Source organism: Thalassococcus arenae, from assembly GCF_019104745.1.
Taxonomy (GTDB): Bacteria; Pseudomonadota; Alphaproteobacteria; order Rhodobacterales; family Rhodobacteraceae; genus Thalassococcus_B; species Thalassococcus_B arenae.
This window is the reverse complement of record NZ_JAHRWL010000004.1, coordinates 1-56367: the sequence shown is the minus strand read 5'-3', so window position 1 is coordinate 56367 and position 56367 is coordinate 1. Positions and strand designations below refer to the sequence as shown.

Sequence of the window (56367 nt, the reverse complement as noted above, 5' to 3'; positions counted from 1 at the left end):
CGCCGTGGCCGATGGCATCCTGGCGCTGACCGGGGTGGATATCGGGCTGGTGCTGACCGGTTCGGCCTTTGCGCTGATCCTGGCCTATTCGGTGCGCTTCTTCGCCATCGCCCAGGGCGCGGCCGATGCGGCGATGGGCCGGGTGTCACCGAACCTGGCGCTGGCCGCGCGGTCCCTGGGGCGTAGCCAGGGCCAGACGCTGACTGCCGTGTACTATCCGCTGATGCGCGCGTCGATGGCCTCGGCCCTGCTGCTGGTCTTCGTCGACTGCGTCAAGGAACTGCCCGCGACGCTGCTGCTGCGGCCGTTCAACTTTGACACGCTGGCGACACGGGTGCACGAACAGGCCAGCCTGGAAAACATCGGCGACGCCGCGCCCGCCGCGATCCTGGTGATCGCCGTCGGCCTGACCGCGGTGGGTTTGCTGGCGCGCGCCAACCGCTGAGCCCGACTTGGCCCTTGCGCGGCAGCCCCGGTTTGGCCTATCTGTGCCGCGCAGTGCCCCTATAGCTCAGCTGGTAGAGCAACTGATTTGTAATCAGTAGGTCCGCGGTTCGAGTCCGTGTGGGGGCACCACTATATCCAAAATTAATTATATACTTCAGCAGCTTAACTGCTGGATCGACTTACTCACCCACCTTTCTGTCCACCTATGGAAATCGGTATTTGAGTATCGCGGAAGACTAGGGTCGAAGTGGTTCGGCGAATTTTTCTTGAGCCAAATCAGTTTTTACCGTTAGTTCACTTCCCGTTTGGGACACCCTTGTGGACACACTTGACATTCGCTCCCCGCTTTTGTTCGTCCACACAAACACGGCCATCTCGTCCAGGATGTGGCAGGTGTAGCGGTTCCCGGCTTGGCTTTCGAACGTCCAGAAACCTTGTTGGCCCTCAACATCGACGGGGGCTTGATCCAAGAAGAAATAGACCTTGGTTGCCGCGCGGCAGACTTCTAAGTCAGTCCAAACTCCTTCAGCGTGCGAATTAGTGCCAACCACTATCGAAAGAACGAACAAGGCGAAAAGCCGCGCGGAAACCGGTGTCACGGAATGACCCTCCTAATCCATCTTACTACTGAGCCTCCAAGACGCTCTCGAAGTTCGCCATTGCCGAGCGAAGGTTCTCCATGACTTCCTCTGCGAGCACATCAGGCTCGGGCAAGTTTTCAAGATCAGTCATAGACGCGTCCCGAAGCCAGAAGACATCTAGGCTAGCCTTGTCACGTGACAGCAACTCGTCCCGATCATAAGCCCGCCAGCGACCCTCGGGGTTTTCCTCCGACCAAGTCGGTTCTCGGTCATCTCGCACCATCGGATTATAGCACGCGATGAACTCCTCAAGGTGCGCATAGGTCAGGGGCTTCTGCTTCAATGTATGATGCACATTGGTCCGGTAGTCATAGAACCACACCTTGGAGGTTTGGGCTTCCGGGCTTGCCGGGCGGTTGTCGAAGAAAATGACGTTCGCCTTCACGCCTTGGGCGTAAAAGATGCCTGTGGGCAGTCGCAAGATCGTGTGAAGGTCCGTGGTTTGCAAAAGCTGTCGCCGGATAGTTTCCCCCGCCCCTCCTTCAAAAAGAACGTTGTCGGGAACGACGACTGCGGCTCGCCCGGTGGTCTTCAACATCGTGCGGATATGTTGAACAAAGTTAAGCTGCTTGTTCGACGTGGTGGCCCAGAAGTCTTGCCGATTGTATGTGAGTTCGTCGGTTTCCTGCTCGCCTTCTGCATTGGTGAAGCTCATGGAGCTTTTCTTTCCAAACGGAGGGTTTGCCAGGACAAAGTCGTAAGTCTCGGATGGCGGAGAAATCAGCGCGTCTGCTGGCGAAACCAAAGTCTCCCCGACCATCTCTCCAATCCCGTGAAGGAACATGTTCATCAGGCATAGCCGACGGGTGCCCGCAACTATCTCGTTGCCGTAGAACGTCGAGTGTTTGAGGAACGCCTTCTGCTCCTTGTCGAGGGCATAGTTGTCCGCGTCCGTTAGAAAGTCGTGAGCGGCCAGGAAAAAGCCGCCAGTGCCACACGCCGGGTCCGCTATGGTCTTACCCGGCTCAGGGCGGACACACTCCACCATCGCCCGGATAAGCGCGCGAGGCGTGAAATACTGGCCCGCTCCCGATTTGGTATCTTCCGCGTTGCGCTCTAGCAGGCCCTCGTAAATGTCGCCTTTCACGTCCGCGCCCAACATGATCCACTTCGTGCCATCGACCATGTCGATCAGGCGGAACAGTTTGGCAGGGTCAGTGATCTTATTCTGCGCCTTGGTGAAGATTTGGCCGAGCATACCTTTCTGCTCGCCAAGTTTCCGAAGCAGTATGACGTAGTGGGCTTCAAGTTCGGCCCCGCGCTTGGTCGTCAAGCTGGTCCAGTCATATCCATCCGGAATACCCACGTCGCGGCTATACGGGGGTTTCGCGTATTCATCCGCCATCTTGAGGAAGATGAGGTAGGTAAGCTGTTCCAAATAGTCGCCATAACCCACGCCATCGTCGCGCAACGTGGTGCAGAAACTCCAGACCTTGGAGACGATGGGGGCAGTGTTCATGGGTGATTACTCCAAGTCGATCCAAAGGTGAGCGAACATCACGAAGCTTCGTAGGATTGAACGATCAGCGCCTTGGCGCGTTCTAGGTCCTCGTGGGATTTCAATGTAACTTCTAGATCGCCGGTGCCAAAATGACCGACATTTCGCACGTCGCGGGTGAAGCCTTCGTCAAGTTCAATCGTTTCCGGATTGATCTTCAGATAGAGCCGAATGACCGCGATTGATGGTTTGACCTCGACACACGCGAAGTTTTTGATACGCCGAAACGCGAAGTAGTTTTTCAGCGTTTTTTTGGTGACGTCATCACCCATGCCCAACATGAACGTGTCCACGTCGGAGTATAGATTTGCCAGTTCTTCTCCGGCATCGGCCAGGCTCTCGCAATTGGTCTTGTAGCGCTCGCCCTTCGGCACCGAAACGCCCTTGGGACCATCTACTTTCGGCGCGGTTTGAGGCGTTGCGGAAACTGCTGTGAGCAATTCCAGCAGCAAGAGGCCTTCCCCAAACTTGCGGTATCGGACCAACTCGATGTTGCGGCTCATCTGCTTGACGGCGTGGGTGTCATACTTGGTGAAGTCGGCAGCGATACAGATCAGGCGCGGGGCGCTCCATTCGATCTGGGCGGCGCTATCCTTGCCGTAGCGGTCGCGGACCAAGATTTCAAAATCGCCGCGATGATCCATCAACCAGTCGAGGTAAAAAAGCCCTTGGTTGATCACGTTCTCGGATCGGTCGCGCTTGTATTCAATGATGACTGGATAACCGTTTTCGTCGATGCCCAGCGTATCCATCCGCCCGCCATGGGTGGTCGAGTATTCCGAGGCAAGAAAGCGAACCCCGAGCAGGGTTTCCAGGTTGTTTTCGAACTGCGTTTGAAGCCCGCGTTCCAGCGGCGCGGAAGAGGCGGCAAGTTCGCCGAGCGCGCTGCCGCTCATCTGGAACAGTTTCAGGTCGCTCATGCGTGTTGCCTCCGGCGCTTGGCTTTGGGCGCATTGGTGCGCTCGGCTTTGATCCGTTCCAGGAGGGCTGAGGCGGGTTCGTCGGTGGGGTCCTGGGGGACGAGTTGGCCGGAGAAGGCTTTTTTCAGGATGGATTGGCGCAGCGCCTCGGCGCGGGTGAGAGCTGCGTTAATCTCGGCTTCCACACTGTCTGCGGCTTCGAGGCGGGCATTGAGCAGGCGGACGACTTCGGCCTGTTCGGCTGGGGAGCAAACAGGGACGGGCATGGCTTTGATGTCGCTACCGGATACGCCGGATTGACCTGCCGTTGTTCTAATGCGCCTTTCGATATAGGCGCGGCTTTCACCGCAGTTGGTCGCTGCCTCAAGGAAAGCCGGGTTCAGGATTTCGGACTTAATCTCGCACCTAATGAGTTTGTCAGGATAAACGTGGCTGCCGTCACCCCGATACATCGCAGACACGCCGACGTAATCGCGCGAGCCGTTGTAACGTGTGAAAACGAGGTCTCCACGTGTAAGGCGATAGTCTTGAAAACTCCCATCAGGATCGGTGATGCGGCGGAAATCGTTTAAGTCGAAGGCCATGGGGCGAACAGCACTAATCCGGAAAATCTTGAGCGGACCTATTTCGTCGGGTTTGGCCGAAATACCGTTTCGGATGGACCAGGCAAGCGCCTCAAACGGCAGGTAAGCCCATCCCCCCGGCAAATCCCGAAGGTCTGAGAAGTCAAACTTGTCGGGCCATGCTGGCCGCTTCGGCTTTGCTGGTTTCTTGCCCTTCTCGCCGTCGGCGCGCCATGTGGCAAGGGCTTCTTGCCAGTCGTCGAGGGCGGCTTTGTAGCGGGTGTCGCGTTCGGACTGGATGCGGGCGAGGAGGGTTTCGGGGGCTTCCAGTTTGTCGGCATTTTTCGCGCGCCAGTCGGCGGTGAGGCGGCCTTCGAAGGCGGATTTCAGCAGGGTCTGGCGGTAGAGGCCAAGGGTAGTGCGCGCCGTTTGCAGGCTCTCGACCCCCTTGTCGATTTCATCAAACAGCGCCTCGATCTTCTCCACGATGCGGCGTTGTTCGTTGAGCGGAGGGACAAGGATTTCGAAATCACCGATCTGCTCGAAGTTAACGCGGGGTCGGTCTCCTGCGTTCAGACTGGCCGCGAAGGCTACGAAATCCCTTGCGTTTAGCCGATGCCGTAAGAAGGCCGGGTAAATCAGTTCGTTACCGCCAAATATAATGAATTCCGCAGAAGCGAGGCCATCGAACTTGGGTTGAGCAACTTTGTTTAGATATGGGCGAAGGCGTCCATATAACACGTCATTCTCGAAGAACCGGGCAGCGTTGCTTTTCAGTTCCGAAGCCGGAACAGAGCCGAGAATTCGGGTTGTGTGAGCCTCCACATGATCCATACCAATGAACGGCAACTCTGGAAATGCGGAAGGCGATACCTTCTCGCCGCGAGGTGTGATGAAGTCCGACAACGGACCGATTGCCCATCCACTCGGTAAATCCGTCATGCCGAGAGTGCCTCATTCATCTCCGTCATGACCTCATCCATTCCATCGCCAAAGAGTGCATACATCTGCCCCATCCCGCCCTTGCCGTCAAAGGGGGCCATCTCCAGATCGTCGCGCTCGATGGTGAAGGAGGTAGCGAGGTGGTCGCGGATCATGCGCAGCCAATCCATCTGTTCCTCGGTGAACTTCTCGCCCGCGCCGGAGTGGCGCTGCAAAATCCAGCTTTGAAAATTGCGCTTTACCCGGTCGGAATGCCGGGTCAGCGTCTGGTCCAGCCCGCAGACCCGCCGGATCAGCGCCACCAGCGCGTTCAGATCCTTTTCGGGTGTCTCGCCCTTGTAGTCATCCAGATGCGCATAGGCGCACCACACGGTGAGCGGGGCAAGGCGCGGCTGATCGTCTTTCAGCTTTTTCAGCACTTCCTTGATCATGTCGAAGGTGACTTCGGACCGGCGGGCGGGGGTGTTGAAGTAGATCGACAGCGCCTCGATCTGGTCGCGGTTTTCTTTGAGGTAGTCCTCGAACTCCTGCGCGATCTGTTTGGCGTTCTCCGCCACATCGCCCGCCCATTCGGCGCGCAAGAGCGTGTCGAGGTTTTCGTGGTCGATGGTCTGTTCGTTGTCTCGGCGGATGGTGTCCATCAGGTTGATGAGCGAACCGGTGAAGACGTTGGCGGCCTGTTTGATCCGTTCCTCTCTCGCGGCCTGCATTGCGGCATCGTCGGGGTCTGGGTGGCCAGCGGTTTTGGCATCCGCCTCGACCTTGTCCGGGTCGATGGCATCGAACAGGTCCCGCACGATGGCGGTCAGGGGTTTGCCCGCTTGCGTAGTGATCTTCTCCTGATCCTCGGCCCCTAGCTTATTGTCCAGGCGGGAAAGACGTGCGGCCAGCGAGCTGACGGTTTCCTCAGACCGGTCGCCCATCATCAGCCCGGTGGCGAGGTCCTTGAAGGGAATGGAAGGTTTGGTGTCGAGCGGTTGGCTGGCGGTCTTGAGGGATTTGGTGACGCCGACCGCATCTACAATCACGTAGTGGGTTTTGGCATCGGCAGAGGGCGTAACCTTTTTCAGATCGTCAGGTTTAACGACGCGGGTGCCCCGGCCCTTCATCTGCTCAAAGTAGTTCTTGGACTTCACGTCGCGCATGAAGATCAGGCATTCGAGCGGCTTCACGTCGGTGCCGGTGGCGATCATGTCCACGGTCACGGCGATGCGCGGGTAGTAGCTGTTGCGGAAGGCGGACAGCGAGGATTTCGGGTTCTTCGCGCCGTTGGTGATCTTGCGGCAGAAGTCGTTGCTTTCCCCGAACTCTTGGCGAACGGTTTGGATTATGTCGTCCGCATGGCTATCGGTCTTGGCAAAGATCAGGGTCTTGGGCACCTCTTTGCGGCCCGGGAATATCTCGGGCCACTTGTCGCGAAAGGTGCGGATCACGGTGCGGATTTGGTCGGGGTTAACCACCGAGCGGTCAAGCTGCGTGGCGGCGTAGGCCTGATCCTCATCTTGGGTTTCCCAGCGGCGGGCGCGGGTCTCGCGTTCGCGCTTCTCGACCAGTTGCTCGGCCTTTAGGGTCTCACCGCCTTGGGTGATCTGGGTTTCGATCAGGTAGACCTCGTTGCCGACGTTGACCTTGTCGGCCACGGCGCGTTCGTGCGTGTATTCGCTGACGACGTTCTTCTGGAAGAAGCCATAGGTGCGATTGTCAGGCGTCGCGGTCAGGCCGATCAGGTAAGCGTCGAAATACTCGATGACCTGACGCCAGAGGTTGTAGATGGACCGGTGGCATTCGTCGATCACCACAACGTCAAAGTGTTCCGGCGGCAGATTGGGATTGTAGACAACGGGCAGCGGTTCTTTACGCCGCCACTTCTGCTCCGCCGGGTTTTCGTCCTCGGCCCCTTCATTGAGTTCCTCGCCCTTGAGCGTCGCATACATCCTCTGGATCGTGGAAATCACCACTTGGTTGTCATGGGCGATGGACGGGGAGGTCAGGCGCTGGACGTTGTAGAGTTCGGTGAATTTGCGGTTGTCGTCGTTCGGGATGAACGCCATGAACTCTTGCTCGGCTTGCTCGCCGAGGTTCTTGGTGTCCACAAGGAACAAGATGCGGCGCGCTCCAGCGTGTTTGAGCAGGCGGTAAACCTGGGTGATCGCCGTGAATGTCTTACCTGACCCGGTGGCCATCTGGACCAGTGCACGCGGCTTGTCTGCTTTCAGGGATTTCTCAAGGTTTGTGATCGCGGTGATTTGGCAATCGCGCAGGCCGTCCGGGTCCAGGTCGGGCAGCGCGGCTATTCCGGCGCGGAATGAATTTGGCGCATCCACCCATGCCTTGAGCGTTTCCGGACGGTGGAACGTGAAAACCTCCCTAGAGCGTGGGCTAGGGTCGCGTCCGTTGGTGAAGCGTGTGATCTGGGCTGTGCTTTCGTAGACAAAGGGCAGCGGTGCCGAGTTCGAAACCCATTTCAGCTTGGCTTTGGCGTAGCCCTCTGATTGCTCCTCTACAGAGGTGAGACGGACACCCCAGCTATCTGGCTTGGCCTCAACCACCCCAACGGCCCGACGGTCAACGAACAAGACATAGTCAGCGGGGCCGATGTCGGTCTGATATTCGCGAACGGCAACGCCGAGGCCAGCGTTGAAATCCAAGGCATCCTTGTCCTGCACGCTCCAACCGGACGCTTGAAGGCGCTTGTCGATCTGGTCCCTCGCGATTTGTTCCGGCGTTTGGTTGATACCGCTCAACACGAAAAAAGCCCTGTAACTTCAACTGATTTGTCAACCATGTCGGTCCGGCCCGGAAATTGCAACGGACAGCTGGATTGCAGGCAGCGTAAACACTGCGATTTTGATTTTGATCGCCATTCGCGTTCAATAGACCATGCCCCAGTGAGACAACCCAGCCCGCACAGAGTAGTGTCTCACATGAATATATATTGTTTTTTGAGACGACGTGTGTCACAAAGTTTATGACCCATGTGATACAAGAGGCCCTTCATGCTCATCGGATATGCCAGAACATCGACACTAGACCAGAAAGCAGGCTTGGAGGTTCAATTAAATGAACTCCGCACTGCGGGCTGTGAGAAGGTTTTTGAGGAACAGGTGTCGTCAGTTGACGTTGCCGCCCGGAAGAAGTTGACCGAGGCGATGGACTTCGTCCGCGAGGGCGACACGCTGATTGTGACACGGCTTGACCGGCTGGCACGCTCTGTCCCCCACCTTATGGACATATTGGCGACGCTCACCAAGAAGGGCGCTTCTCTGCGCATCTTGGCGATGGGCATAGATACGGCAACGCCGACCGGCAAGCTGATGCTGACTGTGCTCGGTGGCATCGCGGAGTTCGAGCGCGAAATCATGCTTGAGCGCCAACGCGAGGGTATCGCCAAGGCAAAGGCAGCGGGAAAATACAAGGGCCGCAAACCGACGGCACAGGCGAAGTCAAAGGAAGTCTTGGACCTGATCCGCTCCGGCATAGGACCGTCCGAGGTGGCGAAGAAGACAGGCATAAGCAGGGCGTCGGTCTACAGGATTATGAAAGAGAACAATCAGCCTGCTGCGCAGAAGGCCAACCCGAAATCAACTTCGAAGTTCGTGTGCGATCCGGGCGATCTAAAGGAAATTTCGATTAGCTCGCCTCCTATCTAGCCCAACGGACTAATCCGATCTAAGTGAACTGTTGCTTTGCTTGACCGGTGAACGCGCGTTCACAAATTGACGCGCGCTGTATCGCTGAACTAGTCCGCACCGCATGCAGCTTGAACACTTCCGCTCTCTCAAATTCACCCACATTCCCTGCAGTTCATTGCCATAGGGTCCGAAGTGCTCACCCATTGCTTCGGCGAGAGAGCCCTTGGCCCGTTTGCGGAAAATGCATTGGCTCGGTGCCAATTCAGCTTTGCGTTCACTGGCCGATTTTGCGCTTATTCTGTGCATCCGGAACTTCGGCCAAAAGCAGCGGTTTTCTCCAAGAGCAGTGGTGAACGTGCGTTCACTTCACGTGGGAAATCTGAGGCGTATGAACTTGAAGAAAACCACCGAATGCGCCCATATTCGTCCAAAGGCAAAATCGTGACTATGATACCGTTTTTTCCATGCCTAGCTGCCTTTCATCGTTCAATTAACTGACCTCCGCTCTTGATTGGCCAAGTCACGGGGCATCGACGAAACACATACGCGAAGGGTTGCTGGCTATCCTCACCTTGCCATTCTCCCAACCAACAATGTCGTGCTGTCCAATGCCGTGTTTGTGCATGAATAGGTCTATGACCCATGCGGGATCGGCACCTTCAGGGAGACTTGCGTAGAAATCGTCTGGAAAGAAAGCATGCCAAAATTTGACATAGCGTTTGATGCCAGCAAGTTCGGCTAACAATAAGCCCCGCGTCTTTGGCGTCTTTGCTGAACACCAAACATTGAACAACGTGGAGCAACTGACCAGCGCAGCATCTATGCGAGCGTGGTAGCGTTGCAGGTTTGCGTTGTTCGGATGGCCTATTACGTTGCCGTCTATCAAATAGATTGCGTGTCCCAGGGCTGTAACGCCGTCATGGGCGTTCTCTATTTGAGGAGGTTTCACTTTGAAGCTCCCGCCGGGAAGTGCAGCGACTGCCGCACCCAAGGACTTCGCCGCCACTTCCACCTTCTGCCGGGTGGTGCTGATCAAAAAAAGGTTGTCAGCGTAAACGATCAGATGCACATCATTCGGCAGATTGTGTGAAAGATGCGTCATGATCCACGTCGTGATCGCTGCGGAAGTCTTGGCTCCTTGGGGTGCTCCCCGGCGGGCTGATGATACGCAACCTATAGAGAGCAGACTACCGTCCGGCTTTCGGGGGATTGCGGTGGTGGCGAACGCCACTCGTTCCACTACCTTCTTGAAGGGTAGCTTGGGCAGAACCTTGCTTTTTGCGACGCTGGGGTAAAACTCGGAAATATCGAGTTCTGCAACCCAGACGTTTCCGTCCTCAATCAAGGCTATCATCTTTGCGATGGCGGCCTGCACGCCTCGATCCGTGAATAGCCATGGCATCTCTTCCGGTGGCGGCATCAAGGCTCGGATACATTGCGAAACCATTAATTGCGCGGCGGAACTGCGTAATTGAAAGCTCCATATCCACCGATACCTATTCGGTGTCCCACGAGGGACTTGATGAACACGCGCGATTTCAGCCTGCGGAGCCCACAGGTTCATTTTCTCTGCAAGCAAAATGCAACGTCCCAAGTCGGTTCGCTTTGCCAACGGCTTCGATTTATTCACTGAGCAAACAGCTTCGATGCGCGCGTCGAACGACTTAAGATAAGTCTCGCAGGCCTTGGTGTATTCTGAATGGTTTTTATGCGCGGCATTGCGCACTCGCCTTTTCAGTTTTGCGGCCCGCTTTATCGCCCGGTTTGCCGTTTTCACATGGTCGGGCAGACTTGCATGTTGGTGCTTGTGCAATGGCAAATAGTAGCCGAGTTGGTTTTGAAAGCCATCATAAGGCTTGGGCTTGATTTGGATGGGCATCGTAGACCTTCATTCTGATCTAGTTGAACAGAGCACGAGTGGTGAACGCGCGTTCACCGGCTTCTGGCGCGTGCAAAATTGTTCGGGGTTATTCGGCGCTAGCACGATTAGCCGCATGGGCCTTCTGTCTGGCTAGCAGGGCTTCCGCGCAGCTCGTCACAACTCGCTGGACCGGCGCATCTGTAAGAACTCTTCTATCTCTGCTTCGCACCAATAAAGCCGCACACCAATTCGTATTGGCTGAGGAATGCGTCCACTTTCGAGGTCACGGTAAATGCTGGATCGTGATCGGCCACCTAGCTTGTCGCTGAGTTGTTCGAGCGTGATATAGCGGTCGGATGCTTGGGGCATGTTGGGTCTCCTTGACGTATGGAGACATCCTTAGCGATAAGCTGTGTGGCCAAACACGCCGAGAAATCAAGTTTTTTTGGCCACACACCGGGCCGTAGACTAGCGTAGCTTGCTAGTTAAGGTGCATTGGACCGGTGCACGCACGTTCACTGTGTGCCCGAGACTACTTGAGATTGGGATTGAGCGGTTCGTCCGAACCGAACAGGTCGTCAGGATCGACGAGGCCAAAGACGCTAGCAATCCGTCCGGATAGCTTTGGCAGTTGAGCGGCATTCTTGTCTTCCATAACGCGCCTCAAAGTCCGGGGGCTACATTTCATCGTCGGGCCGTCAGCTTGTAGCTTGATACCGCGCAGGCCAAGTGACGCGAACTCCAACGCGTCGCCGTCGTTTTGGAACTCGCAATGGAGATAGTCCTGTCGGTTCCAGGCACGAATGCAAGGAGTGGGCATATCCTGATACTTGCTCTTGTCCTTAACCCATGCCCTGACCGCGATGACCGCCCGCCGCCGAACTTCGTTTTCAAAACGGCGTCTGATAACTATCAACGGACGTTTCCCCACCCCCTTCCAGCTCGGCTTTTTTCCCAAATGGAAGTCCGCCGTTAGTTTCAGCAGATGATCTACGAGCCAATCCGGCATGGCAAGTTGATGGTCGCCGCAGAGGATGAGCGCCTGATACAAAGCGGTGGGATCACCGCGCACGGCAGCCTTCTTGAACTCTGATAACAATCCCGCAGAGGCTTCATCCGGTTGTAACGCTGTCGTTCGGGCCAACGGTTCAGAAATCATCATAATTCTCTTCGTTCTCGCCCGTCACAAAACGCGCCCATTCGGTCATGATCAAACACCGTTGTTCCAGAAAATCTGTTCGAAGATACGCGCGTTCGACTTGGCTCCCTGCGACGTGGCCAAGGCAGGTCTCCGCAATTTCGCGCGGAACGCGGGTTTGTTCGGCCAACCAGTCGCGAAAGCTGGATCGAAAACCATGTGGTCTGAAAGGCAACCCAGCTTTCTTCATGTGTTTGCCCATGGTCATGTCAGAAATCACGCCTTTACGTAGGCCCGGAAACAGATACCCCTCGCGGTCAAAAGGTCTGGCAAGATCGACCAATTGCAATGCCTCATCTGATAGTGGCACGCGGAAGTCTGAGGTTTGCCCCAAGCGTCCCTTCATCTGTTCCGCCGGAATGGTCCAAATTTCCCCCTCAATCTGATCGTAGCGCATGAACCGCAGAGGACCTGAGCGAACCGCAGTGAGGATCAGCATCCGAAGAGCCAGATTGGTTGTCGTAGGTTCCTCCAGCGTTCGGTAGAAATCAGGAACCTCGATCCATGGCATGGCGGCAATGTGCTGAGGCGTATGCCTGGACTTGCCGAGCAACGCTTTGGCCTTCTCTGTCGCCTGCAAATCCACGTCCAGCCCGAGGGCCGCAGCGTGCCGGAGGACGATACTGAGGCGGTTGAGGGCTTTGCGCGCCGTCTCTCCTTTAGAATGCCAAATGGGCTTCAGAGCATCCCGTATGTCGATCTGATCAATATCCGAGACGGGAACCTCTCCTAGCTTCGGCAGGACGTGGAGTTCGAGAGGCGAAAACCACCTTCCGGCTTTTCCGTCGCCTTTCAGTTCGGCCTTGCGGCTTTCGAACGCGTCCAGTGCGACATCGGCCAAGCAGTGCAGATTGCGTTCCGCCTCACGCCGCTGCTTCTCGCGCTCCTTGATGGGATCGATGCCTTTGCGCGCGTGTAATCTCCAGTGTTCTGCTTGTTCCCTTGCCTCTTTCAATGTGACTTCATTGATTGACCCAAGGCCCATTTCACGTCGGCGGCCATGCACCGTGACCCTTAGGAACCATTGACCGCCACCATCACGCCTTTTGTGCAACCATAGGCCGCCACCGTCGGAATACTTTCCGGGGACTGCCGCTTTGACCGTAGCAGCTGATAATTTGTGTAGAGGACGTGCCATGCGTCCACCTCTGTATCCACCTTTATTGTTGGGATACCATGATACATCTTGGGGCACGATGAAACACCCAAGTCGCTTTAAACGCATGATAATTCATTTTTTTGAGACGCCATGGAGTATATTGGCATATGAAGTGAATGCCGTGTGGGGGCACCATCGCTCACCGCCATTGCCATCGTCTTTCATGCTCGCCGGCCGGTCGTGCTGCTTGAATGCCCATCTGGTCATCGTGACCGATATGTCCGAAACTGGCGACGAACAGGACGGATTGGTGAGGCAGGCTATGACGTGGCGGCTGTTTTCCGATGCACGATGCGCCTTGGGCGAAGGGCCGCTCTGGCACCCGCTGCGCGGTTCGCTGGTCTGGTTCGATATCCTCGGGCGGCGGCTCTACGAGCATGATGGCGGGACCGAGCGCAGTTGGGATTTCGACGCGATGGTCTCGGCCGCGGGGTGGATCGACAAGACGCGGCTGCTGGTAGCTTCGGAACGCGCGCTTTTCGTGTTCGACATGGACACCGGCACGCAGGAGCCGGTCTGCGACCTGGAGGCCGACAACCCCGTGACGCGATCCAATGACGGCCGCGCCGACCCGCAGGGCGGGTTCTGGATCGGCACGATGGGCAAGAACGCCGAGCCGGGCGCGGGGGCGATATATCGCTACTGCAAGGGAGAGTTACGCAGGCTTTTCAAGGACATCACCATCTCGAACGCGATCTGTTTCGCGCCGGACGGGCGGCACGCCTATTTCACCGATACGCCGACGCGCATCATCCGCCGGGTCGCGCTGGACCGGCAGGGATGGCCCGTGGGCGCGCCCGAGGCCTGGCTGGACCTGAATGCCGAGGAACTGAACCCCGACGGCGCCGTCGTCGATGCGGCGGGCAATCTGTGGAACGCGCAATGGGGCGCGGCGCGGGTGGCGTGCTACGACCCGGACGGGCGTTTCCTGACCGCCGTGGCGGTGGGCGCGGGCCAGTCCAGTTGCCCGGCCTTCGGCGGGCCCGATCTTTCCACGCTCTACGTCACGACCGCGGCTCACGGCGCCGGGGCCGACGACTCCCGCGCGGGAGCGGTGTTCGCTGTATCTAAAGTGGGCAAGGGGCAGGCCGAGCACCGGGTAATCCTGTGAGGACGCGATGAAAGCCTTTCTCGATCCCCGTCAATCGCGCCACGATCCGCGGATGTTTCTTAAGGCCGGCGTGCCGCGGCCGAACCCCGAAGCGCCGGGTCGTGTGGACCGGCTGCGAGAGGGTGCGCTGGCGGCGGGCTGTACGCTGGTCGCGCCGCGCGACAACGGATCGGGGCCGATCGCGGCGATCCATCCGGCCGAATACCTCGACTTCCTGGCGACCGCCCACGACCGCTGGCAATCGGTCGACGGCGCCTCGGACGAGGTCATCCCCAACGTTCATCCGTCGCGCCATGCCGGATCGCGGCCCGATGGCATCGTCGGGCAGGCGGGCTGGCACATGGCCGACACCGCCTGTCCCATCGCCGCCGACACGTGGACTTCGGCTTATTGGTCGGCGCAGACGGCGCTTGGCGCCGCCGATGCGGCCTTGCAGGACGGCGTGGCCTATGCCCTGTGCCGCCCGCCGGGGCACCACGCCTTTGCCGACATGGCGGGGGGGTTCTGCTTTCTCAACAACGCGGCGATCGCGGCGCAGTCGCTGACGACGCAGGGCCGGCGCGTCGCCATCATCGATATCGACGTCCATCACGGCAACGGCACGCAAGGCATCTTCTACCAGCGTGGCGATGTGCTGACCGTGTCGGTGCATGCCGATCCGGCGGCGTTCTATCCGTTCTTCTGGGGCCATGCCCATGAACGGGGCGCCGGACCCGGCGAGGGCGCAAACCTGAACCTGCCGCTGCCCTTCGGCACGGGCGATGACGGGTTCCTTGCGGCGGTCGAGACGGCCTGCGGACGCATCGCCCTTTTCGGAGCCGACTCGCTGGTGGTATCGCTGGGGCTGGACGCGCACGAGGGCGACCCGTTCCGCGCGCTGGCGGTCACGACCCCGGGCTTTTCACGCATCGCCGCGCGGCTGGCCGACCTGCGTCTGCCCAGCGTGCTCGTGCAGGAAGGCGGCTATCTCCAGCCGGCCCTGGGCGACAACCTTGCGCATTTCCTGACCGGCTGGAGCACCGCCCCATGACCCATCCCGGCGATTCCCTGCGCCCCGGCGAAGAGACGGCCCGCCTGGACGCGCCGCGAGATGCGGCGCTGCATTTCATCGGTCGCTTGCGGACGCCCTTCGCGACCCGCGCCGATTGTCCGCGCCAGGGCGACCCGGAGAACGGACCCGAGTGCCGGGTCATCGTCGACGCCGCTTTCGTTCCGGCACTGGACGGGATCGAGCCGTTCGAGCGGATCGAGCTGCTTTACTGGCTGCACGAGGCCCGCCGTGATCTGCTGCGGCAAAGCCCGAAAGGCGACGGGCGCACCCGCGGGACGTTTTCGCTGCGCTCGCCGCTTCGGCCCAATCCGATCGGTACGTCGCTGGTGCGGCTGATCCGGCGCGACGGCGACACGCTGCTGGTTCGCGGGCTGGATTGCCTGGACGGCACACCGCTGCTGGATATCAAACCGGCGCGCTGCGACTACGCGGTCCAGGCGCCGCCGAAGCCTGGCGACTGAGTTTTCAAACTGCGCAAGACTTGTGCGCCTGTGAAAGGGGTGCCCATTTGCCGTGCGGAATCCCGCCGTACCGCCACCGCCGTGTGTGCCGCTTCGCCGCCATCTTGCGTCGTCCCGGCGATCGGCGAAGCCTGCGTGCGGGAGGATTCCGATCTGCCATACGACACCGAACCGACCTGTCCCGGCATCCAGCGTGCGCAACGCGCACGGGGCGAAGCGGTGCTTTCCGTCCGGCGGAACGACGGCGCCACGCGGATCGCCGATCTGCGCATGTCCGGCAGCGCGAAACTGCTGTTCCCGCGCAATGCCGACGAATCCTTGGCGGCGGTGTTCCTCAACACGGCGGGCGGGGTGACCGGCGGCGATGCCTTCCACCTGACGGCATCTGCAGAAGCAGGCGCGTCGCTGACGCTGACGACACAGGCGGCCGAACGGGTCTATCGTGCGCTGCCGGACGAGACCGGGCTGGTGCGCACGCGGCTGAGTTGCGCCGAGGGCGCGACCCTGCACTGGTTGCCGCAAGAGACGATCCTTTTCGATGGTGCCGCGCTGGACCGACATCTGTCCATCGACATGGCCGGGGATGCCAGCCTGCTGGCCTGTGAAGTCCTGGTGTTCGGTCGTGCCGCAATGGGCGAGGACGTGCGCGACCTGCGTCTGCGCGACCGGATCGATCTGCGCCGCGACGGGCGCCTGTGCTTTGCCGACCGGCTGCAGCTGACCGGCGATGCCGCGACCGCATTGCGTCGGCCCTTTGTCGCCGATGGCGCTCGGGCGATGGGTTCGGTGGTCTTCGCGGCACCGGGTGCGGCGCATCGGCTGGAGGGACTGCGCGCCGGTTTGCCGCCGCAGGCCGGGGTCAGCGCGCTGCACGACGACCTGGTGTTCCTGCGCGCCACCGCCGCGGACGGTTTCGCCTTGCGCGGCCTGTTGATCCCGCTTCTTGCGCGCCTGTCCGGCGCCGAACTTCCCCGACCCTGGATGATCTGAGACATGAACCTGACCCCCCGCGAGAAAGACAAGCTGCTGGTCGCCATGGCCGCCGAATTGGCGCGCAAGCGCCTGGCCCGCGGCGTCAAGCTGAACCATCCCGAGGCCATCGCGCTGATCACCGACGCGGTGGTCGAGGGCGCCCGCGACGGGCGCAGCGTGGCCGACCTGATGCAGGCGGGCGCGCGGATCGTGACGCGCGGGCAATGCATGCAGGGCGTGCCCGAGATGATCCACGAAGTGCAGGTCGAGGCCACGTTTCCCGACGGCACCAAGCTGGTGACCGTGCACAACCCGATCCGGTAGGGCCGTGCGTATTTTTGAAAGAGAAGAACGAGGGGGTTCGCGATGAAGAGATGGGCTTTGGTTCTGGCGATGCTTGCGGGGCCGGTTGCGGCGCATCCCGGTGCGCATGTGCATCCACATGACGGGGCATCCTGGCTGGCGGTGTTGGGTGCGCTGTCGGTCGTCGCCCTGGCGGGCGGCGTTGCCGCGGTGGGCCTGCGGAGGAAAAGGTGATCCCCGGGGAAGTGATGCCCGCCGCGGGAACGATCACCCTGAACGAGGGGCGCGAGGCGATCACGCTGATGGTCGCCAATACCGGTGACCGGCCTGTGCAGGTGGGCTCGCATTACCATTTCGCCGAGGCCAACAGCACGCTGGATTTCGACCGCGACGCGGCGCGCGGTCGGCGGCTGGATATCGCGGCGGGCACGGCGGTGCGGTTCGAACCGGGTCAGCGCCGCGAGGTGCGGCTGATCGAGATCGGCGGCGCGCGGCGGATCTTCGGCTTCAATCAGCAGGTGATGGGTCGGCTGTGAGAGGCGTGCTAGGGTGATCTTGCAGGATCGCGGGCAGAGCCGTCGAGCAGGCCACCCACCATAGATAGGGAGAACGACCCATGTGCGATATCTGCGTGATCAATTCGGTGAAGGAGCGGATGCTGTCGCGCCGCCAGTTCTTTTCGGCATCGGCAGCGGTTGCGGCCGGGTCGGTGCTGGGCGGCATCACCGCCGCCCCGCCGGCGCTGGCGGCGGGCCATGGCGGGGTGGTGGACATGACCCACAAGCTCAGCCCGGATTTTCCGACCTATTTCGGACCGCCGGGCATTGCGATGGAGCCGCAGTTCAATTTCGCCGAACACGGCTTCAACCTTTTGAACCTGACGATCAACGAACATACCGCCACTCATATCGACGCGCCGTTGCATTTCTCGGCCGATGGCCTGTCGGTCGACGAGATCCCGGTCTCGGACCTGGTGATCCCGCTTTGCGTTGTGCACATCCATGGAAAGGCGGCCGAGAACCCCGACGCGCAGGTAACGCCGGACGATCTGAAGGCGTGGATCGCAGCCAACGGCCCGATCCCCGACAAGGCCTGCGTGGCGATGCATTCCGGCTGGGCGGCGAAATCGGGTGATGCGGCGGCCTATACCGGCAATGATGCGGCGGGGGTCAAGCACTTCCCCGGCTTCCATGTCGAGGCGACGCAGATGCTGCTGGAGGAAACCACGGCGGTGGCGCTGGCGGTTGACACGCTTTCGCTGGATCACGGGCCATCCGCCGATTTCGCGTCGCATTACGCGTGGCTGCCCGCCGGCCGTTACGGCATCGAGAACCTGGCCGGGCTGGAAAACGTGCCTGCGGCCGGGGCCACGCTGGTCGTCGGCGCGCCCACCCATCCCGGCGGCACCGGTGGTCCCGCCCGCATCTTCGCGATGGTGTGATGGCGACGCTGCCGCTGATATCCGACGAGGCGGCCAGCGCCGAGGTGCTGGCCGTCTTCGCCGACATCCGGGCCACCCGGGGCACGGATTACATCAACAATTTCTGGCGCGCGCTGGCCAACGACCCGGCATTGCTGCGCGCTACCTGGGACCGTCTGAAACAGGTGATGGGTCCCGGTGCGTTGGATCCGCTGGTCAAGGAGATGCTCTATATCGCCGTGTCCACCGCCAATGGCTGCGACTATTGCATCCATTCCCACACCGCCGCCGCCAAGGCCAAGGGGATGAGCGCCGCCCAGCACGGCGAATTGCTCGCGGTGATCGGCATGGCGATGCAGACCAACGGGCTGGTCAGCGCGATGCAGGTGGAGGTGGACGATGCGTTTCGCGTGTAGTGTGCTGGTCTTTCTGCTGGCCGGGGCCGCTCAGGCGGCGTGTCCCGGCGATACGCAGATCGAGATGAACACCTGCGCTGCGGAAGAGTACCGACGCGCGGATGCGGCGCTGAACGCGGCCTGGAAACCGGCCAAGGCCTTTGCCGACGGCGCGGGTATCGGGGCCAAGTTGCTGGATGCGCAACGGAAATGGATCGCGTTCCGCGATGCGGCCTGTCTGGCCGAAGCCGGTTTGTACGAGGGTGGGTCGATCCGTCCGCTTGTCCTGAATTCCTGTCTGACGCGCCTGACCCGTCAGCGCACCGAAGACCTGTTGACCCTGGGGTATTGAGGAGACGTCCATGCCCGCCACGATCTCGCGCCGCGATTATGCTGCCATGTTCGGGCCCACCACCGGCGACCGCGTGCGGCTGGCCGATACCGATCTCATCATCGAGGTGGAACGCGATCTGACCGCGATCGCCGTTGGAGAGGCGGCCGGTGGCAACGCGCCGATCTATGGCGAAGAGGTCAAGTTCGGCGGCGGCAAGGTGATCCGCGACGGGATGGGGCAGGCGCAGGTGACGCGGGCGGATGGCGCGGTCGACACGGTCATCACCAACGCGCTGATCGTCGACCATTCCGGCATCTACAAGGCCGATGTCGGCTTGCGCGACGGGCGCATCGCCAAGATCGGCAAGGCCGGCAACCCCGACACCCAGCCCGGCGTCGACATCATCGTCGGGCCGGGGACCGAGGCGATCGCGGGCGAGGGGCGCATCCTGACCGCCGGTGGGTTCGACAGCCATATCCATTTCATCTGCCCGCAACAGATCGAGGATGCGCTTCATTCCGGCCTGACCACCATGCTGGGCGGCGGCACCGGCCCGGCGCATGGCACTCTGGCCACCACCTGTACACCGGGGCCCTGGCATATCGGGCGGATGCTGCAGGCGGCGGATGCCTTTCCGATGAACCTGGCCTTTGCCGGCAAGGGCAATGCCTCTCTCGCCGCCGCGCTGGTCGAGCAGATCAAGGGCGGGGCCTGCGCGCTGAAGCTGCACGAGGATTGGGGCACCACGCCCGGCGCCATCGATTGCTGCCTGTCGGTGGCCGACGATTGGGACGTGCAGGTGATGATCCACACCGACACGCTGAACGAGAGCGGCTTTGTCGAGAACACCGTCAAGGCCATGAAGGGCCGCACGATCCACGCCTTTCACACCGAAGGGGCGGGCGGCGGGCACGCGCCGGACATCATCCGCATCTGCGGCGAGGATTTCGTGCTGCCGTCCTCGACCAATCCGACGCGGCCCTACACGGTGAACACGCTGGAAGAGCATCTGGACATGCTCATGGTTTGCCACCATCTCGACAAGTCGATCCCCGAGGACGTGGCCTTTGCCGAAAGCCGTATCCGGCGCGAGACCATCGCGGCCGAGGACATCCTGCACGACATGGGGGCGTTTTCGATCATCGCGTCCGACAGCCAGGCGATGGGCCGGGTGGGCGAGGTCATCATCCGCACCTGGCAGACCGCCGACAAGATGAAGAAGCAGCGCGGGCGGCTGGCTGACGAGACCGGCGAGAACGACAATTTCCGCGTCCGCCGCTACATCGCGAAATACACGATCAACCCGGCCATCGCGCACGGGATCGCCCACGAGATCGGCAGCATCGAGCATGGCAAGCGCGCCGACCTGGTGCTGTGGAACCCGGCCTTTTTCGGGGTCAAACCCGAGATGGTGCTGATCGGCGGCACGATCGTCTGCGCGCAGATGGGCGACCCCAACGCATCCATTCCGACGCCGCAGCCGGTCTATTCCCGGCCGATGTTCGGCGCCTATGGCCGGTCGGTCGAGCACAACGCGGTAACCTTCGTGTCCGAAGCCGCGCAGGCGGACGGTATCGGCGACCGGCTGGGATTGGCCAAGCGGACACTGGCGGTCAAGAACACCCGCGGTATCGGCAAGAAGGATCTGATCCTGAACGACGCCACCCCCCATGTCGAGGTCAACCCTGAGACCTACGAGGTGCGCGCCGATGGAGAATTGCTGACCTGTGAACCGGCGTCGGAATTGCCCATGGCGCAACGCTATTTCCTGTTCTGAGCCAGTGGAGGGATCAGCCATGCAAAGCTTGCAAGCCAGCCATTCGCCAACGCCTGTGGTGACGGACCCCTGCCGCCCTTATGTCATGCCGCACCGCAGCATGTGTGCTGCAATTGAGGACGAGACAGATGGCAGATATCACCTCGAGCATGACCCCGGTGGCCAAGGCCGCCCCCTTTCGACCCTTGGCCGCGCTGTGGAGCGCGCTGACCAAGATCGGCGAAAACTCGCATCGCGCCCAACTGGCCCGGAAATGCGCCCAGGTCAGCCAGGCAGACCTCGATCGCATGGGTCTGACCCGCGCTCAACTGGTCCAGCGGGCCTTTTCGATCTACTGACCGACGGTGGCGCGGCATGACCGCGCCGCTGATCTCCCGCACCTACCACGGTCACGCCCATGGCGTGGCCGTCGGTGAAGTGCAGCTTGACTACGAGGCGCGGTTCCTGCGCCGAAAGACACTGGTGCTGACCGACGGGCGCCGGGTGCTGGTCGACTTGCCCAAGACGACATCGCTGGATCACGGCGGCGTGCTGGTGCTGGACGGCGGCGGCGAGATCGCCATCGTTGCAGCGCCCGAACCGCTGATCGAAGTGACCGCGACCGACCTGCCGCGCATCGCCTGGCATATCGGAAATCGCCACACCCCCTGCCAGATCGAACCCGGCCGCCTGTTGATCCGGCGCGATCACGTCATGGCCGACATGCTGGCGCGGATCGGCGCCACGACCCGCGACGTGGTCGAGCCGTTCACCCCCGAAGGCGGCGCCTATGGTCATGGCCGCACGCATGGTCACGATCATTCCCACACGCACGGTCCCGATGGCCACGATCACGACCACTGACCCGCTTCTGGTGCTGCACCAATTGTTCTCGCCGGCCTTCCCGGTGGGCGCCTTTGCCTATTCGCACGGGTTGGAGACGGCGATCCAGGACGGGACGGTCCGGGACGCCGCCGCGTTGCGCGATTGGCTCGAGACGGTTTTGCGGCATGGCGCGGGCTGGTCCGACGCGGTGCTGATGGCCTGCGCCGCACGGGGCGAGGATGTGGCCGACCTGGCGCTGGCGCTGGCACCGTCGTCGGGACGGCAGCGCGAGACCGCGAACCAGGGCGCCGCCTTTGCCGAAGCGGTCAACGCGGTCTGGTCGCCGGGTCTGGACGCCACGGCCTATCCGGTGGCGGTCGGTCGGGCCATCGCTGTTCTGGGCCTGCCACTGGGCGCCGCGCTCAGGCTGTACTTGCAGGCTGTGGTGTCGAACCTCGCCAGTGCCGGCGTTCGGCTGATCCCGCTGGGCCAGACCGAGGGCCAGCGCATCGTGGCCGCCCTGGCACCGCTATGCGCGACGTTGGCCGACCGGGCCGAAACCGCCACGACAGATGATCTGGGCGGGTTCGCCCCGATGCTGGATATCCAGAGCCAGCGGCACGAAACGCTGTATTCCCGCAATTTTCGATCCTGAAAGGAGCCCTGCCATGCCTTCCCCAAACGGCCCCCTGCGCGTCGGTGTCGGCGGCCCCGTCGGCGCCGGCAAGACCACGCTGACCGCCGCGCTGGCCCGGGCGCTTGGCCCCCGCCTGTCGATGGCGGTGGTCACCAACGACATCTACACCCGGGAAGATGCCGAAGCGCTGATGCGCATGCAGGTGTTGCCGCTGGAGCGGATCCGCGGTGTCGAAACCGGCGGCTGTCCGCACACGGCCATTCGCGAGGACGCCTCGATCAACCTTGCTGCCATCGCCGACCTGAACGCCGCCTTTCCGGACCTGGAACTGATCCTGATCGAGTCCGGCGGCGACAACCTGTCGGCCACCTTCAGCCCGGAACTGGCGGATGTGACGATCTACGTGATCGATGTCGCGGCGGGTGAGGAGATCCCGCGCAAGGGCGGGCCGGCGATCACGCGCTCGGACATCCTGGTCATCAACAAGACCGACCTGGCCCCGCATGTCGGCGCGTCGCTGGAGGTGATGCAGCGCGATGCGACGCGGATGCGGGCCGGGCGGCCGTTCGTCTTTACCGCGCTGAGACATGGTGAAGGGGTGGACGCGGTGATCGTGCTGCTGGCCGAGATCGGTGGTCTTCCGCTGGCGGATGCGGCGGAATAGGGGGCCAGCCCCCTCTGGCGGCAAGCCGCCATTCACCCCCGGAGTTTATCGGGCAAGATGAAGCATCAGGGTTTCGCGAAGATGTCGCGGTAGGTCTCGCGCAGGGCGGCTTTCTGCACCTTGCCCATGGTGTTGCGCGGCAGGGCGTCGACGATGACGTAGTGGCGAGGGTGCTTGAAGCGGGCGAGTTTTGCCGTGACGGTTCTTTGGATCGCGTCGAGATCCGGACCGGCATCGTCGGCCACGAGGACCGCCACGGGGCTTTCGCCGAAATCGGGATGGGGCGCGCCGATCACCGCGCTTTCCAGGATGCCGGGCTGATCGTCCAGAAGGCTTTCGATTTCCTTGGGGTAGATGTTGTAACCGCCTGAAATAATGAGGTCTTTCCCGCGACCGACGATGGTGATGTAGCCGTCGTCGGATTGCAGGGCGAGGTCTCCGGTGATGAAGAAACCGTTTGCGCGCAGTTCGGCGGCGGTCTTTTCGGGCATCTGCCAGTAACCCTTGAACACGTTCGGACCGCGCACTTCGAGCGTGCCGATCTCGCCGCGCGGCAGCTCGGCGCCATCGGCATCGCAAACCCTGACCTCGACACCCGGCAGCGGCAGGCCCACGGTTCCGGCGCGACGGTCGCCGTCATATGGGTTGGAGGTGTTCATGTTGGTTTCGGTCATCCCGTAGCGTTCGAGGATCCGCTGGCCGGTGCGGGCCTCGAAGGCGCGATGCGTATCCGCCAGAAGCGGGGCGGAACCGGAGATGAACAGGCGCATGTCGGCGGCGGCCGCGTCCAGGCGCGGTTCGTCCAGCAGCCGGGTGTAGAAGGTGGGCACGCCCATCATGGCGGTCGCCCGTGGCATCCAGTCGATCAGCCGACCTGCATCGAACTTGGGGAAGAACACCATCGATGCCCCGGCGGCCAGGGTGACATTGGTCGCCACGAACAGACCATGGGTGTGGAAGATCGGCAGGGCGTGCAGCAGCACGTCGTCAGCGGTGAAGCGCCAGTGATCGACCAGTGTCAACGCGTTCGACAGAAGGTTGTCGTGGCTCAGCATCGCGCCCTTGGACCGGCCGGTGGTGCCCGAAGTGTACAGGAAGGCCGCGATGTCATCCGGATCGCGATGCACCGGATCATGCATTTCCGAGGCGGTGTCGAGCAGCGTGTTCATCGTGCCGTGGCCATCGGTTCCCAGGGTTTCCAGCCGCGCGGAGCAGGCCGCGGCGACAGCGGCCAGGTCTGTGCTTCGATCCGGCGCGCAGACCAGGACGCGCGCGCCGCTGTTTTCGACGAAATAGGCGATTTCGTCGGCGGTGTAGGCGGTGTTGAGCGGCAGGAACACGATGCCCGCCCGGATGCAGCCGAAGATCAGGGCCAGGGCGTCGGGGGATTTGTCGACCTGCAGGGCCAACCTGTCGCCGGGACGCAAGCCCATCCGGGCAAGGGCATTGGCGCATTGCGCCGTGCGCCGGACAAAGGTGTCGTAGGTCACGGTTTCACCGTCCGGAAGATGCAGAAAGACCGCCGAGCTTGCCTGGTGCGGCAACAGCATCCGGTCGAAAAGCGGATTGGACATGGTAACCCCCGTCGTACCTTTCGTGTTCCTGCCCAAAGCGGGCGTCGAGGTAAAGGGGGTGGTGGTGGCGTGGGGGGGACTCGAACCCCCGACCTAACGATTATGAGTCGTTCGCTCTAACCAACTGAGCTACCGCGCCATCATGTGCGCGGGTGCTTACGGTTTGGGGGTGGAAGCGTCAAGGGCGAAATCGGCAGGGCTTTGCCGCGCACCAGCGTTGCGCGATCCATTCGACCAAAAGACAGTTGAAACGTGTGTTGACCTGAGGTCAACCTGATCGCCTGACAACACCAAGAAAACGGGAGGAAACGCGATGCTCGACACAACAGCCGAGGCGCAGACGCAGACGTTCCTGGACCAGTTCGGACAGGCGCTGGAGAGCGGCGATATCGATGGCGCGGTCGATCTGTTCGCCGACGAATGCTATTGGCGCGACCTCGTCAGCTTTACCTGGAACATCAAGACTGTCGAAGGCAAGGATCAGGTGCGCGACATGCTCGAGCACCAGCTGGCCACCACCAGACCGTCGCAATGGGCGATCGCCGAGGGCGAGATGCCGACCGAAGACGGCGGCATCGTCACCGCCTGGATCACCTTCGAAACCGCCGTGGCGCGGGGCTATGGGCTGGTGCGTTTGAAGGACGGCCGCGTCTGGACGCTGCTGACCACGATGGTCGAACTGAAGGGGCACGAGGAACCTGCGGGTTTCGCCCGGCCGATGGGCGCCAGGCACGGCGCCGGCAAGAACCGCGCCACCTGGCTGGAAGAGCGCCAGAAAGAAGAGGCCGAGCTGGGCTACAAGACCCAGCCCTATTGCGTGATCATCGGCGGCGGGCAGGGCGGCATCGCCTTGGGCGCGCGGCTGCGGCAACTCGGCGTGCCGACGATCATCCTGGAACGCAACGACCGGCCCGGCGACAGCTGGCGCAAGCGCTACAAGTCGCTCTGCCTGCACGATCCGGTCTGGTACGACCATCTGCCCTACATCAAGTTTCCCGACAACTGGCCGGTGTTTTCGCCCAAGGACAAGATCGGCGACTGGCTGGAAATGTACACCAAGGTGATGGAGCTGAATTACTGGACGCGCAGCACGGCCAAATCGGCCCAGTGGGACGAAAAGGCCAAGGAATGGACGATCGTGGTGGACCGCGACGGCGAAGAGGTGGTGCTGAGGCCCAAGCAGCTGGTCATGGCGACCGGCATGTCGGGCAAGCCGCGCATCCCCGATTTCCCCGGTATGGAGACGTTCAAGGGCGATCAGCACCATTCCAGCCGGCACCCCGGCCCGGACAAATACAGCGGCAAGAAATGCGTGATCGTGGGGTCGAACAATTCCGCCCATGATATCGCCGCGGCGCTGTGGGAGGCCGATGCGGACGTGACGATGGTGCAGCGGTCCTCGACCCATATCGTACGCTCGGACACGCTGATGGAGATCGGGCTGGGCGATCTCTATTCCGAACGCGCGGTGCAGGCAGGCATGACGACCGAAAAGGCCGACCTGATCTTTGCCTCGCTGCCCTACGCGATCCTGCATCAGTTCCAGATCCCGGCCTATGCGGCGATGAAGGAGAAGGACAAGGATTTCTACGAAGGGCTTGAAAAGGCGGGGTTCTGGCTGGATTGGGGCGACGATGACAGCGGGCTGTTCATGAAATATCTGCGCCGCGGGTCGGGCTATTACATCGACGTCGGCGCCAGCCAGCTGATCATCGATGGCGAGATCAAGCTGAAGCGTGGACAGGTCGTGGCGGTGGATGAAACCGGCGTGGTGCTGGACGATGGCACCCATCTGGACGCCGATCTGATCGTCTATGCCACCGGCTACAATTCGATGAACGGCTGGGTGGCCGATCTTGTCGGGCAGGACATGGCCGACAAGGTGGGCAAGGTCTGGGGGCTGGGGTCGGACACCACCAAGGACCCGGGGCCGTGGGAGGGCGAGCAGCGCAACATGTGGAAGCCGACCCAGCAGCAGGCGCTGTGGTTCCACGGCGGCAACCTGCACCAGTCACGGCATTACTCGCAGTTCCTTAGCCTGCAGATCAAGGCGCGGATGGAAGGCATCGACACGCCGGTCTACGGCCTGCAGAAAGTGCATCACCTGTCGTGAGGCAAGGGGGCGGGCGCAGGCCCGCCCCCGTCACTTGACGATGTGTTCATCCTTGACGAACAGGTTGCTCCACGCGCGGTCCACCAGTTCGGGGGTCATCTTGTAGGGCCATCCCTCGAAGTCGCAGACCGAGATCATCTGGTCGATCAGGAAGATCGGCTGGTAGTTCGCATAGACGTTGTTGATCGTCGGATACTTGTTCTTGAGCAGGTGCACGAGGCTGGCCTGGTCTAGCTGCATCTTGCGCTTGCGTGCCACCATCGAGAAAATCTTGAGGAAATCCTCCTGGCTCGGGCCGTCGATCTTGATCTTGAAGAAGATCCGGCGCAGCGCCGCCTGGTCGAAGATCTCGTTGGGGTGGAAGTTGGTCGAGAAGATCACCAGCGTATCGAAGGGCACCTCGAATTTTTCGCCCGATTGCAGCGACAGGATGTCCTTGCTTTCTTCCAGCGGCACGATCCAGCGGTTGACCAGCTTCTGCGGCGGTTCGGACTGGCGGCCAAGGTCGTCGACGATGAAGATGCCGCCCGAGGATTTCAGTTGCAGCGGCGCCTGGTAGGTGCGCGCGGTCGGGTTGTAGACGAGATCGAGCATTTCCAGCGACAGCTCGCCCCCGGTGATGACGGTGGGCCGCTGGCACAGGACGTAGCGGCGGTCGAACCGCGCCTTGCGGCGCAAAGCGTTCGGGTCGTCTTCGTCGGCTTCCGCCGAGGAATGCACGATCGGGTCATAGACCGTGATGACCTGACCGGAATACTCGATCGCGCGGGGAACATAGATCTTGTCGCCCATCGCGTCGCGGATACCGTTCGAGATCGAGGATTTCCCGTTGCCCGGGGGGCCGTACATCAGGATCGAGCGGCCGGAACTGACGGCGGGGCCAAGATTGGCGATCAGGTCGTCGGGCAGGATCAGATGGCCCATCGCACTGGTCAACTGGTCGCGGCTGATCTGGATGTTGCGGATCGACTGGCGTTCGACCTGTTCGTGATAGCGGTCCAGCGGCACCGGCATGGGGCCGAAATATTCCGACTGTGCAAGCGCGTCCAGGGCGCGGGCCTTGCCGTTGTCGGTCAATTGATAGGCCATTTCGTTGTTCGCGGTGGCGGCGGTCATGGTGCCCATCGCCTCGACCAGGCCCTGTGAGCGGGCCATGTCGACGATTTCCTGCGCCACCGGCACCGGCAGGCAGACGGCCCTGGCCAAGTGCGTGATCTGGTTGGTGTTCTTGCGGAACATCGTTTTCAGCACGATGTCGCGCATCATCACGGGCTGAAGACCCATCTCTTCAAGCCGTTTTGGCGGCGGGGGCGCCATGATGGCGCTGGTCTGCATGTTCATGTCGGACGCCTCAATCCTGCTTGGATCGGATCGTCGCGCAGATTTGCGGCAAAAGATGGGCCGCGGCAGGGAATTGCGAAGCCGGCGGCGGCTACCGGCCGAACCAGACGCCGAGGCCCAGGTAGATCGCCAGGGTGCCGCCCAGGGCGAGGCCCATGGGAAACTTGGCGCCGGTGTTCCAGCTTTGCCAATGCGGGGCCAGCCGGCGCAGTCCGGTATGCTTGCCGATGCGGTGCGCGACAAAGGCGCCCAGCAGGTTCGCGGCGAACAGCACCATCAACAGGCGCAGATCGCCGATATGGATCAGAGGCGCGGCAGCGGCGGCGAATTTCGCGTCACCCGCGCCCACTGCGCCGCCGGCGTTCAATGCGATTCCGACCAGCAACACCACGGCCAGATGGGCATAGCGCCACAGGTAGGTGTCGAAGGGCAGGGCGATCAACCCGACCAGTGCGAACACGACGACCAGCGCGATCACGGCATGGTTCGGGATCCGCATGCCGCGCATGTCGGTATAGCAGATGTAAAGACAGATCGGCGCGACGAAGGGCAGGAACCACAGCGCCGCGCTGGCCGAGATATCCATGCGCGGTCAGTTCGTGACGGTCGCTTCCAGCGCATCGAGACTGCGCGCGGCGGCTTCGAAATGCTGGGGATGCGCTTCGATCGCTTCGCGCAGCAGACCCTTGCCGATCTCGATATCGCCACGCTTGATGGCGGCAAGCCCCATCGAATGCAGCAACTCGGCGCGCTCGGTCTGGGTCATCGGCACGACGGGCAGGGTGTAGTTGCCCTGGGCGCCACGGGCCAGAACCAGGTTGTTCTTGGCGGTGAACAGCGACCGGTCCTGTCGGATTGCGTCGGCGAACAGGCGTTCGGCCTCGGGGTAATCACCGCGCGTCAGCTTGGAATAGCCCCAGTTGTTCAGGACGCTGGCGGGTGTGGTCGTCAGCCCGACGGCGATTTCATAGAAACTGTCGGCCTTCTTCCATTCCTGGTTGCCGTCGGCGATCATCGCCTCGAGGCGGTAGCGCTTGTAGGTCTCGAAGGTGGGTGGAATGGCGTCGAGCACCGCTTCGGCCTTTTCCCAATCGTTCGACCGGATCAGCGCATCGGCCAGCTCGACCTTGTCGCCATCGGTGCTTTCCTCGTGGTCGACCACCTTGGCCCAGGCGACCTGCCCTTCCGAGACGCGCTTGGCGCGGACAAGCGATGTGGCCAGGCCGCGCAGCAGATCGATCCTGTCGGGGCTCTGCTTGGAGGCCCGCTGGAAATAGGACACCGCTTCGTTGGGGTCGCCAACGGTCAGCATGACCTCGTTCAGGTTGGTCTCGTCGACCACGTTCACGTCCTGGAACTTGCGGTCGACCTCTTCGCCGGTCGGCGAGTCGCCACAGGCGCTCAACGCGACGAAAGACACCGCGCACAGCGATACAAAGAGGGGATGGCGCATGTTTGCGTCCTTTTACTGCTCTGCCTCGTTGGGTGCGCTTTCAGGACGATTTGCGGATCAGATACGACCCGCTGCCCCGGCGCACCAGTTTGTATTCTTGTTCTAACTCGTCACCATAATCGGAATTTTCCATTTTTGCGAGTGCCAAGCGCAAATTGTCCCGGATTGAGTCACTTTCGCCATTGTCCAGCGCAAAGGCCCTGCGAAAGATCTCGGCCGCCTCGGCGGTCTGGCCGCGTTCGATCAGCACGACGCCCAGGTTGTTCCAGGCTTCCGGCCAATCCGGTTCGGCCGCCACGGCGCGACGCAGCAGGGTTTCGGACTGGTTCAATCGCCCAAGTGCGAGATTGGCCGAACCAAGCGCGACCAGCACTTCTCCGGTCAGACCCTTTTCGCCGGCGGCGCGCGTAAAGGCTTGCAATGCCTGGTCATATTGGCCGGCTTCCATCAGACGGTGACCGACGACCAGCCCATCCACCGCCTCGCCGCGCGGGTCGAGACCGGGCGCGAAGGGGGTGTCGCGCGACGTGCCAAGGCCGCCCGGTGAACAGGCGGCCAATAGCAAGGTTGCAAAGACGCATCCCGCCAGGGACAAGCGCATGTTATTGCCCGATACTGCCCATCTCGCTGATGCCCACCGCGGACGGCCCCACCAGGATGATGAGAAGCGGCGGCACTGTCAGCATCATAGTCGTCAGTGTCATCTTTGTCGGCAACTGGTTTGCCTTTTCTTCGGCGCGCATGACCCTTTTGTCACGCATTTCCCCGGCATAGACCCGCAGCGCGTCGGAAATCGAGGTGCCGAAGGTGGTGGCCTGGTTCAGCACCGTGGTGAAGGACGACACGTCCTGCACGCCGCAGCGTTCGGACATGTCGTTCAGGACCATGGCCTTGTCCTTGCCGGCCTTCATCTCGTGGCTGATGATCTCGAATTCATCCGCGAGCGACGGGTAGGAGGCGCGCAATTCGCGCGCGACGCGGACGATGGACTGGTCCATCGACTGGCCGGCCTCGACGCAGACCAGCATCATGTCGAGCGCATCCGGGAAACCCTGCTGGATCTCTTCCTTGCGCTTCTCCACGCGCTTGGTGATCCAGTATTTAGGGAACATGTACCCGGCGGCGCCGGGGCCGAGGATGTACATCAGCTTTTGCTGCATCGTGGATTCCGCGCCGTTCACGAACAGCAGGAAATACACCAGACCGATGCCAAGAAGGCCGATGCCAAGCGCGAATTGGGCGAAATAGTAAAACTGCACCGCGTCCTTGCTGCGATAGCCCGCCTGCAAGAGCTTCATGCGGATCTGCGACAGCTCCTTGGCGTCCTGCGGTTCGAGGAACTGGGCGTATTTGTTCAGCTTCTCGTTCTTGCGTTTGTCGCGCAGCACCGCACGGGCGTCGGCGTCCATCTTCTGGCGGCCGGTCTGCTTGAGCTTTTCCATCGGATCCGGCCGGCTGCGAAGCATCAGCGGGATCGTCGACAGGATCAGCAGAAAGGCCAGCCCGGCCACGACCAGCAATGGGCCAGCGGGCCCCAAAAGGTCGGTGATCTGTTGGTTGATCTGATCAAACACGGGCAGCCCCCTTTACACCTTGATGTTCACGAGCGCCCGCATCACGAAGATGTTCAGCGTCAGCATGATGCCCACGATAAAGCAGCACGGAATGAACCACGGGTGGTCCAGCACCTCGTCGTAGTAGTCCGGCTTGGCGACCTGGATGAAGATCAGCGCCCCGACCGGGAAGGCGGACAGGAACTTGCCCGACCATTGCGCTTCGGCGGTGATCGCCTTGACGCGCCGGAACAGACGGAACCGGGCGCGGATCACCTTGGCCAGACCGTCCAGGATCTCGGCCAGGTTGCCGCCCGATTGCTGCTGGATCGCCACGGCGACGGCAAGGAAGCGCAAGTCCTGCATGTCCAGACGTTCGGCCATGTGCTTGAGCGCCTCGCCCACGTCGCGGCCATAGGTCGACTCGTCCGCGATGATGCCGAATTCGGTGGCCAGGGGGTCCTTGATTTCCTTCGACACGATCGAGATGGCCGAGCTGAACGGGTGGCCGACGCGCAGCGAGCGCACCATCAGTTCCACCGCGTCGGGCAATTGTTCCTCGATCATGCTCAGGCGTTTCTTGGCCTTGTGGCCCAGCCACATGTAGACGCCGCCAACGCCGATGCCGACGGCCATCACCGCGCGCACGGGCAGGATCGCCTCGGTGCCGATGGTCAGACCCAGGAAAGCCGCGGCCGTCACGCCGAGCATGACCATGATCAGCTGCTTGGGTGTAAAGGCAATGGCCGCTTTCTGCGCCTTGTCCGCCAGCATCGAGTAGAGCGGGAAGGACCGGCTTTCCATATGCTGGTCCATCTCCTTGCGGAGCTTGGCCAGAACGTCCTCGCGGCGGCTGCCCTTGTCGAGCATCTCGAGCCGCCGGTTCATCTTGCTGTTGAGGCTGATCGACTTGCCGAAGGCCACGAGGTAGACGCCCTCGACCAGGACGAGGACACCGACGAAGATCATGCCGTAGATGATCGGTTCTGCACTCAGCATTGGCGTTACTCCGAGCGGAAGGGTTCGTAGATCGACGGCGGGATGTCGTAACCCCACATCCGGAACCGTTCGGAATACGCGCTGCGTACACCGGTGGCAGTGAAATGGCCGATGATCTTGTTGTCGGGGGTCAGACCCACACGCTGGAAGCGGAAGATCTCTTGCATTGATATAACATCACCTTCCATCCCGGTGATTTCGGTGATCGACACCATCCGGCGCGACCCGTCCTGAAGACGCGATGCCTGCACGATCAGGTTCACGGCCGAAGAAATCTGCGATCGCATCGCCTTGAGCGGCATTTCGATCCCGGCCATGGCGATCATGTTTTCAAGACGCGCAACGCCGTCGCGGGCGCTGTTGGCGTGGATCGTCGTCATCGAACCGTCGTGGCCGGTGTTCATGGCCTGCAGCATGTCGATGACTTCCTCGCCGCGGGTTTCGCCGACGATAATGCGGTCGGGGCGCATCCGCAGCGCGTTCTTGAGGCAGTCGCGCGGCGTGACCGCACCCTTGCCTTCGACGTTGGGCGGGCGGCTTTCCATCCGGCCGACATGGGTCTGTTGCAGCTGAAGTTCGGCCGTGTCCTCGATGGTCAGGATACGTTCGCTGTCGTCGATGAAGCTGGATAGCGCGTTGAGTGTCGTCGTCTTGCCCGAACCGGTCCCGCCCGAGACGATGATATTCAGGCGGGTCGCGACGGCGGCCTGCAGGTAGACGGCCATTTCCTCGGTGAAGGCGCCGAACCGGATCAGGTCGTCGATGCCCAGCTTGTCCTTCTTGAACTTACGAATGGACACCAGAGAGCCGTCGATCGCGATCGGCGGCACCATCGCGTTGAAACGTGACCCGTCGGCAAGACGGGCGTCGACATAGGGGTTGCTTTCATCGACGCGGCGGCCGACAGCGGACACGATCTTGTCGATGATCCGCATCAGGTGCTTTTCATCCTTGAAGGTCACGTCCGACAGGGTCAGCTTGCCGGCCTTCTCCACGAAGATCTGGTGCGGGCCGTTGACCAGGATGTCCGAGATCGCCTCGTCCTGCAGCAGCGGTTCGAGCGGGCCCAGGCCCTTGACCTCGTCATAAAGCTCCTGGTTCAGCGTGCGGCGTTCGTCGCGATTGAGAACGATGCCTTTCTCGCTGAGCGACTCGGTCGCGATGGCGTTGATTTCCTCGCGCAGATCGGATTCGGTCGCCTGGTCCAGGGCGGACAGGTTGAGGTTGTCCAGAAGCGCGCGGTGCAGTTCGAGCTTGATCTCGCCCAGGCGTTCCTTGCGCTTCTTTTCCTTGTCCATCGCCGCGGTCTGCGCCGCGACCTCGGGTTTGAGTTTGCGCTTGACCTGGCTTTCGGGTTTGGCGGTTTTGGCAGGCTCCTCGACCGGAACCTGGGGAACCGGCTGTGCGGCCCGTCCTTCGGATTTCTTGTAGCGCGAAAACATGGGTCAGATCCTTCAGGCGGCTTCTGCGTCGGATTGCCCGACCGAGTAGAGTTGTTGCGCCAGCTTGGACAGCTCGCGGCGCAACGGGTTCTTGGCGGCATGGGCGGCCAGCGGGATGCCGTGATCGCAGGCTTGCGCCACGGCGGCGCCGCCATCGGGCAGTTTCAGGTCGATCGAGATGCCCAGGCTGTCGGCCATCCGCTTGACCCGGCTCTTGCCTTGCAGGTCGGTGAACTTGGGGGCGTGGTTCAGAGCGAACCGCAGCTTGTCGAAGGGCAGTTCCTCGGCCTGCAGCGCGCGCTTGAGGCGCAACGCGTTCTGGGCCGAGCGCATGTCCAGTTCGACCAGAGCGAAATAGACCTGCGCCTCGTTCAGGACGGTTTCGGACCAGTGCACCAGGGTCGTCGGCATGTCAACGATGACGAAATCGAAGTGTTCCCGTGCAACTTCCAGGATCCGGTGCACATCGCTGGGCGAAATCATGTCCAGCGGCAGCATGTCCGCAGGCGATGTCAGCACTTGCAGCTTGTTGTCGAAGCCCACAAGCGCCTGGGCAAAGCTTTCGCCGTCCATGCTGGCGACGTCCGACAGCAGTTCCATCACGGATTCGCGGCGGGGCAGGTCGAGGAACGTCGCGACCGACCCGAATTGCAGATCGAGATCGATCAGACAGACACGCGGCGGGCTGTCCTTGTTCACCGTGGCCAGTTCGTAGGCCAGGTTGACGGCGAATGTCGTGGACCCGACGCCACCGGCCAGGCCGTGCACGGCCATCAGAACCCCGTCGCCATCGCCCTTGAGACTGACCTTGCCGTTCGCGATGCCGGCGCTCTTCGGTTCGGCCGGCTCGGGCGGGCGGCGCATCCGTTCCACGGCTGTGGCCAGTTCGCCCTCGGGAAGCGGGTAGGGGACGAATTCGTCGGCGCCCCGCCGAAGCAATTGATGCAACGCTGCCGGGCTGACGTCTTCGGCGATCAGCACCACCTTGATGCCACGCCCCTTGGCCGAGGCGATGATATCGGACAGCTGCGCGATGCGGTCTTCGTCGCTTTCATCGATCGCGATCGCGATGAATTCCAGATGTTCCGCGTCGGGTTGAGCCAGAAACGCGGTGGCCTCGTTGAAACCCAGGTCGCCCCAGTTTTCCCCAAGGATGGTTTCCATGTCTTCGATCAGAAGATCGAAATTCTGCACATCGCGGCTGATGGTGCACGCCGCGATCGGGCTGAACTCCGATTGTTGAACTGAATTACGCGTCATCGACCGAACTTCCTTTGCACATGGGCTGCGCCGAAGGCCGGACGGGTTTCTAAATCATTGAAAACCCACCCGAAATCCGAACCCTTGGCCCAAGCGTAGAACGCATTGAGCCTGTTCCCTCGGTGGGTAAGATCACTGACAAAGGCGGCAAGATTTGGGCCAAATTACCCCAATTGTACGGAATTCCGTGACGATCTGGGTGGGCAAAGGCGCAGTGTCGACGGCGCGCCGCTTGGACGGCGCGCCGAACAGGAGATTATTGCGTGGTGCGGAAATCTTCGCCGACGATACCCGACAGGGTCGAGCGCGGTTCGGCGCTGCGCACGTAGTCACGGTAGATCACTTCGGCGTAGCGGCCCTCGAGCACGGTCGGATGGCTGCTGACGAACCCGGAAACCTCGGTCACCGTGCGGCGGTTGCGGCGTTCGCGGCCTTCGGTCACGATCAGCGGCTGGGTTTCGCCGAAAGACACCACCGCTTCGAGACGCGATGTGCTGATGCCCTGGCTGGCCAGGTAATGGACAACGGCCTGGGCGCGGCGCAGACCGAGGTTCTTGTTGTAGCTGTCCGATCCCACCTTGTCGGTATGGCCGTAGACACGGAAACGGATTTCCGGGAACTGGCGGATCCAGTTGGCCTGTTCCCGCAGCGTGTCGCGCGCGCCGCTATCCAGTTGCGCCGAGTTGAAGGCGAAATTCACCGTGGTCATGACCTCGGCCGCAAAACGCTGCGACAGATCGTAGGTGTATTGCTTTTCGCCGGTCATCAGCTGGGTGTTGTTCATCGTGGCATTGCCGAAATGCCCGATATCGACCAGTGCGCCAGCCTCGCGGTCGAAGGAGGAATAGACCGGGTCATTGCCCAACCTGCTGCACCCCGCGACCATGGCCAATGCCAGTCCTGTCAAGACGATCCTGTTCATGCCACGACTCCGCATCGTTTCAGTCCATCACATAGCCGTAGGAGCTGGTGAAATCCTGCTTGGCCACCTCGCCGGCCGCGCCTGTCTGCGGGCGGGGATTGCGGGTGCCGGCCGTGGTACGGCCGAAGAGGAAAAGATCACGCTCCGTCGGCGCCTTGACCCGGTCTGTCGGCAAAGCCAGCGCCTCGCCCCGGGTCGGGGTAACAAGGTGCGGTGTCACGATGATAACCAGTTCGGATTGTTCCCGGCGATACTCTGCGCTGCGGAACAGCGCGCCCAGGACCGGAATGTCGCCCAGCCAAGGAACCTGACCGTTCAGGTCGCGGAAATCGTCCTGAAGCAGGCCGGCGATGGCAAAGCTTTCACCGTCGCGCATTTCCACCGTGGTCGAGGTTTCGCGCCGGCTGAAGGCATCGACGCGGATCGTTTCCAGTTCGAACCCGTTGTCGGGATCGATCGACGAAACCGCGGCTTCGAGCTCGAGATTGATCAGGTCCTTGTCCACGACGCGCGGGACAAAGTTCAGTTCGACACCGAAGGGCTTGAACTCGATCGAGATCGTACCGTCTGACTGCGACACCGGAACGGGATATTCGCCGCCAGCGAGGAACTTGGCCTCCTGTCCGGACAGGGCGACCAGGTTCGGTTCTGCCAGGGTGCGAACAACGCCTTTGCTTTCAAGGGCTTCCAGAAGAATACCCACTTCCAGGCCACCGGCGTTGAAGCCGAAAAGAATGGCGCCTTCGGAGGCGTTCGAGCCCGATTGCGGTTGCAGTTTGGTTGCGACGTCGTCGACCGCGGCCAACGGCGAGGCGTTGCCGGTGCCCAGTTCGAGCCCGAGATCGCCGTCAAGTACGGAACCGCCGGTTGCAAGCGAGGCGCGCAGCGATTTCGCTACCGACCGTTGCATTTCGGCGAAGCGGACCTTCAGCATGACCTGCTGAACGCCGCCGACGACCATCAGGTTCGACACGCGTTCGGGAGCATAGCGTTCGGCCAGTGCCAGCGCGCGTTCCTGCTTGACGATGCTCGAAACGGTGCCGGACAGCACGATGCCGTCATTGGCGGTCCGAACCTCGATCGTCTCGTCCGGCAGGATCTGCCGCAGGCGTTCCTTGAATTCGGTCACATCCGCCGCGACGCGCACGTCGACATTGGTGATCAGCCGGCCTTGCGCGTCCAGAATGGTCAATGTCGTCGTGCCGGGGGATTTGCCCAGGACATAGATCGTCCGATCCGACAGCGACGAGATGTCCGCGATTGCCGGGTTCGCGATGGACAGCTCTGCAAAGGGCTGGTCGCTTTCGACGACGACGGCCCGGTTCATCGGGACATTCAGCGCGGATTCCGTTCCCGTGCGCACGATGCGCAGGGTTTCTGCCTGAGCGACACTGGCCAGCGGCCCTGCGATCAGACCAAGCCCCAGAAGGGCTGCTTTGAAAAGAGTCTTCGATTTCATGTGACCTGCCTCTCGATCACGCCTCGGGTCGGGTCTTGTTGCCCGTTATTTGGGTCACGATGCGTCAAACTGTGATTTTTTGCAAGAATCAACGCGTTCTTGGCGATTATTTATGTGGAGAACTCGCAACAGAAAGGGGCGCCGATGACGGCGCCCCACTGTGTTTGTTGGTTTTTCAGTGTCCGGTCAGTCGGTGCAGGGAATAGGGATTTCGACCACGTCGGCACCTCGGCGCGTGCGGATCGTGCAGACCTCAAGCGAATTTTCGGCGTTCTGTTCGACCTTGGTGATGCCCAGCAGCGACCGCTGGTCGACCTCGATGGCTTCCGCCACCGTATCGTCATTGATCCCCATCAGCGACAGCGACAGCTTGCCGGTGGATTGCGCCTGCGCAAGGCCCGCGATCTCGGTCGGGGATGCCGCGACCGTCACCGTCCGGGCGATGGTGGCGTCGGTATTGTCGCTGGTCGCGGTCTGGTCGACGGCGATCAGACGGATGCCGCTTTGGATAAGCTTGGTCACATCGCCCTGCGGCAGGTTGGGATCGTTGCCGGGTATGCGGCCGGTCCAGTAGACATCGACCCGGTCGCCGGGCCGCAGGAAACCCGACACGCCCGAAGCCACGTCGACCTTGATCGCGAAGGCGCGCTGGCCTTTTTCCAGGCGCGACGTTAGACCGGCGTCGCCACCGGGTTCGGACACCTTGACAGGCATGAAGGCTTCGTTGGCTTCCATCGGGCGCAAAACGACGCGGGGCTTTTCGCCATCGACGATGATCGGGTTCGTGTCGTCGAAATAGCCGACCGGCAGAATTTCCTTGGGCCAGGGCACAAGGCGGATGTCGGCATCGGTCAATTCTTCGCCGTAGGCGATGGGGCGCGATGACACGTAGATCATCTGTGTCGGAACCGCCTTGGTCACCTTGGCCCGTTCTTCCTGCAGCGCGTTTTCATACGCGCCGATATAGTTCTGTGCCATATATACTGCAAAGCCGGCCAGGCCGAGCCCCGCGATCAGCACGAGTCCAAACAACAGTCGCATGGTGCACCTCTCGAATGCATGCCTCGTCTGCGCATCGTGATGGGCGCAGAATAATTATCAGTAAGCATACTGGCGATTATGTCCAAATGAGGCCAGCGCAACGGTTCTTGTGTGACTTTTCGCTGGCTGAAACGAAAACGGCCGCGCTCGGGGCGCGGCCGTTTTTCCGTCTGTATCGATGCCGATTAGAAATCGTTTTCGTTCGCGATGGCACCGCCGGCGGCGTTCATCAGCGTCAACGAGTTGTTTTCGAGCACCGAGAAGGAGATGGCAGACATGCCAACCACAGCCGCGGTGATCACAACCCAATCGACTGTCACGGCCCCAGCTTCGTCTTTCCGAAATTTTGTGAGGAAGCGCAGCATCGTCATCTCCAGAGCAGGTCAAAAAAGTGTTCGTTAAGCTGCGCGCAGGGTGACCCCTGCGCGCAATCCGTATCGCGGCGTCACGCCGCAAACGACTTAGAAGTCGTTTTCGTTCGCGACGGCGCCACCGGCAGCAGTGATCAGGTTCGACGCGTTGGTCTCGATGGTCGAGTAGGCGGCGATGGCCAGGCCAACGACAGCGGCGGTCAGAACCACCCAGTCAACCGTCACGGCGCCGTCTTCATCCTTGCGGAAGGTGTTCAGGAACTTCATCATGGTCTCTCTCCGTAGATAGGCTTTCACGTTCAACCGTTCCGGAACCATGATTGGGCGCTCTCTCATTCCGCCCGATCCCGTCTCGGTATGTGCAGATAAAGCCCTCGCATTGGGGCAGGAGTTGGGCGCAAACCGTTTTGTTTTTGGGTTTAAACAAGACTTGGGCGATTTTGCTCTTAGGTTCTGAAATCAAAAGATAATTTTCTGAATTTTTTGTTTTGAACCGGGTTGGGTGCGGCATGAAGGGCACCGTATTGCGGCGAATTGTTGCCGCGCGGGCAACACTGTTGGCGGGTGCCTGCCTTTGTGCGAGTATCCGGCAAAAGAACGGCAGGACGAGCAGGCCGATGACAATCAGATTTCTGGCAAGAGCGGTGCTTTGCGCCGCATTGGCGATTCCGGCGTATGCGGAATCGCCTCAGCCCTTTCAGGATTTCAGCGCCAAACGGGTCAAGCCGCCCAAACCCGGCACGGCGCGCCGCATCACGGTTCAGATCGCGCCCCGTGCCGAACCCGCCGTGCCGCCACGGCCGGCACTCAAGGCCGCGCCGGATGCCGTGCCTGCCGCGGTACCGGCGCCGTCGGGCCGCGAGACCGGGATCGGGCGCTATACCTGGTTCTGGGATGTGGTGTCGCCCAAGCTGGATCAGTCCGGGCCCGGACGGCTCGAACCGGCGATCAATCGGCTGATGAAACCCCCTGCGGGTCAGGGCGTGTCGGCGCCGCGCCTGCAGGACTTGCAGGACATCGCCGATCGCCACGGTGCCGACCTGTTGCGCGCAACCGTGGGCACGCGGGTATCGCCCGCGCTGGCGTTGGCGGTGATGGCCGTGGAATCCGGCGGCAAACCGGATGCCCAAAGCGGTGCGGGCGCTCAGGGACTGATGCAGCTGATGCCGGCGACGGCCGAGCGCTTCGGCGTTGCCGACAGTTTCGACGCGAGCCAGAACATCAAGGGTGGGGTGGCCTTCCTCGATTTCCTCATGGAGCGGTTCAACGGCGATCCGATCCTGGTTCTGGCAGGTTACAATGCCGGCGAAAACGCGATCCCGCAGCATAACGGCGTGCCACCCTATGCCGAGACCCGCGACTACGTGCCCAAGGTGCTGGCGGCCTTCCAGACCGCCAAGGGTCTGTGCCTGACGCCGCCGCAGCTGGTATCGGATGGCTGCGTTTTCCGCGTGATGAACCGTTAAAGCCGGCGCAGCACCGCGCCGGGGTTCAGGATGCCATTCGGATCCAGTGCGTTCTTGATCGCGCGCATCGCCGCCAGCTTGACGGGATCGCCGTAGCGTTCAAGGTCATCGACCTTGAGCCGTCCGATCCCATGTTCGGCGCTGACCGAACCGCCAAGCGCATGCACGTGGTCATGCACGCAGGCCTTGATCGCGGCGCGCTTGTCGTCGTGGTCGCCGCGCGTTTCGCCGGGTATCGGAAACACATTATAGTGCAGGTTGCCGTCGCCGACGTGACCGAAGCAGTTGATGCGGAACGTGCCGATCCGCGCCAGGGCTGGACCGCAGGTGGCGATAAAGTCCGGGATCGCACCCAGCGGGACCGATATGTCGTGGCTGGATACGGCGCCGATACGGCGGTTGGCCTCGGGGATGCGTTCGCGCAGCGCCCAGAAATCCCGTGCTTGCTGTTCGGACTGCGCAATCAGCCCATCGCTGACCAGACCGGCCGCGTGGGCGGCGGCGAACAGCGCCTCCAGCCCGGCTTGCGGATCGGCCCCACCGCTCAGCCCAACCTCGATGAGCACGACCCAATTCGGCGGTTCGGCCCATGGCTGGCGCACCTCTGGCAGCGTCTCGGCCAGAAAATCGAACCCGGTGCGGTGCATCAATTCGAAGGCCGACACCGCTTCGCCCAGGTGGTCCCGGGCCAGGGCCAGAAACGAAAGCGCGGCTTCGGGGCCGGTCACGGTCAACAGGGCCGTTCCGGTGGCGGTGGGACGGGGCGACAGTTTCAGGCTGGCCGCGGTGATGATCCCGAGCGTCCCTTCCGAACCGACGAGCAAGTGGCGCAGGTCATAGCCGGTGTTGTCCTTTCGCAACCGCGACAGGCCATGCCAGACCGTGCCGTCGGCCATCACTGCCTCGAGACCCAGCACCTGGTCGCGGGCATTGCCGTAGCGCAGCACATTCACACCACCCGCGTTGGTGGCCAACAGGCCGCCGATCCGGGCCGATCCCTCGGAGGCCAGCGATAGCGGGAACAGGCGGTTCTGACCGGCAGCGGCGGCCTGCACGTCGGCGAGGATCGCGCCCGCTTCGGCGATCAGGACGTTCTCCTGCGGGTAGATCGCGCGGATGGCCGTCATCCGCTCGAGCGACAGGATCAGCGAGGCGGGCTGGTCGGCGCCGCAGACCTGCCCACCGACCAGGCCGGTGCCACCGCCATAGGGCACGATGCCGACGCCGCCGCGCGCACAGGCCGACACGATCCCGGCCACCTCGTCGGTGTTGCGCGGTCGCGCCACCCAACCCGCGGCACCGGCCCACCGCCCGCGCGGTTCCTCCAGGTAGCGTGGCTCGGCCCGGCGCAAGGTGTCGGGCGCAAGAGTGGCGGCCAGGGCATCGGCAAAGGCATCATCGGCGGGAGAAAGCGGCATGAAGGCTCCGGTTCGGGGCGTTGGGGGATGGGTATCGCCTTGCGGCGCCCGGGGAAAGAGGGGGCGGGCTCTTCGCGGCCGCAGGCGGACAGTCATTCGGCTGTTTGCGGGCGCCGTGCAGTTCAGGGTTGGTCGCGCAGATATTCCGGACGCAGCACGACGACTGTGGGGCGGTCGGGCAGATCGCGCAGGCTGACTTCGATGCTGGGGCCGTCGCGGCGGTCGATGGCAAAGCCTTCGGGCAGGTCGGACAGGAAGTTTTCCAGCGAGAAGCCCGAGAACCAGTGCATCGGCAGAATGACCCGCGATTTCAGCCGGTCGATCACGTTCAGCATGTTGTCCAGCGCCATCGTGTAGCCGCCATCCACCGGCACCATGACCACGTCGAGCCGCCCGAGCGCGGCGTATTGTTCGTCGTTGGGTTCGTGGTGAAGGTGGCCCAGATGTCCGACGCAAAGCCCCGCGGCTTCGAAGACGAAGATCGAATTGCCACGCTCTTCGCGGCGGCCGAAATCGCTGCGGATGTCGGTCGACACATTGCGGATCAGCATCTCGCCCAGATCGAGGTGATGATCCACACCGGCACCGAATTCCTCGCCCCAGCCCTTCAGCGCGTGCGGGATGGCCGGATCGGGGAACGGGGTCCAGTGGGTGTCGTGGGCATGGTTCATCGTCACGACGTCGGGGATCAATTCGGTGTTGCCGATGAAACCGGTGTAGTCGGTGACGGCCTCTATTCCGCCCTGGGTCTGGATCAGAAACGAGGCATGGGCGATGTAGTGGATGCGCAGCGTGTGATCGGGCAGAGGCGCCTGCCAACTGGCCTTGTGCAAGTATTTCAGACCCGGGGTGGCATCGGCCACGGCGATACAGTGGCTGGGGCGGCGCGCGTCTTGCGCACCGAGCGCGGTGGCGGTCAGGATCAGCGCGGCGAGAATGCGGAACATGGCGGCGACTCCCTTGTCTGACCCAAGGATAGCGCGCGGACGCGCCCGGTCAGCAGGGAAATCTCAGACGGCGTCGCTGCGCCCGCGACGGTCGCTGCGCAAAGCGGCATAAAGCACGTGGGTGCGCCAGCGTCCGTCGATCTGCAGATAGCTTTGCGCGACGCCTTCGTACTTGAACCCGTTGCGTTCCAAAAGCCCGCGCGACGCCAGGTTTTCCGGCAGGCAGGCGGCTTCGAGGCGGCTGAGGTCGAGTTTCTGGAAGGCGTGATGCACGACGGCGCTCAACGCCTCGCTCATGAGCCCCTGACGGGCGAAGGGTGCGCCGACCCAGTAGCCCAGGGTGCCGGCCTGGGCCGGGCCGCGGCGGATATTGTCCAACGTGACGGCGCCGACCAGTCGCGCGTCGTCGCGCCGGAACAGGAACAGCGGCAGCGCGGTGCCGCTGGTGATAGCCCGGCTGGCCCAGTAGACGCGGTTCGTGAAGGCGCGGCGGCTCAGATGGTCCGAGGCCCATGTCGGCTCCCACGGGGTGAGAAAGCCGGCGCTTTCTCGGCGCAGGGTGGACCAAGGCGTGTAGTCGGCGTGCTGGGGCGGTCGCAGGGTCAGGCGCTCGGTCTCGAGCCGGACTTTGCGGCGCAGACCCAGCATCATCATGCGGCGCGGCGCGCGTGCAGTTGCGCGAGATCCGGTGCGCCTGCCACCGGCCCGTAAAGCGCCAGCGCTGCCGGTGCCGTCGTGCCCAGCACGCTTGCGAACCGGCGCACGGCTTCGGGTGTGACGGCGTCGATCTTGGCGACGGTTTTCTCGATCGCCGGGACGTGACCCCAGATCTGCACCATCCGCGCCATGCGTTCGGCCCGCGAAGACGGGCTTTCCAGCCCCATCAGCAACCCGGCCTTCATCTGCGCGCGCGCACGCTCGACCTCGGCCTCGGTCAGGGTATCGGCTGCGCGTTTCATCTCGTCGATGGTCAGGCGCGCCAGTTCACCCACATCCTCGGCGCTGGTGCCGGCATAGATGGTGGTCATGCCGGTATCGGCATAGGCGCCGGACTGTGCGAATATGGTATAACATAGCCCACGCTTTTCCCGGATTTCCTGGAACAGGCGCGAGGACATGCCGCCGCCAAGCGCGATGGCGTGGATCTGCGCGGTGTAGAAATCCGGATCGCGGTAACCCGGCCCCTCGAAGGCCAGCGCCAGATGGGCCTGTTCCAGCGCCTTTTCGTGCCGGGTTTCGCCGCCGCGAAAGCGGGCCGCTTCGGCAGATCGCGCGGGGCGCGCCGGCAGGGCACCGAACAGCGCCCGGGCCTGCGCGACGATGGTTTCGTGATCGACCGCGCCAGCGGCCGACAGGATCATCTGGCCCGGCCCGTAATGCTCGGTCACGAAGCGCGACAGATCGGCACGGCCAAAGGCGCGGATGCGTTCGGGCGGGCCAAGGATCGTGCGGCCCAGGGCCTGGCCTGGATAGGCCTGTTCCTGAAGCCAGTCGAAGATCACGTCGTCGGGCGTGTCCAGCGCCTGGCCGATTTCCTGCAGGATCACGTGACGCTCGACCTCGATCTCGTGCGGATCGAAGACCGGGTTCAGCAGGATGTCGGCGATCACGTCCAGCGCCAGAGCGGTGTCTGCGGCCAGCACGCGGGCGTAATAGGCCGTCACCTCGCGCGAGGTATAGGCATTGATATAGCCGCCCACATCCTCGATCGCCTCGGCGATCTGCAGCGCACTGCGCGTCGCCGTGCCCTTGAAAGCCATGTGTTCCAGAAAATGGGCGATGCCGTTCTGGTCGGGTGTCTCGTCGCGGCCGCCGGCGCAGACCCAGATACCCAGCGAGGCGGATTGCAGTCCCGGCATCGCCTCGGTCACGATGCGGAACCCGTTGTCCAGCGTTGTCAGTTCGACGGTCACGTGCGGCGACGCTCCTCGATCAGGGTTTCCAGCGCCGCCAGGTCGTTGGGGACCCGCGTCAAGCGCTCGGGCCGGTCATAAAGATCGGCCATGCGATTGGGAAGGGGCGGGCGGATGCCGGTGGCCCTTTCGACGGCGTCGGGGAATTTCGCCGGATGCGCTGTTGCCAGCGTGATCATCGGCGTTGTGGGGTCACGTTGATCTTCGGCCACCTTCACGCCGACGGCGGAATGCGGGCACAGCAATTCGCCCATCGTCTCGTTGGCCTGCCGGATCGTTGCCAGCGTTTCGTCCTCGCTGACCCGGCCCGAGCCGAAATCCTCGCGCAGGGCCTGCAACGCGCCCTGGCTGACGGCAAAGCCGCCGGCCTTCAGCTCGTCCATCAGTTGCGCCACCGCCTTGCCGTCGCGGCCGTAGGCATCGAACAGCGCGCGTTCGAAGTTCGAGCTGACCTGGATGTCCATCGACGGCGAGATCGAGGGCACGACCTCGCCCTTTTCATATGCACCGGATGTGAGGCAACGGTGCAGGATGTCGTTCTGGTTGGTCGCGACGATCAGCCGGTCGATGGGCAGGCCCATGCGCTTGGCGATGTAGCCGGCAAAGATATCGCCGAAATTGCCGGTGGGGACGGTAAAGCTGACGGCGCGGTCCGGCGCGCCCAGGCTGACGGCGGATGTAAAGTAATAGACCACCTGCGCCAGCACCCGCGCCCAGTTGATCGAGTTGACACCGGCCAGCCGAACGCGGTCGCGGAACTCGAAATGGTTGAACATGTCCTTGAGCCGCGCCTGCGCGTCGTCGAAATGCCCGTCGATGGCCAGCGCGTGAATGTTGGCGGCCTGCGGCGTGGTCATCTGGCGGCGCTGCACCTCGGACACCCGCCCGTGCGGGTAGAGGATGAAGACATCGACCGAATCCAGTCCGGCAAAGGCCTCGATCGCGGCAGAGCCTGTGTCGCCGGATGTCGCGCCAACGATGGTCACCTGTTCGCCCCGACGGGACAGTTCGTGCTCGAACAGCTGGCCGATCAGCTGCATCGCGAAATCCTTGAAGGCCAGGGTCGGCCCGTGGAACAGCTCGAGCAGGAAATGCCCCGGCGCCAGTTGCACCAGAGGCGCCCGCGCGTCATGGCCGAACCCGGCATAGGCCTTGGCAATCAGATCGGCGAACACGTCGTCGGCGAACGCGTCGTTCACGAAGGGCCGCATGACCCGGAACGCGGTTTCCTCGTAGGACAGGCCGTGCAGCGCGCGGATGTCGCCGGTGCTCATCTGCGGGATTTCGGCCGGGACATAGAGACCGCCATCGCGCGCCAGCCCGGTCAGCATCGCCTCGGCAAAGCCCAGATCCGGCGCGGCGCCGCGGGTCGAGATGTATCGCATCAATCGGTCTCCGTCAGGCGGCGCCGTATCCAGACGCCGGTCATGGTGAGCCACACCGCGGCCAGCGCGAACCAGGTGATGGCGTATTGCAGGTGATCGTTCGGGATGCCGCTGCTGTCGACGGGCAGGGGGGTCACGCCGTCGTCGGCGGGTGTCGTGGATCGCACCACGACCAGCAGCGGTTTGGTGTCCAGCGCCTCGGCCATGGCGCCGATATCGCGGGCGTACCAGATGTTGCCCGCTACGTCGTTTTCCGGCGTGGCGTCGCGGCGGTCGTCGGGCCAGTGCAGGTTGCCGGTGATCTCGGCCGCACCGGCGCGGCGCGGTGCGTCGCGCGCGTCGTGTGGAATCCAGCCGCGATCGATCAGGATCCGGCGGCCATCCGCGGTGGCAAAGGGCGAAACGACACGCCAGCCCGGCCCGACCTGCTTGCGCGAGACCAGGACGAACAGCGCGTCCTCGCCGATGGTGCCCTGCAAAACGACGGGCTGGTATTTCTGATCCGCCGGCGAAACCAGCACCGGCAGTGGTTCCGGTGCGCCGCCGATGCGCGCGTCGATCTCGGCCAGCACGCTCTCTTTCCACGCCAGCCGCTGCACCTGCCAGGTGCCAAGCGCGATCAGGATCGCGGCACCGATGAGGCCGATCAGCAGGGGTGCGGCAAGGCGGGACAAACGGGGCGCTCCGGTTGAAAAGACAAGGCGCGCGAAAATCGCGCGCCTTGGTTTACCTCAGTCAGGTTTGGGTGCAATCCCCGTCAGCCACCCCAGACGTAGACGGCGGCGAACAGGAACAGCCAGACCACGTCGACGAAGTGCCAGTACCAGGCCGCGGCCTCGAAGCCGATATGCTTGTCCTGGGTGAAATGCCCGCGCATCAGCCGCAGCAGGCAGACGAACAGGAAGATCGTGCCGATGATCACATGCGCGCCGTGGAACCCGGTCGCCATGAAGAAGTTGGCACCATAGATGTTGCCGGAAAAGCCAAAGGCGGCGTGGCTGTATTCATACGCCTGAAGCGCGGTAAAGAAGACGCCCAGCACGATGGCGATGATCAGACCCCATTTCATGTCCTCGCGGTTGTCCTCGTGCACCAGGGCGTGGTGCGCCCAGGTTGCCGCGGCGCCCGAGCACAGAAGAACCAGCGTATTGATCAGCGGCAGGTGCCAGGGGTCGAAGGTTTCGATCCCCACCGGCGGCCAGGGGCCATCGATGGCCGGGCTCATTCCGCCCGGATCCATCGGATAAAGCGCGTGTTTGAAGAAGCTCCAGAACCAGGCGAAGAAGAACATCACCTCGGACATGATGAACAGGATGAAGCCGTATTTCAGGCCGATCCGCACCACCGGGGTGTGATCGCCCACATGGCTTTCCGCGATCACGTCGGCCCACCAGCCGAACATCACGTAAAGCACGGCGACGAAGCCGATCAGGAACATCCAGGGCCCGTTGCCGTGGAACCACAGCACCGCGCCGAACAGCATGAAGAAAGCCGCCACCGACCCAAGGAAGGGCCAGATGGAGGGGTTTAGAATGTGATAGTCGTGGTTTTTTGCGTGTGCCATTCCGGTTCCCTCGTTGGCGTCAATTGACGGACGCGCCGTCGGTCTTCAGGTCGAGCGCGGCCTGCTCTTCCGGCAGGTCGATCTCGTAGAACGTGTAGCTCAGCGTGATGTGACTGGTGTGCTTGGCATCGGTATCGTCGACGATGCCGGGATCGATGAAGAAGCTGACGGGCATCATCACGCGTTCACCGGGCATCAACACCTGCTCTTCGAAGCAGAAACAGTCGATCTTTTCGAAATAGGCGCCCGCGCCAAAGGGCGCGACGTTGTAGCTGGCCGATCCCGCCACCGGTTTCGAAGTGGGATTGTAGGCCTCGTAGAAGGCCAGGCCCTCTTCGCCGATGCGGATGGTCATTTCCGGGACTTCGGGCTTGAATTCCCAAGGCATGCCACGCTCCAGCGAGGCGTCGAACCGGACCTTGATCGTGCGATCCAGGATTTCGCCGGTCGTCGCTTCGGCCACGCCGGTGGCGCCCCCATAGCCGGTCACCCGGCAGAACCAGTCGTAAAACGGCACCGAAGCCCAGGCCAGACCGCCCATCACCAGCACCAGACCGACCGTCTGCAGAACCGTCTTGCGCTTGCCCTCAATTGCCATCCACCACCTCCGTCGGTTGCAGTTGGAATCCGTCACTGTTCACCTTGACCACCGTCAGGCCGAAGATCAACGCGATGAACGCCGCCAGAACAAGGCCCACGCCCAGGTTGCGGCCCGCGCGGCGCTTGTGCAGATCGTGTTCCTTGATCAGCCCCATGGATAGCCTCCCATCCGGTCGATGCCGGCCTCGATGAGAATGGCGCCGAAATGGGCGAAGAGGTAGAGCAGCGACAGTTTGAAGAACCGTTTTTCCACGGCGAAATTGTCGGCTTCGGCCATGTCTTCGTCGCGGCGCCAGATGCGGATCGCGCCCAGCAGGAACGCCGCATTCAACACCAGCGCGGTCGCCAGGTAGAACGGCCCGCCGATCTGGGTGAAACCGGTGCCGATCGCCAGAAGCGCCAGCAGCGCAGTATAAAGAAGGATGTGGCGCCGGGTTGCGCGGCGGCCATGGGTGACCGTCAACATCGGGACGGTCGCGTTGTCGTAGTCCATCCGCACGAACAGCGCCAGCGCCCAGAAATGCGGGGGTGTCCACATGAAGGTCAGGCAGAACATGAGCACCGACGCGACCGAGATATCGCCGGTTGCCGCCGCCCAGCCGATCATCGGGGGGAAGGCACCCGCAGCGCCGCCGATGACGATGTTCTGCGGCGTCAGACGCTTGAGCCACATCGTGTAGATCACGACATAGAAGAAGATGGTGAAGGCCAGCAGCCCGGCGGCCAGCCAGTTCGTGGCCAGCCCCAGAAAGATCACCGAAAAGGCCGACAGCGTCAGGCCGATGGCCAATGCCTCGTCACCCGTCACCTTGCCCGCCGGGATCGGTCGCTTGGCGGTACGGCGCATCACCGCGTCGATATCGGCGTCATACCACATGTTCAGCGCGCCCGAGGCGCCGCCGCCCACGGCGATGAACAGAATGGCGCAGAAGGCGACGAAAGGGTGCAGCGAAACGGGAGCGGCCAACAGGCCGACGAAGGCGGTGAAGACGACAAGGGTCATCACGCGCGGCTTGAGCAGCGCGAAATAGTCCCTGAACTCGGCTTCGCCGCTCTGGACCCGTGTATCGAAGCTTGCGTCGCTCATCTGTGGTCCTTTGAAGGAAGGTGCGTGCAAGCACGCACCTTACACCCGGTTTCCTCCGTAGGGTGCGTGCTTGCACGCACCGTTCGGTTCAGTTCGGCTCAGTTCGTCAGCACCTGGCGGACATCGCTGTAGCCGCCTTCGTCGAGCGAATTCTGCAGCCACGCCTCGTAGGCCTCTTCCGACACCACCTTGACGGTGATCGGCATGTAGGCGTGGTTGATGCCGCACAGCTCGGAGCATTGACCAAAGAAGATGCCTTCACGCTCGGCGGTGAACCACAGTTCGGCCAGCCGGCCCGGAACGGCGTCCTGCTTCACGCCGAAGGCCGGGATGGTCCAGGAATGGATCACGTCGGCGCCGGTGACCTGCACGACCACGGTCTTGCCGACCGGAACCACCATCGCGGTGTCGGTGGCCAGCAGGAAGTCTTCCTTGCTGTAGCCGGCCTCGATCAGCTGAGCCTCGACCTCGGGGGTCATGCGGTTGTCGCCGCCCGTGGCGGGCGCGCCGATCATGAAACTGTCGAAGGCCAGATCGGTGCCGACATATTCATAGCCCCAGTACCACTGGTAGCCGGTTGCCTTGATCACAACGTCGCCTTCGGGGATTTCCTGCTGTTTGAACAACACCGGCAGCGAATAGGCGCCGATCCCGATCAGGATGATGATGGGCACGATCGTCCAGGCGATTTCCACCGGCGTGTTGTGGGTGAAGCTGGCGGGGGTCGGATTGGCGCGGCGGTTGTAGCGGACGATCACCCAGGCCATCAGGCCGACGACGAAGATCACGATGGCGGTGATGATCACCAGGATCATCCCGTTCAGCATCTGGATGTCGCGCGCCAGTTCGGTGGCTTGCGGCTGAAAGCCGATTCCGCCGTCGACGGGGCGGCCGATCACTTCGAGGTTCTGCGCGTAGGCGGGAACGGCAAGAAAGGCGCTGAGAAGGCCCGTCAGCATGGTCTTGATTTTCATGGTTCACCCTGGTCGGCTGTGGCGTCGTTCTTCTTTGCAAGCGGCACAGAGTCCCTTTGCGGACGCCACGCCGTTGCGTTTGTCCCGTGTAAAACCATATTCTGGACACCCGATAAAGCAGCTTTCCCGCGGCAAACCGCCGCTTTTTTTGATCCAGATCAAATCGCAGGAGAAAAAATCATGGATTCGACGCCGTTCCGCCCTTTCGAAAGCCTGCTGGATCGGGGCCGGGCGCAGCGCGTCCTGAGCGACGCCGTCGCCGGAGCCGACGATGGCGAGCTGTTCCTGGAACGAAGCCGGTCCGAGGTTCTTGTCTTCGACGACGGGCGCGTGAAAACCGCAAGTTACGACGCGTCCGAGGGGTTCGGCCTGCGCGCCGTCCGGGGTGAGGTCGCGGGATATGCGCATTCGACCGAGATCAGCGAGGCGGCGCTGCGGCGTGCTGCCGAAACCGCGCGGTTGGCCGTGGGCGATGGCGGCGGCACCCTGGCCGATGCGCCGCAGGGCACCAACACGCGGCTCTACACCGATGCCGATCCGATCGCCGGCCATGGGTTTCCGGTCAAGATTGAAACCCTGCGCGAAATCGACGCCTTTGCGCGCGACCTGGACAAACGCGTGGTCCAGGTCAGCGCCACGATCGCGGCCTCGCTGCAGGAAGTGGCGATTCTCCGCCCCGAGGGCACGCTGGTCACGGATGTGCGCCCGATGACACGGGTCAATGTCTCGGTCATCGTCGAGGAAAACGGCCGCCGCGAATCCGGGACCGCGGGCGGCGGCGGACGGGTCACGCTGGATGGCCTGCTCGATCCGCAGGATTGGCAGTCGAAGGCGCGCGAGGCGCTGCGCATCGCGCTGGTCAACCTGTCGGCCGAGCCCGCGCCCGCCGGCGTGATGGACATCGTGCTGGGCCCCGGCTGGCCCGGCATCCTGCTGCACGAGGCGGTGGGGCACGGGCTCGAAGGCGATTTCAACCGCAAGGGAAGTTCAGCCTTTGCCGGTCTGATGGGCCAACAGGTCGCCTCGAAGGGCGTGACGGTGCTGGACGACGGCACGATTCCGGATCGGCGCGGATCGATCAGCGTCGACGACGAAGGCACGCCTTCGTCTAGGAACGTCCTGATCGAGGACGGTGTGCTGGTGGGCTACATGCAGGATCGCCAGAATGCCCGCCTGATGGGCGTGGCCCCTACCGGCAACGGGCGCCGGCAGAGCTATGCGCATATCCCGATGCCGCGGATGACCAACACCTACATGCTGGGCGGACAGGCCGATCCGGCCGATATCGTCGCGGATCTGAAAGACGGGATCTGGGCCGTGGGTTTCGGCGGCGGGCAGGTCGACATCACCAATGGCAAGTTCGTGTTTTCCTGCACCGAGGCCTATCGCGTCAAGAACGGCAAGGTCGGCGCCGCGGTCAAGGGCGCGACACTGATCGGAGACGGGGCGACCGCGTTGAAACAGATCAAGGCACTTGGCAACGACATGGCGCTGGACCCGGGCATGGGCAATTGCGGCAAGGCGGGGCAGTGGGTTCCGGTGGGCGTCGGTCAGCCCACGGTGATGATCGGAGGTCTGACGGTTGGTGGCGCCGCCGCCTGAAACGGCCCCTTTGCGTTCCGCCTGGCCGGTCCTGGACGCGGCGGGGCGCAACGATTCTGTCCCTCGACGCTGATTTGCGGGGCGGTTCGGTCTTTGCCAAGGCGGCCTCCGGACCGATGGCTGCGATCAGGCCTCTGTTTTTGCAATGAATTTCGTAACCGTCCGATTTCGGCTGCTCAGGTTTACCGGCGATTAACCAGCCGCGCGCTACTGCTGTTCCAGCAAGAGAACGGGGCCAGAATGCCTGAAGACAGCTACTCTTCCACTCACCCCCCACTCCCACCCACCACGGAAGATGATCGGGTGGCCTGGCTCCGTCTCTTGCGCTCGCGCCGTGTCGGCGTAAGCACCTTCTACCGTCTTCTCGGCGAACACGGCACGGCGACAGCCGCGCTGGACGCCTTGCCGAAGGTCGCGGCGCAAGCCGGGGTCGAGAATTACAGCGTTTGCCCCGAAGGCGTGGCGCTTGCCGAGCTCAGGGCCGGCCGCCAGGCGGGGGCCCGGCCGGTCTTCATCGGCGCAGCCGATTATCCTGCCGACCTGGCCGATCTGCCGGACGCGCCGCCGATCCTGTGGTTGCGTGGAAACGCCGCCGCGCTGGCGCGGCCGATGATCGCGCTGGTCGGCGCGCGCAACGCGTCGTCGCTGGGCACCCGCATGGCGCGCAGCCTCGCCGCCGGTCTGGGCGAAGCGGGGTTCGTCGTGGTTTCGGGCCTGGCGCGCGGCATCGATACCGCGGCGCATCTCGCCAGTCTCGAAACCGGCACGGTCGCCGTCATGGCAGGCGGCGTCGACGTGCTGTATCCATCCGAAAACACCCGGCTGGCCGAAGACATCCTTGCCAAGGGCGGGGCGCTGGTCAGCGAACAGCCGATGGGCCTACAGCCCATCGCGCGGCACTTTCCGGCGCGCAACCGGATCGTGTCGGGGCTGACCCGTGCGGTCGTCGTTGTCGAGGCGGCGGCGAAGTCCGGCTCGCTCATCACCGCGCGGTGCGCGCTCGACCAGGGGCGCGAAGTACTGGCGGTGCCGGGCCATCCCTTTGATGCGCGGGCCTCGGGCTGCAACATGCTGATCCGTGACGGCGCGCGTCTGGTGCGCAACGCCGAAGACGTGATCGAAGTTTCGGGGCAAGCCGAACGCCAGCCCCGGCTTGACCTGACGCCGCCTGCGCCAAATCCAGCATCCCCGCCGCAGCCGGTCGCCAAACCGCAACGGTCGTTGCGGGAAACCGCGGCCCTGCACAGCCAGATCCTGGCCCGCCTCGGCCCGTCGCCGATTGCCGAAGACCAGGTGATCCGCGACCTCGGTGCACCGTCGGGTGCGGTGCTTCCGGTGCTGACCGATCTCGAACTGGATGGCAAGATCCGCCGCCAGCCGGGCGGGATGCTGTCGCTGGTCGTCTGACGCCAATCGGCAGCGCGGCATCGGGGGCCGGCAGCGCGGCTGCGCAGCGAACCGCCGGGTTCGATTGACAATTCCCCCTTGTGCGCCACATGGTCCGCGGCCATATGCCAACGCCAGACGTTCGCGAAATTCGTTCCAAGAGGTCAGCCGCCCCATGCCCGTTGTCGTTGTCGAGTCTCCCGCCAAGGCCAAGACAATCAACAAGTATCTGGGTTCGGGCTACACGGTTCTGGCGTCTTATGGCCATGTGCGCGACCTGCCGCCCAAGGACGGATCCGTGGACCCCGACGACGGTTTCGCAATGACCTGGGAGATCGCGAACGATTCGCGCAAGCATGTCGCGGCGATCGCCGAGGCGCTGAAATCCGACGATGCGCTGATCCTCGCCACCGACCCCGACCGCGAGGGCGAAGCGATCAGCTGGCACCTCAAGGAGGCGCTGACCAAGCGCCGGTCGATCAAGAAGGACACCAAGGTCAGCCGCGTCACCTTCAACGCCATCACCAAGGCCGCAGTGACCGAGGCGATGGCCAATCCGCGCGACATCGACGCACCGCTGGTCGAGGCCTACCTGGCGCGTCGCGCGCTGGATTACCTGGTGGGTTTCAACCTGTCGCCGGTGCTGTGGCGCAAGCTGCCCGGCGCGCGTTCGGCAGGCCGTGTGCAATCGGTCTGTCTGCGCCTCATCGTCGAGCGCGAGATGGAGATCGAGGCATTCCGCCCGCGCGAATACTGGCAGGTCCGGACACAGTTGCGCACGCCGCGCGGGCAGGATTTCGAGGCCCGGCTGACGGTCCTGGCGGGCAAGAAGCTCGACCGCTACGATCTGGCCGATGCGACCCAGGCCGAACTCGCGGTCGATGCCGTGGCCAAGCGTGGTCTCAAGGTCACGTCGGTCGAGGCCAAGCCGTCCAGCCGCAACCCCGCCGCGCCGTTCATGACCTCGACCCTTCAGCAGGAAGCCAGCCGCAAGTTCGGCATGGGCGCGCGCCAGACAATGGCGGCGGCGCAGCGGCTCTACGAGGCCGGGCACATCACCTACATGCGGACCGACGGCATCGACATGGCGCCCGAGGCGGTGCAGGCCGCGCGCGACGCGATCAAGGACCGGTACGGCGCCGACTACGTGCCCGCGAACCCGCGGATGTACAAGAACAAGGCCAAGAACGCGCAGGAAGCGCATGAATGCATCCGGCCCACCGACATGACGGCCGATGCGGCCAGCCTGCGGCTGAGCGATGCCGACCAGCGCAAGCTGTACGACCTGATCTGGAAACGCACGCTGGCCTGCCAGATGGAAGCTGCGCGGCTGGAGCGCACCACGGTCGAGATCGGATCGGAAGACGGCCAGGTGGGGCTGCGCGCGACCGGGCAGGTGGTGCTGTTCGACGGCTTTCTCAAGGTCTACGAAGAGGGTCGCGACGAGCCCGAGGAAGACGACGACAACCGCCTGCCGCAGATCATGCAGGGCGAACCGGCGGTCTTTGCGCCCGATGCGCCGCTGAAGCCTGCCTTCACCGCTGCGCAGGACAAGGCCGAGGCGGGCAAGACCGCGGCTGTTCTGTCTGGCAACGGCGCCGTGCTGGCCACGCAAAGCTTCACCCAGCCGCCGCCGCGCTACACCGAGGCGACGCTGGTCAAGAAGATGGAAGAGCTGGGGATCGGCCGTCCTTCGACCTATGCCTCGATCGTCACGACGATCCAGGAACGCGAATACGTGCGCAAGGAAAACGGCCGGCTGTTTCCCGAGGACAAGGGCCGGATCGTCACGATCTTCCTGCTGAATTTCTTCCGCCGCTACGTGGGTTACGATTTCACGGCGGCTCTGGAGGAAGAGCTGGACGATGTCAGTGCCGGGCACAAGGATTACAAGGACCTGCTGGGTCGGTTCTGGCGTGATTTCTCGGCCGCGATCGCCGAGACCTCCGAACTGCGCATCGCCGAGGTTCTGGACGTGCTGGACAAGGCTCTGGCGCCGCAACTTTATCCGCCGCGTCCGGATGGCAAGGATCCGCGCGAATGCCCGCTGTGCGGCGAAGGCAGCCTGCATCTGAAGACGTCTCGCACCGGCGGCTTCGTCGGGTGTTCGCGGTATCCCGAATGCCGCTATACCCGTCCGATCGGCGGCGGCGAAGAGCAGGCCGAGGACAGGATCCTCGGGCAGGATTCGGACGGCAACGACATCAGCCTGCGCTCGGGCCGCTTCGGGCCTTATGTCCAGCGCGGCGAGGCAAGCGAAGAGAACAAGAAACCCGACCGCGCCAGCCTGCCCAAGGGCTGGCAGGCCGACGAGATGACGCTGGAAAAGGCGCTGACGCTGCTCAGCCTGCCGCGTGTCGTGGGCATGCATCCCGAGGGTGGCGAGGTGAAGGCCAATTTCGGCCGTTTCGGGCCGTTCCTCATGCACCAGTTGCCGGACGAGGCCAAACCGGTCTACGCCAATCTCAAGGATCCCAACGACGTCTTCGAGATCGGCATGAACCGCGCGGTGGAACTGCTGGCGGAAAAACGCGCCAATCCCGGCGGACGGGGCAGGGCGGCGGCCAAGGCGCTCAAGGAGTTGGGCGAACATCCCGAAAACGGTGGGGCCGTGAACGTCATGGAGGGCCGCTACGGGCCTTACGTGAAGTGGGACAAGGTCAATGCGACCCTGCCCAAGGATGTCGACCCCGGTGCGGTGACGATGGACATGGCCGTGGCGCTGATCGCCGAAAAGGCCACCAAGAAGGGCGGCAAGAAGAAAGCCGCGCCGAAAAAGACTGCCACCAAGAAGAAAGCGGCCAGCAAGTCCTAGGCTCGCCGGGGCCGCGCCGGCGGAATACCGGAAAATGCCGCATGCGCGTCGCCGCAGCGCGGCATCCGCGTTGACTCTGCCCCGGCGCCGCGTCACTACTTGGCCGATCCGAAAAGACGGGGGGCAACCCATGAAGAAGGTATACGGTTCGGCGGCAGAGGCGCTGGACGGGCTCTTGCATGACGGCATGCTGATCGCCGCCGGGGGCTTTGGCCTGTGCGGCATTCCGGAACTGCTGATCGACGCCATCGTGGCCAGCGGGGTCAAGGACCTGACCGTGGCATCGAACAACGCCGGCGTCGACGGGTTCGGCCTGGGCAAGTTGCTGGAGAGCCGGCAGATCAGGAAGATGATGTCGTCCTATGTGGGCGAGAACGCCGAGTTCATGCGGCAATACCTGGCAGGCGAGCTGGAGCTGGAGTTCAACCCGCAGGGCACGCTGGCCGAACGCATGCGCGCCGGCGGCTGCGGCATTCCGGGCTTCTACACCAAGACCGGCGTCGGCACGGTGATCGCCGAGGGCAAGGAGGTGAAGACCTTCGATGGCGAGGAATACATCCTCGAACGCGGGATCTTTGCCGACCTGTCGATCGTCAAGGCCTGGAAGGCCGACGACACCGGCAACCTGATCTTCCGCAAGACCGCGCGCAACTTCAACCCGCCGGCGGCGATGTGCGGCAAGGTCTGCGTGGCCGAGGTCGAGGAAATCGTGCCGCGCGGCTCGATCGATCCGGATCACATCCACCTGCCGGGGATCTACGTGCACCGGCTGATCCAGGGGCAGCACGAGAAACGCATCGAACAGCGGACTGTCCGCAAGCGGGAGGAAGCCTGATGTCTGGCGAAATGAAGGGCTGGGACCGCAACCAGATGGCCGCGCGCGCCGCGCAGG

At 62.8% G+C, this 56367-nt stretch carries 57 protein-coding genes and 2 tRNA genes (1 of these 59 only partly in view); 24 read left to right on the top strand and 35 right to left on the bottom strand.

Annotated features, from left to right (window positions below; genetic code table 11):
- A protein-coding gene (locus tag KUH32_RS18285) for an ABC transporter permease (RefSeq protein ID WP_217780108.1) crosses the window boundary here: on the top strand, nt 1-445 show its final stretch. The gene continues 1208 nt to the left of window position 1, outside the view; only the last 445 of its 1653 coding nucleotides appear in the window; the start codon falls outside the window, past its left edge; it ends in the stop codon at nt 443-445.
- Between the two features lie 55 nt (nt 446-500).
- Nucleotides 501-576, top strand: a tRNA-Thr gene (locus tag KUH32_RS18280).
- A gap of 107 nt (nt 577-683) precedes the next feature.
- Here KUH32_RS18280 and KUH32_RS18275 read toward each other — a convergent pair.
- Genes KUH32_RS18275 through KUH32_RS18255 form a run of 5 tightly spaced genes read right to left on the bottom strand, consistent with a single transcriptional unit; the run spans nt 684 to nt 7758 of the window.
- A complete protein-coding gene (locus tag KUH32_RS18275) occupies nt 684-1046 on the bottom strand; it encodes a hypothetical protein (protein ID WP_217780107.1) in 363 nt (120 codons plus the stop codon).
- A gap of 25 nt (nt 1047-1071) precedes the next feature.
- Nucleotides 1072-2547 (bottom strand): type I restriction-modification system subunit M, encoded by a 1476-nt coding sequence (locus tag KUH32_RS18270; RefSeq protein WP_217780106.1) that lies wholly within the window; start codon nt 2545-2547, stop codon nt 1072-1074.
- Between the two features lie 38 nt (nt 2548-2585).
- Entirely contained in the window at nt 2586-3506 is a 921-nt protein-coding gene (locus KUH32_RS18265; protein WP_217780105.1) for a DUF5655 domain-containing protein, read from the bottom strand.
- On the bottom strand, nt 3503-5011 hold the full coding sequence (locus KUH32_RS18260) for a restriction endonuclease subunit S (protein WP_217780104.1): 1509 nt from the start codon (nt 5009-5011) through the stop codon (nt 3503-3505). Before KUH32_RS18260 ends, KUH32_RS18265 begins: the two co-directional genes overlap by 4 nt.
- Entirely contained in the window at nt 5008-7758 is a 2751-nt protein-coding gene (locus KUH32_RS18255; protein ID WP_217780103.1) for a type I restriction endonuclease subunit R, read from the bottom strand. Before KUH32_RS18255 ends, KUH32_RS18260 begins: the two co-directional genes overlap by 4 nt.
- A gap of 249 nt (nt 7759-8007) precedes the next feature.
- Between KUH32_RS18255 and KUH32_RS18250 the strand changes: the two genes are divergently transcribed.
- Complete coding sequence (locus tag KUH32_RS18250) at nt 8008-8661, top strand: recombinase family protein (protein ID WP_217780102.1); 654 nt, start codon at nt 8008-8010, stop codon at nt 8659-8661.
- 502 nt (nt 8662-9163) lie between these two features.
- Here KUH32_RS18250 and KUH32_RS18245 read toward each other — a convergent pair.
- The 4 genes from KUH32_RS18245 to KUH32_RS18230 all read right to left on the bottom strand — a co-directional run bounded on the left by KUH32_RS18245 (nt 9164) and on the right by KUH32_RS18230 (nt 12840).
- Nucleotides 9164-10522 (bottom strand): reverse transcriptase domain-containing protein, encoded by a 1359-nt coding sequence (locus tag KUH32_RS18245; protein WP_217780101.1) that lies wholly within the window; start codon nt 10520-10522, stop codon nt 9164-9166.
- Nucleotides 10523-10678: 156 nt separating this feature from the next.
- Nucleotides 10679-10873, bottom strand: a complete 195-nt coding sequence (locus KUH32_RS18240; RefSeq protein ID WP_217780100.1) for a helix-turn-helix transcriptional regulator — start codon at nt 10871-10873, stop codon at nt 10679-10681.
- A 163-nt stretch (nt 10874-11036) separates the two neighbouring features.
- Nucleotides 11037-11666 (bottom strand): hypothetical protein, encoded by a 630-nt coding sequence (locus tag KUH32_RS18235; protein WP_217780099.1) that lies wholly within the window; start codon nt 11664-11666, stop codon nt 11037-11039.
- On the bottom strand, nt 11653-12840 hold the full coding sequence (locus KUH32_RS18230; protein WP_217780098.1) for a tyrosine-type recombinase/integrase: 1188 nt from the start codon (nt 12838-12840) through the stop codon (nt 11653-11655). Before KUH32_RS18230 ends, KUH32_RS18235 begins: the two co-directional genes overlap by 14 nt.
- A gap of 283 nt (nt 12841-13123) precedes the next feature.
- Between KUH32_RS18230 and KUH32_RS18225 the strand changes: the two genes are divergently transcribed.
- The 15 genes from KUH32_RS18225 to ureG all read left to right on the top strand — a co-directional run bounded on the left by KUH32_RS18225 (nt 13124) and on the right by ureG (nt 22790).
- Nucleotides 13124-13972 (top strand): SMP-30/gluconolactonase/LRE family protein, encoded by an 849-nt coding sequence (locus KUH32_RS18225; protein WP_217780097.1) that lies wholly within the window; start codon nt 13124-13126, stop codon nt 13970-13972.
- 7 nt (nt 13973-13979) lie between these two features.
- The gene (locus KUH32_RS18220) at nt 13980-15002 is read left to right on the top strand and encodes a histone deacetylase family protein (protein ID WP_217780096.1); all 1023 of its coding nucleotides are present in this window, start codon (nt 13980-13982) and stop codon (nt 15000-15002) included.
- The gene (tsaA, locus tag KUH32_RS18215; RefSeq protein WP_217780095.1) at nt 14999-15484 is read left to right on the top strand and encodes a tRNA (N6-threonylcarbamoyladenosine(37)-N6)-methyltransferase TrmO; all 486 of its coding nucleotides are present in this window, start codon (nt 14999-15001) and stop codon (nt 15482-15484) included. The genes KUH32_RS18220 and tsaA overlap by 4 nt, the downstream gene beginning before the upstream one ends.
- Nucleotides 15485-15619: 135 nt before the next feature.
- Nucleotides 15620-16474: an urease accessory protein UreD gene (locus KUH32_RS18210; protein ID WP_348541148.1), complete on the top strand. Its 855-nt coding sequence runs from the start codon at nt 15620-15622 to the stop codon at nt 16472-16474.
- A gap of 3 nt (nt 16475-16477) precedes the next feature.
- Nucleotides 16478-16780 (top strand): urease subunit gamma, encoded by a 303-nt coding sequence (locus tag KUH32_RS18205; protein ID WP_217780094.1) that lies wholly within the window; start codon nt 16478-16480, stop codon nt 16778-16780.
- A gap of 42 nt (nt 16781-16822) precedes the next feature.
- Nucleotides 16823-16993, top strand: coding sequence for an LPXTG cell wall anchor domain-containing protein (locus KUH32_RS18200; protein ID WP_217780093.1), 171 nt, complete (start codon nt 16823-16825; stop codon nt 16991-16993).
- The gene (locus KUH32_RS18195) at nt 16990-17295 is read left to right on the top strand and encodes an urease subunit beta (RefSeq protein ID WP_217780092.1); all 306 of its coding nucleotides are present in this window, start codon (nt 16990-16992) and stop codon (nt 17293-17295) included. The genes KUH32_RS18200 and KUH32_RS18195 overlap by 4 nt, the downstream gene beginning before the upstream one ends.
- 80 nt (nt 17296-17375) lie before the next feature.
- The gene (locus KUH32_RS18190) at nt 17376-18200 is read left to right on the top strand and encodes a cyclase family protein (RefSeq protein WP_217780091.1); all 825 of its coding nucleotides are present in this window, start codon (nt 17376-17378) and stop codon (nt 18198-18200) included.
- Nucleotides 18200-18595: a carboxymuconolactone decarboxylase family protein gene (locus KUH32_RS18185; protein ID WP_217780090.1), complete on the top strand. Its 396-nt coding sequence runs from the start codon at nt 18200-18202 to the stop codon at nt 18593-18595. The genes KUH32_RS18190 and KUH32_RS18185 overlap by 1 nt, the downstream gene beginning before the upstream one ends.
- Entirely contained in the window at nt 18579-18926 is a 348-nt protein-coding gene (locus tag KUH32_RS18180; protein ID WP_217780089.1) for a lysozyme inhibitor LprI family protein, read from the top strand. The genes KUH32_RS18185 and KUH32_RS18180 overlap by 17 nt, the downstream gene beginning before the upstream one ends.
- A 10-nt stretch (nt 18927-18936) precedes the next feature.
- On the top strand, nt 18937-20685 hold the full coding sequence (gene ureC, locus KUH32_RS18175) for an urease subunit alpha (protein WP_217780088.1): 1749 nt from the start codon (nt 18937-18939) through the stop codon (nt 20683-20685).
- A gap of 128 nt (nt 20686-20813) precedes the next feature.
- On the top strand, nt 20814-21023 hold the full coding sequence (locus tag KUH32_RS18170; protein WP_217780087.1) for a hypothetical protein: 210 nt from the start codon (nt 20814-20816) through the stop codon (nt 21021-21023).
- Between the two features lie 16 nt (nt 21024-21039).
- Complete coding sequence (ureE, locus tag KUH32_RS18165) at nt 21040-21528, top strand: urease accessory protein UreE (protein WP_217780086.1); 489 nt, start codon at nt 21040-21042, stop codon at nt 21526-21528.
- A complete protein-coding gene (locus tag KUH32_RS18160; RefSeq protein WP_217780085.1) occupies nt 21506-22144 on the top strand; it encodes an urease accessory protein UreF in 639 nt (212 codons plus the stop codon). The genes ureE and KUH32_RS18160 overlap by 23 nt, the downstream gene beginning before the upstream one ends.
- Nucleotides 22145-22157: 13 nt before the next feature.
- Complete coding sequence (gene ureG / locus KUH32_RS18155) at nt 22158-22790, top strand: urease accessory protein UreG (RefSeq protein ID WP_217780084.1); 633 nt, start codon at nt 22158-22160, stop codon at nt 22788-22790.
- A 65-nt stretch (nt 22791-22855) separates the two neighbouring features.
- Here the strand turns inward: ureG and KUH32_RS18150 are convergent, their stop codons facing one another.
- Both KUH32_RS18150 and KUH32_RS18145 read right to left on the bottom strand, forming a co-directional pair.
- Entirely contained in the window at nt 22856-24364 is a 1509-nt protein-coding gene (locus KUH32_RS18150; protein WP_217780083.1) for a malonate--CoA ligase, read from the bottom strand.
- A 62-nt stretch (nt 24365-24426) separates the two neighbouring features.
- Nucleotides 24427-24503: transfer RNA gene (locus KUH32_RS18145), tRNA-Met, on the bottom strand.
- A 174-nt stretch (nt 24504-24677) separates the two neighbouring features.
- Between KUH32_RS18145 and KUH32_RS18140 the strand changes: the two genes are divergently transcribed.
- Entirely contained in the window at nt 24678-26477 is a 1800-nt protein-coding gene (locus KUH32_RS18140; RefSeq protein WP_217780082.1) for an NAD(P)/FAD-dependent oxidoreductase, read from the top strand.
- A gap of 30 nt (nt 26478-26507) precedes the next feature.
- Here KUH32_RS18140 and KUH32_RS18135 read toward each other — a convergent pair whose 3' ends face one another.
- The 13 genes from KUH32_RS18135 to KUH32_RS18075 all read right to left on the bottom strand — a co-directional run bounded on the left by KUH32_RS18135 (nt 26508) and on the right by KUH32_RS18075 (nt 38588).
- Nucleotides 26508-27818 carry a DUF8689 domain-containing protein gene (locus KUH32_RS18135; protein ID WP_217780081.1) on the bottom strand — a complete coding sequence of 437 codons (1311 nt, stop codon included), beginning with the start codon at nt 27816-27818 and terminating at the stop codon, nt 26508-26510.
- A gap of 91 nt (nt 27819-27909) precedes the next feature.
- Entirely contained in the window at nt 27910-28404 is a 495-nt protein-coding gene (locus KUH32_RS18130; RefSeq protein WP_217780080.1) for a prepilin peptidase, read from the bottom strand.
- Nucleotides 28405-28410: 6 nt separating this feature from the next.
- Nucleotides 28411-29271 (bottom strand): tetratricopeptide repeat protein, encoded by an 861-nt coding sequence (locus KUH32_RS18125; RefSeq protein WP_217780079.1) that lies wholly within the window; start codon nt 29269-29271, stop codon nt 28411-28413.
- Nucleotides 29272-29311: 40 nt separating this feature from the next.
- Nucleotides 29312-29872: a tetratricopeptide repeat protein gene (locus KUH32_RS18120; RefSeq protein WP_217780078.1), complete on the bottom strand. Its 561-nt coding sequence runs from the start codon at nt 29870-29872 to the stop codon at nt 29312-29314.
- A gap of 1 nt (nt 29873) precedes the next feature.
- Nucleotides 29874-30845, bottom strand: a complete 972-nt coding sequence (locus KUH32_RS18115; RefSeq protein WP_217780077.1) for a type II secretion system F family protein — start codon at nt 30843-30845, stop codon at nt 29874-29876.
- Nucleotides 30846-30857: 12 nt separating this feature from the next.
- Nucleotides 30858-31823 carry a type II secretion system F family protein gene (locus KUH32_RS18110; protein ID WP_217780076.1) on the bottom strand — a complete coding sequence of 322 codons (966 nt, stop codon included), beginning with the start codon at nt 31821-31823 and terminating at the stop codon, nt 30858-30860.
- A 5-nt stretch (nt 31824-31828) separates the two neighbouring features.
- On the bottom strand, nt 31829-33265 hold the full coding sequence (locus KUH32_RS18105; protein ID WP_217780075.1) for a TadA family conjugal transfer-associated ATPase: 1437 nt from the start codon (nt 33263-33265) through the stop codon (nt 31829-31831).
- A 12-nt stretch (nt 33266-33277) separates the two neighbouring features.
- Nucleotides 33278-34525: a CpaE/TadZ family protein gene (locus KUH32_RS18100; protein ID WP_217780074.1), complete on the bottom strand. Its 1248-nt coding sequence runs from the start codon at nt 34523-34525 to the stop codon at nt 33278-33280.
- A 256-nt stretch (nt 34526-34781) separates the two neighbouring features.
- Nucleotides 34782-35447, bottom strand: coding sequence for an OmpA family protein (locus KUH32_RS18095; RefSeq protein WP_431358198.1), 666 nt, complete (start codon nt 35445-35447; stop codon nt 34782-34784).
- Between the two features lie 19 nt (nt 35448-35466).
- Nucleotides 35467-36906, bottom strand: a complete 1440-nt coding sequence (locus KUH32_RS18090) for a type II and III secretion system protein family protein (RefSeq protein WP_217780072.1) — start codon at nt 36904-36906, stop codon at nt 35467-35469.
- A gap of 186 nt (nt 36907-37092) precedes the next feature.
- Complete coding sequence (gene cpaB, locus KUH32_RS18085) at nt 37093-37947, bottom strand: Flp pilus assembly protein CpaB (protein ID WP_217780071.1); 855 nt, start codon at nt 37945-37947, stop codon at nt 37093-37095.
- Between the two features lie 185 nt (nt 37948-38132).
- Nucleotides 38133-38312 carry a hypothetical protein gene (locus KUH32_RS18080; RefSeq protein ID WP_217780070.1) on the bottom strand — a complete coding sequence of 60 codons (180 nt, stop codon included), beginning with the start codon at nt 38310-38312 and terminating at the stop codon, nt 38133-38135.
- A gap of 96 nt (nt 38313-38408) precedes the next feature.
- Nucleotides 38409-38588: a Flp family type IVb pilin gene (locus tag KUH32_RS18075; RefSeq protein ID WP_217780069.1), complete on the bottom strand. Its 180-nt coding sequence runs from the start codon at nt 38586-38588 to the stop codon at nt 38409-38411.
- Between the two features lie 347 nt (nt 38589-38935).
- On the opposite strand from KUH32_RS18075, the gene KUH32_RS18070 reads away from it, so the two are divergent.
- Nucleotides 38936-39784 carry a lytic transglycosylase domain-containing protein gene (locus KUH32_RS18070; protein WP_217780068.1) on the top strand — a complete coding sequence of 283 codons (849 nt, stop codon included), beginning with the start codon at nt 38936-38938 and terminating at the stop codon, nt 39782-39784.
- Here KUH32_RS18070 and KUH32_RS18065 read toward each other — a convergent pair.
- The 11 genes from KUH32_RS18065 to coxB form a co-directional block, all read right to left on the bottom strand.
- Nucleotides 39781-41202 carry an FAD-binding oxidoreductase gene (locus KUH32_RS18065; protein ID WP_217780067.1) on the bottom strand — a complete coding sequence of 474 codons (1422 nt, stop codon included), beginning with the start codon at nt 41200-41202 and terminating at the stop codon, nt 39781-39783. The genes KUH32_RS18070 and KUH32_RS18065 overlap by 4 nt on opposite strands.
- A gap of 122 nt (nt 41203-41324) precedes the next feature.
- On the bottom strand, nt 41325-42149 hold the full coding sequence (locus KUH32_RS18060) for an MBL fold metallo-hydrolase (RefSeq protein WP_217780066.1): 825 nt from the start codon (nt 42147-42149) through the stop codon (nt 41325-41327).
- 63 nt (nt 42150-42212) lie between these two features.
- The gene (locus tag KUH32_RS18055; RefSeq protein ID WP_217780129.1) at nt 42213-42797 is read right to left on the bottom strand and encodes a GNAT family N-acetyltransferase; all 585 of its coding nucleotides are present in this window, start codon (nt 42795-42797) and stop codon (nt 42213-42215) included.
- 2 nt (nt 42798-42799) lie between these two features.
- Complete coding sequence (locus KUH32_RS18050) at nt 42800-44062, bottom strand: M16 family metallopeptidase (RefSeq protein WP_217780065.1); 1263 nt, start codon at nt 44060-44062, stop codon at nt 42800-42802.
- A complete protein-coding gene (gene thrC, locus KUH32_RS18045; protein ID WP_217780064.1) occupies nt 44059-45447 on the bottom strand; it encodes a threonine synthase in 1389 nt (462 codons plus the stop codon). The genes KUH32_RS18050 and thrC overlap by 4 nt, the downstream gene beginning before the upstream one ends.
- Nucleotides 45447-46121: an SURF1 family protein gene (locus KUH32_RS18040; RefSeq protein WP_217780063.1), complete on the bottom strand. Its 675-nt coding sequence runs from the start codon at nt 46119-46121 to the stop codon at nt 45447-45449. The genes thrC and KUH32_RS18040 overlap by 1 nt, the downstream gene beginning before the upstream one ends.
- 83 nt (nt 46122-46204) lie before the next feature.
- Nucleotides 46205-47011 carry a cytochrome c oxidase subunit 3 gene (locus KUH32_RS18035; RefSeq protein ID WP_217780062.1) on the bottom strand — a complete coding sequence of 269 codons (807 nt, stop codon included), beginning with the start codon at nt 47009-47011 and terminating at the stop codon, nt 46205-46207.
- 19 nt (nt 47012-47030) lie between these two features.
- Nucleotides 47031-47609 carry a cytochrome c oxidase assembly protein gene (locus KUH32_RS18030; RefSeq protein WP_217780061.1) on the bottom strand — a complete coding sequence of 193 codons (579 nt, stop codon included), beginning with the start codon at nt 47607-47609 and terminating at the stop codon, nt 47031-47033.
- Nucleotides 47599-47766, bottom strand: coding sequence for a hypothetical protein (locus KUH32_RS18025; protein ID WP_217780060.1), 168 nt, complete (start codon nt 47764-47766; stop codon nt 47599-47601). The genes KUH32_RS18030 and KUH32_RS18025 overlap by 11 nt, the downstream gene beginning before the upstream one ends.
- The gene (gene cyoE, locus KUH32_RS18020) at nt 47757-48698 is read right to left on the bottom strand and encodes a heme o synthase (protein WP_217780059.1); all 942 of its coding nucleotides are present in this window, start codon (nt 48696-48698) and stop codon (nt 47757-47759) included. Before cyoE ends, KUH32_RS18025 begins: the two co-directional genes overlap by 10 nt.
- 98 nt (nt 48699-48796) lie before the next feature.
- The gene (coxB, locus tag KUH32_RS18015; RefSeq protein WP_217780058.1) at nt 48797-49672 is read right to left on the bottom strand and encodes a cytochrome c oxidase subunit II; all 876 of its coding nucleotides are present in this window, start codon (nt 49670-49672) and stop codon (nt 48797-48799) included.
- Between the two features lie 180 nt (nt 49673-49852).
- Between coxB and tldD the strand changes: the two genes are divergently transcribed.
- The 4 genes from tldD (at nt 49853) to KUH32_RS17995 (ending at nt 56310) form a co-directional block, all read left to right on the top strand.
- The gene (tldD, locus tag KUH32_RS18010) at nt 49853-51274 is read left to right on the top strand and encodes a metalloprotease TldD (protein ID WP_217780057.1); all 1422 of its coding nucleotides are present in this window, start codon (nt 49853-49855) and stop codon (nt 51272-51274) included.
- A gap of 240 nt (nt 51275-51514) precedes the next feature.
- Entirely contained in the window at nt 51515-52681 is a 1167-nt protein-coding gene (dprA, locus tag KUH32_RS18005) for a DNA-processing protein DprA (RefSeq protein ID WP_217780056.1), read from the top strand.
- Between the two features lie 154 nt (nt 52682-52835).
- The gene (gene topA / locus KUH32_RS18000) at nt 52836-55475 is read left to right on the top strand and encodes a type I DNA topoisomerase (RefSeq protein WP_217780055.1); all 2640 of its coding nucleotides are present in this window, start codon (nt 52836-52838) and stop codon (nt 55473-55475) included.
- Nucleotides 55476-55605: 130 nt separating this feature from the next.
- The gene (locus KUH32_RS17995) at nt 55606-56310 is read left to right on the top strand and encodes a CoA transferase subunit A (protein WP_217780054.1); all 705 of its coding nucleotides are present in this window, start codon (nt 55606-55608) and stop codon (nt 56308-56310) included.
- Nucleotides 56311-56367: the final 57 nt, after the last annotated feature.

Bases quoted from the DNA above. Each gene is read 5' to 3' on its own strand.
- KUH32_RS18250 (WP_217780102.1), top strand. From the start codon at position 8,008: ATGCTCATCGGATATGCCAGAACATCGACACTAGACCAGAAAGCAGGC.
- topA (WP_217780055.1), top strand. From the start codon at position 52,836: ATGCCCGTTGTCGTTGTCGAGTCTCCCGCCAAGGCCAAGACAATCAAC.
- KUH32_RS18170 (WP_217780087.1), top strand. From the start codon at position 20,814: ATGGCAGATATCACCTCGAGCATGACCCCGGTGGCCAAGGCCGCCCCC.
- KUH32_RS18265 (WP_217780105.1), bottom strand. From the start codon at position 3,506: ATGAGCGACCTGAAACTGTTCCAGATGAGCGGCAGCGCGCTCGGCGAA.
- KUH32_RS18180 (WP_217780089.1), top strand. From the start codon at position 18,579: ATGCGTTTCGCGTGTAGTGTGCTGGTCTTTCTGCTGGCCGGGGCCGCT.
- KUH32_RS18125 (WP_217780079.1), bottom strand. From the start codon at position 29,271: ATGCGCCATCCCCTCTTTGTATCGCTGTGCGCGGTGTCTTTCGTCGCG.
- KUH32_RS18270 (WP_217780106.1), bottom strand. From the start codon at position 2,547: ATGAACACTGCCCCCATCGTCTCCAAGGTCTGGAGTTTCTGCACCACG.
- KUH32_RS18055 (WP_217780129.1), bottom strand. From the start codon at position 42,797: ATGCTGGGTCTGCGCCGCAAAGTCCGGCTCGAGACCGAGCGCCTGACC.
- KUH32_RS18135 (WP_217780081.1), bottom strand. From the start codon at position 27,818: ATGAACATGCAGACCAGCGCCATCATGGCGCCCCCGCCGCCAAAACGG.
- KUH32_RS18130 (WP_217780080.1), bottom strand. From the start codon at position 28,404: ATGGATATCTCGGCCAGCGCGGCGCTGTGGTTCCTGCCCTTCGTCGCG.
- KUH32_RS18260 (WP_217780104.1), bottom strand. From the start codon at position 5,011: ATGACGGATTTACCGAGTGGATGGGCAATCGGTCCGTTGTCGGACTTC.
- dprA (WP_217780056.1), top strand. From the start codon at position 51,515: ATGCCTGAAGACAGCTACTCTTCCACTCACCCCCCACTCCCACCCACC.
- KUH32_RS18105 (WP_217780075.1), bottom strand. From the start codon at position 33,265: ATGTTTTCGCGCTACAAGAAATCCGAAGGACGGGCCGCACAGCCGGTT.
- ureG (WP_217780084.1), top strand. From the start codon at position 22,158: ATGCCTTCCCCAAACGGCCCCCTGCGCGTCGGTGTCGGCGGCCCCGTC.
- KUH32_RS18205 (WP_217780094.1), top strand. From the start codon at position 16,478: ATGAACCTGACCCCCCGCGAGAAAGACAAGCTGCTGGTCGCCATGGCC.
- coxB (WP_217780058.1), bottom strand. From the start codon at position 49,672: ATGAAAATCAAGACCATGCTGACGGGCCTTCTCAGCGCCTTTCTTGCC.
- KUH32_RS18245 (WP_217780101.1), bottom strand. From the start codon at position 10,522: ATGCCCATCCAAATCAAGCCCAAGCCTTATGATGGCTTTCAAAACCAA.
- KUH32_RS18190 (WP_217780091.1), top strand. From the start codon at position 17,376: ATGTGCGATATCTGCGTGATCAATTCGGTGAAGGAGCGGATGCTGTCG.
- KUH32_RS18090 (WP_217780072.1), bottom strand. From the start codon at position 36,906: ATGAAATCGAAGACTCTTTTCAAAGCAGCCCTTCTGGGGCTTGGTCTG.
- KUH32_RS18095 (WP_431358198.1), bottom strand. From the start codon at position 35,447: ATGAACAGGATCGTCTTGACAGGACTGGCATTGGCCATGGTCGCGGGG.
- KUH32_RS18200 (WP_217780093.1), top strand. From the start codon at position 16,823: ATGAAGAGATGGGCTTTGGTTCTGGCGATGCTTGCGGGGCCGGTTGCG.
- KUH32_RS18230 (WP_217780098.1), bottom strand. From the start codon at position 12,840: ATGGCACGTCCTCTACACAAATTATCAGCTGCTACGGTCAAAGCGGCA.
- KUH32_RS18140 (WP_217780082.1), top strand. From the start codon at position 24,678: ATGCTCGACACAACAGCCGAGGCGCAGACGCAGACGTTCCTGGACCAG.
- ureC (WP_217780088.1), top strand. From the start codon at position 18,937: ATGCCCGCCACGATCTCGCGCCGCGATTATGCTGCCATGTTCGGGCCC.
- KUH32_RS18240 (WP_217780100.1), bottom strand. From the start codon at position 10,873: ATGCCCCAAGCATCCGACCGCTATATCACGCTCGAACAACTCAGCGAC.
- KUH32_RS18100 (WP_217780074.1), bottom strand. From the start codon at position 34,525: ATGACGCGTAATTCAGTTCAACAATCGGAGTTCAGCCCGATCGCGGCG.
- KUH32_RS18185 (WP_217780090.1), top strand. From the start codon at position 18,200: ATGGCGACGCTGCCGCTGATATCCGACGAGGCGGCCAGCGCCGAGGTG.
- KUH32_RS18160 (WP_217780085.1), top strand. From the start codon at position 21,506: ATGGCCACGATCACGACCACTGACCCGCTTCTGGTGCTGCACCAATTG.
- KUH32_RS18025 (WP_217780060.1), bottom strand. From the start codon at position 47,766: ATGGGGCTGATCAAGGAACACGATCTGCACAAGCGCCGCGCGGGCCGC.
- cyoE (WP_217780059.1), bottom strand. From the start codon at position 48,698: ATGAGCGACGCAAGCTTCGATACACGGGTCCAGAGCGGCGAAGCCGAG.
- KUH32_RS17995 (WP_217780054.1), top strand. From the start codon at position 55,606: ATGAAGAAGGTATACGGTTCGGCGGCAGAGGCGCTGGACGGGCTCTTG.
- KUH32_RS18070 (WP_217780068.1), top strand. From the start codon at position 38,936: ATGACAATCAGATTTCTGGCAAGAGCGGTGCTTTGCGCCGCATTGGCG.
- KUH32_RS18030 (WP_217780061.1), bottom strand. From the start codon at position 47,609: ATGGCAATTGAGGGCAAGCGCAAGACGGTTCTGCAGACGGTCGGTCTG.
- KUH32_RS18120 (WP_217780078.1), bottom strand. From the start codon at position 29,872: ATGCGCTTGTCCCTGGCGGGATGCGTCTTTGCAACCTTGCTATTGGCC.
- KUH32_RS18150 (WP_217780083.1), bottom strand. From the start codon at position 24,364: ATGTCCAATCCGCTTTTCGACCGGATGCTGTTGCCGCACCAGGCAAGC.
- ureE (WP_217780086.1), top strand. From the start codon at position 21,040: ATGACCGCGCCGCTGATCTCCCGCACCTACCACGGTCACGCCCATGGC.
- thrC (WP_217780064.1), bottom strand. From the start codon at position 45,447: ATGCGATACATCTCGACCCGCGGCGCCGCGCCGGATCTGGGCTTTGCC.
- KUH32_RS18220 (WP_217780096.1), top strand. From the start codon at position 13,980: ATGAAAGCCTTTCTCGATCCCCGTCAATCGCGCCACGATCCGCGGATG.
- KUH32_RS18225 (WP_217780097.1), top strand. From the start codon at position 13,124: ATGACGTGGCGGCTGTTTTCCGATGCACGATGCGCCTTGGGCGAAGGG.
- tldD (WP_217780057.1), top strand. From the start codon at position 49,853: ATGGATTCGACGCCGTTCCGCCCTTTCGAAAGCCTGCTGGATCGGGGC.
- KUH32_RS18060 (WP_217780066.1), bottom strand. From the start codon at position 42,149: ATGTTCCGCATTCTCGCCGCGCTGATCCTGACCGCCACCGCGCTCGGT.
- tsaA (WP_217780095.1), top strand. From the start codon at position 14,999: ATGACCCATCCCGGCGATTCCCTGCGCCCCGGCGAAGAGACGGCCCGC.
- KUH32_RS18080 (WP_217780070.1), bottom strand. From the start codon at position 38,312: ATGCTGCGCTTCCTCACAAAATTTCGGAAAGACGAAGCTGGGGCCGTG.
- KUH32_RS18110 (WP_217780076.1), bottom strand. From the start codon at position 31,823: ATGCTGAGTGCAGAACCGATCATCTACGGCATGATCTTCGTCGGTGTC.
- KUH32_RS18075 (WP_217780069.1), bottom strand. From the start codon at position 38,588: ATGATGAAGTTCCTGAACACCTTCCGCAAGGATGAAGACGGCGCCGTG.
- KUH32_RS18035 (WP_217780062.1), bottom strand. From the start codon at position 47,011: ATGGCACACGCAAAAAACCACGACTATCACATTCTAAACCCCTCCATC.
- KUH32_RS18065 (WP_217780067.1), bottom strand. From the start codon at position 41,202: ATGCCGCTTTCTCCCGCCGATGATGCCTTTGCCGATGCCCTGGCCGCC.
- KUH32_RS18235 (WP_217780099.1), bottom strand. From the start codon at position 11,666: ATGATGATTTCTGAACCGTTGGCCCGAACGACAGCGTTACAACCGGAT.
- cpaB (WP_217780071.1), bottom strand. From the start codon at position 37,947: ATGCGACTGTTGTTTGGACTCGTGCTGATCGCGGGGCTCGGCCTGGCC.